At 54.5% G+C, this 46159-nt stretch carries 52 protein-coding genes and 1 riboswitch (1 of these 53 running past the window's edge); of the genes, 37 read left to right on the top strand and 15 right to left on the bottom strand.

Features of this window, described 5'->3' with window-relative positions; translation table 11 throughout:
* Window positions 1-4: 4 nt before the first annotated feature.
* Entirely contained in the window at window positions 5-874 is an 870-nt protein-coding gene (locus IGW03_RS18995) for a hypothetical protein (RefSeq protein WP_194724105.1), read from the bottom strand.
* A gap of 540 nt (window positions 875-1414) precedes the next feature.
* Between IGW03_RS18995 and IGW03_RS18990 the strand changes: the two genes are divergently transcribed.
* The 8 genes from IGW03_RS18990 to IGW03_RS18955 are packed head-to-tail and all read left to right on the top strand — an operon-like array spanning window position 1415 to window position 8554.
* Window positions 1415-1588, top strand: a complete 174-nt coding sequence (locus IGW03_RS18990; protein ID WP_192805255.1) for a hypothetical protein — start codon at window positions 1415-1417, stop codon at window positions 1586-1588.
* Between the two features lie 40 nt (window positions 1589-1628).
* Window positions 1629-1907 (top strand): metal/formaldehyde-sensitive transcriptional repressor, encoded by a 279-nt coding sequence (locus IGW03_RS18985; protein ID WP_151638616.1) that lies wholly within the window; start codon window positions 1629-1631, stop codon window positions 1905-1907.
* Window positions 1908-1916: 9 nt separating this feature from the next.
* Window positions 1917-2093: a DUF1289 domain-containing protein gene (locus tag IGW03_RS18980; protein ID WP_151638615.1), complete on the top strand. Its 177-nt coding sequence runs from the start codon at window positions 1917-1919 to the stop codon at window positions 2091-2093.
* Window positions 2094-2118: 25 nt separating this feature from the next.
* A complete protein-coding gene (dmeF, locus tag IGW03_RS18975) occupies window positions 2119-3105 on the top strand; it encodes a CDF family Co(II)/Ni(II) efflux transporter DmeF (RefSeq protein ID WP_151638614.1) in 987 nt (328 codons plus the stop codon).
* A gap of 36 nt (window positions 3106-3141) precedes the next feature.
* Window positions 3142-4542, top strand: a complete 1401-nt coding sequence (locus IGW03_RS18970; protein WP_194724104.1) for an efflux RND transporter periplasmic adaptor subunit — start codon at window positions 3142-3144, stop codon at window positions 4540-4542.
* A complete protein-coding gene (locus IGW03_RS18965; protein ID WP_194724103.1) occupies window positions 4539-7703 on the top strand; it encodes an efflux RND transporter permease subunit in 3165 nt (1054 codons plus the stop codon). Before IGW03_RS18970 ends, IGW03_RS18965 begins: the two co-directional genes overlap by 4 nt.
* Before the next feature lie 37 nt (window positions 7704-7740).
* Window positions 7741-8127 carry a copper-binding protein gene (locus IGW03_RS18960; protein WP_192805254.1) on the top strand — a complete coding sequence of 129 codons (387 nt, stop codon included), beginning with the start codon at window positions 7741-7743 and terminating at the stop codon, window positions 8125-8127.
* A 13-nt stretch (window positions 8128-8140) separates the two neighbouring features.
* Window positions 8141-8554, top strand: a complete 414-nt coding sequence (locus tag IGW03_RS18955; RefSeq protein ID WP_151638611.1) for a DUF411 domain-containing protein — start codon at window positions 8141-8143, stop codon at window positions 8552-8554.
* A gap of 107 nt (window positions 8555-8661) precedes the next feature.
* Here the strand turns inward: IGW03_RS18955 and mntP are convergent, their stop codons facing one another.
* On the bottom strand, window positions 8662-9228 hold the full coding sequence (mntP, locus tag IGW03_RS18950) for a manganese efflux pump MntP (protein ID WP_151638610.1): 567 nt from the start codon (window positions 9226-9228) through the stop codon (window positions 8662-8664).
* Window positions 9229-9241: 13 nt separating this feature from the next.
* A riboswitch (yybP-ykoY riboswitch) is annotated at window positions 9242-9411 on the bottom strand.
* 152 nt (window positions 9412-9563) lie between these two features.
* Here mntP and IGW03_RS18945 point away from each other — a divergent pair.
* The 7 genes from IGW03_RS18945 to arsH are packed head-to-tail and all read left to right on the top strand — an operon-like array spanning window position 9564 to window position 13706.
* Window positions 9564-9902, top strand: a complete 339-nt coding sequence (locus IGW03_RS18945; RefSeq protein WP_151638609.1) for an ArsR/SmtB family transcription factor — start codon at window positions 9564-9566, stop codon at window positions 9900-9902.
* Complete coding sequence (locus IGW03_RS18940) at window positions 9899-10420, top strand: ArsI/CadI family heavy metal resistance metalloenzyme (protein WP_151638608.1); 522 nt, start codon at window positions 9899-9901, stop codon at window positions 10418-10420. Before IGW03_RS18945 ends, IGW03_RS18940 begins: the two co-directional genes overlap by 4 nt.
* A 3-nt stretch (window positions 10421-10423) precedes the next feature.
* A complete protein-coding gene (gene arsN2, locus IGW03_RS39055; RefSeq protein ID WP_151638607.1) occupies window positions 10424-10870 on the top strand; it encodes an arsenic resistance N-acetyltransferase ArsN2 in 447 nt (148 codons plus the stop codon).
* A gap of 8 nt (window positions 10871-10878) precedes the next feature.
* Complete coding sequence (locus tag IGW03_RS18930; protein WP_151638606.1) at window positions 10879-11388, top strand: arsenate reductase ArsC; 510 nt, start codon at window positions 10879-10881, stop codon at window positions 11386-11388.
* 57 nt (window positions 11389-11445) lie between these two features.
* On the top strand, window positions 11446-12516 hold the full coding sequence (arsB, locus tag IGW03_RS18925) for an ACR3 family arsenite efflux transporter (RefSeq protein ID WP_151638605.1): 1071 nt from the start codon (window positions 11446-11448) through the stop codon (window positions 12514-12516).
* Between the two features lie 4 nt (window positions 12517-12520).
* Complete coding sequence (gene arsC, locus IGW03_RS18920) at window positions 12521-12952, top strand: arsenate reductase (glutaredoxin) (protein ID WP_151638604.1); 432 nt, start codon at window positions 12521-12523, stop codon at window positions 12950-12952.
* Window positions 12945-13706 carry an arsenical resistance protein ArsH gene (gene arsH, locus IGW03_RS18915; protein WP_151638603.1) on the top strand — a complete coding sequence of 254 codons (762 nt, stop codon included), beginning with the start codon at window positions 12945-12947 and terminating at the stop codon, window positions 13704-13706. The genes arsC and arsH overlap by 8 nt, the downstream gene beginning before the upstream one ends.
* Before the next feature lie 444 nt (window positions 13707-14150).
* Here arsH and IGW03_RS18910 read toward each other — a convergent pair whose 3' ends face one another.
* Together IGW03_RS18910 and cadR (IGW03_RS18905) are read right to left on the bottom strand one after the other, a co-directional pair.
* Window positions 14151-15146 (bottom strand): toll/interleukin-1 receptor domain-containing protein, encoded by a 996-nt coding sequence (locus IGW03_RS18910; protein WP_151638602.1) that lies wholly within the window; start codon window positions 15144-15146, stop codon window positions 14151-14153.
* A gap of 18 nt (window positions 15147-15164) precedes the next feature.
* Window positions 15165-15611, bottom strand: a complete 447-nt coding sequence (cadR, locus tag IGW03_RS18905; protein ID WP_437126324.1) for a Cd(II)/Pb(II)-responsive transcriptional regulator — start codon at window positions 15609-15611, stop codon at window positions 15165-15167.
* A gap of 154 nt (window positions 15612-15765) precedes the next feature.
* On the opposite strand from cadR (IGW03_RS18905), the gene IGW03_RS39050 reads away from it, so the two are divergent.
* The 15 genes from IGW03_RS39050 (at window position 15766) to IGW03_RS38700 (ending at window position 29490) form a co-directional block, all read left to right on the top strand.
* Entirely contained in the window at window positions 15766-16164 is a 399-nt protein-coding gene (locus tag IGW03_RS39050; RefSeq protein ID WP_151638601.1) for a DUF2946 domain-containing protein, read from the top strand.
* A 136-nt stretch (window positions 16165-16300) separates the two neighbouring features.
* Window positions 16301-16765: a copper chaperone PCu(A)C gene (locus IGW03_RS18895; protein ID WP_228535770.1), complete on the top strand. Its 465-nt coding sequence runs from the start codon at window positions 16301-16303 to the stop codon at window positions 16763-16765.
* Window positions 16766-16779: 14 nt separating this feature from the next.
* Complete coding sequence (locus IGW03_RS18890; RefSeq protein WP_194724102.1) at window positions 16780-17373, top strand: SCO family protein; 594 nt, start codon at window positions 16780-16782, stop codon at window positions 17371-17373.
* Window positions 17370-17807 (top strand): disulfide bond formation protein B, encoded by a 438-nt coding sequence (locus IGW03_RS18885; protein WP_225984881.1) that lies wholly within the window; start codon window positions 17370-17372, stop codon window positions 17805-17807. The genes IGW03_RS18890 and IGW03_RS18885 overlap by 4 nt, the downstream gene beginning before the upstream one ends.
* Window positions 17804-18460 carry a DsbA family protein gene (locus IGW03_RS18880; RefSeq protein WP_151638599.1) on the top strand — a complete coding sequence of 219 codons (657 nt, stop codon included), beginning with the start codon at window positions 17804-17806 and terminating at the stop codon, window positions 18458-18460. The genes IGW03_RS18885 and IGW03_RS18880 overlap by 4 nt, the downstream gene beginning before the upstream one ends.
* A gap of 374 nt (window positions 18461-18834) precedes the next feature.
* On the top strand, window positions 18835-19506 hold the full coding sequence (locus IGW03_RS18875) for a cation efflux transmembrane domain-containing protein (protein ID WP_151638598.1): 672 nt from the start codon (window positions 18835-18837) through the stop codon (window positions 19504-19506).
* A gap of 3 nt (window positions 19507-19509) precedes the next feature.
* Window positions 19510-19848 (top strand): DUF3703 domain-containing protein, encoded by a 339-nt coding sequence (locus tag IGW03_RS18870; RefSeq protein WP_151638597.1) that lies wholly within the window; start codon window positions 19510-19512, stop codon window positions 19846-19848.
* 71 nt (window positions 19849-19919) lie between these two features.
* The gene (gene czcI, locus IGW03_RS18865) at window positions 19920-20267 is read left to right on the top strand and encodes a cation efflux protein, CzcI family (RefSeq protein WP_151638647.1); all 348 of its coding nucleotides are present in this window, start codon (window positions 19920-19922) and stop codon (window positions 20265-20267) included.
* 87 nt (window positions 20268-20354) lie between these two features.
* The gene (locus tag IGW03_RS18860; RefSeq protein ID WP_151638596.1) at window positions 20355-21647 is read left to right on the top strand and encodes a TolC family protein; all 1293 of its coding nucleotides are present in this window, start codon (window positions 20355-20357) and stop codon (window positions 21645-21647) included.
* Window positions 21648-21656: 9 nt separating this feature from the next.
* The gene (locus tag IGW03_RS18855; RefSeq protein WP_151638595.1) at window positions 21657-23240 is read left to right on the top strand and encodes an efflux RND transporter periplasmic adaptor subunit; all 1584 of its coding nucleotides are present in this window, start codon (window positions 21657-21659) and stop codon (window positions 23238-23240) included.
* Between the two features lie 18 nt (window positions 23241-23258).
* The gene (locus IGW03_RS18850) at window positions 23259-26444 is read left to right on the top strand and encodes a CusA/CzcA family heavy metal efflux RND transporter (protein ID WP_194724101.1); all 3186 of its coding nucleotides are present in this window, start codon (window positions 23259-23261) and stop codon (window positions 26442-26444) included.
* An 80-nt stretch (window positions 26445-26524) separates the two neighbouring features.
* Window positions 26525-26956, top strand: a complete 432-nt coding sequence (locus IGW03_RS18845; RefSeq protein ID WP_151638593.1) for a hypothetical protein — start codon at window positions 26525-26527, stop codon at window positions 26954-26956.
* Between the two features lie 139 nt (window positions 26957-27095).
* On the top strand, window positions 27096-27974 hold the full coding sequence (locus IGW03_RS18840; RefSeq protein ID WP_264158756.1) for a cation diffusion facilitator family transporter: 879 nt from the start codon (window positions 27096-27098) through the stop codon (window positions 27972-27974).
* A gap of 2 nt (window positions 27975-27976) precedes the next feature.
* Entirely contained in the window at window positions 27977-28531 is a 555-nt protein-coding gene (locus tag IGW03_RS18835; protein ID WP_225984879.1) for a protein-disulfide reductase DsbD N-terminal domain-containing protein, read from the top strand.
* 827 nt (window positions 28532-29358) lie between these two features.
* On the top strand, window positions 29359-29490 hold the full coding sequence (locus tag IGW03_RS38700; protein ID WP_264158755.1) for a hypothetical protein: 132 nt from the start codon (window positions 29359-29361) through the stop codon (window positions 29488-29490).
* 501 nt (window positions 29491-29991) lie between these two features.
* Here IGW03_RS38700 and IGW03_RS18825 read toward each other — a convergent pair.
* The 6 genes from IGW03_RS18825 to IGW03_RS18800 form a co-directional block, all read right to left on the bottom strand.
* On the bottom strand, window positions 29992-30846 hold the full coding sequence (locus tag IGW03_RS18825; RefSeq protein WP_151638591.1) for a sterol desaturase family protein: 855 nt from the start codon (window positions 30844-30846) through the stop codon (window positions 29992-29994).
* 69 nt (window positions 30847-30915) lie between these two features.
* Complete coding sequence (locus tag IGW03_RS18820; protein WP_151638590.1) at window positions 30916-31587, bottom strand: AraC family transcriptional regulator; 672 nt, start codon at window positions 31585-31587, stop codon at window positions 30916-30918.
* A gap of 291 nt (window positions 31588-31878) precedes the next feature.
* Window positions 31879-33471: an apolipoprotein N-acyltransferase gene (gene lnt, locus IGW03_RS18815; RefSeq protein WP_151638589.1), complete on the bottom strand. Its 1593-nt coding sequence runs from the start codon at window positions 33469-33471 to the stop codon at window positions 31879-31881.
* 56 nt (window positions 33472-33527) lie between these two features.
* Window positions 33528-34022, bottom strand: coding sequence for a protein-disulfide reductase DsbD N-terminal domain-containing protein (locus tag IGW03_RS18810; RefSeq protein WP_151638588.1), 495 nt, complete (start codon window positions 34020-34022; stop codon window positions 33528-33530).
* Window positions 34015-34524 carry a signal peptidase II gene (gene lspA / locus IGW03_RS18805; protein ID WP_151638587.1) on the bottom strand — a complete coding sequence of 170 codons (510 nt, stop codon included), beginning with the start codon at window positions 34522-34524 and terminating at the stop codon, window positions 34015-34017. The genes IGW03_RS18810 and lspA overlap by 8 nt, the downstream gene beginning before the upstream one ends.
* 4 nt (window positions 34525-34528) lie before the next feature.
* Complete coding sequence (locus tag IGW03_RS18800) at window positions 34529-35602, bottom strand: cation efflux transmembrane domain-containing protein (protein WP_404822511.1); 1074 nt, start codon at window positions 35600-35602, stop codon at window positions 34529-34531.
* A 303-nt stretch (window positions 35603-35905) separates the two neighbouring features.
* On the opposite strand from IGW03_RS18800, the gene cadR (IGW03_RS18795) reads away from it, so the two are divergent.
* Window positions 35906-36346 carry a Cd(II)/Pb(II)-responsive transcriptional regulator gene (cadR, locus tag IGW03_RS18795; RefSeq protein WP_225984878.1) on the top strand — a complete coding sequence of 147 codons (441 nt, stop codon included), beginning with the start codon at window positions 35906-35908 and terminating at the stop codon, window positions 36344-36346.
* Window positions 36347-36756: 410 nt separating this feature from the next.
* Here the strand turns inward: cadR (IGW03_RS18795) and IGW03_RS18790 are convergent, their stop codons facing one another.
* The 3 genes from IGW03_RS18790 to IGW03_RS18780 all read right to left on the bottom strand — a co-directional run bounded on the left by IGW03_RS18790 (window position 36757) and on the right by IGW03_RS18780 (window position 39710).
* Complete coding sequence (locus tag IGW03_RS18790) at window positions 36757-37788, bottom strand: hypothetical protein (protein ID WP_225984877.1); 1032 nt, start codon at window positions 37786-37788, stop codon at window positions 36757-36759.
* A 496-nt stretch (window positions 37789-38284) separates the two neighbouring features.
* Entirely contained in the window at window positions 38285-39388 is a 1104-nt protein-coding gene (locus IGW03_RS18785; RefSeq protein ID WP_194724100.1) for a helix-turn-helix domain-containing protein, read from the bottom strand.
* On the bottom strand, window positions 39381-39710 hold the full coding sequence (locus tag IGW03_RS18780; RefSeq protein WP_194724099.1) for a hypothetical protein: 330 nt from the start codon (window positions 39708-39710) through the stop codon (window positions 39381-39383). Before IGW03_RS18780 ends, IGW03_RS18785 begins: the two co-directional genes overlap by 8 nt.
* Before the next feature lie 211 nt (window positions 39711-39921).
* Here IGW03_RS18780 and IGW03_RS18775 point away from each other — a divergent pair, with 211 nt between their 5' ends.
* The 4 genes from IGW03_RS18775 to IGW03_RS18760 are packed head-to-tail and all read left to right on the top strand — an operon-like array spanning window position 39922 to window position 41856.
* Window positions 39922-40194, top strand: a complete 273-nt coding sequence (locus IGW03_RS18775; RefSeq protein WP_194724098.1) for a hypothetical protein — start codon at window positions 39922-39924, stop codon at window positions 40192-40194.
* On the top strand, window positions 40191-40523 hold the full coding sequence (locus tag IGW03_RS18770; RefSeq protein ID WP_323744998.1) for a hypothetical protein: 333 nt from the start codon (window positions 40191-40193) through the stop codon (window positions 40521-40523). Before IGW03_RS18775 ends, IGW03_RS18770 begins: the two co-directional genes overlap by 4 nt.
* Window positions 40520-41029, top strand: a complete 510-nt coding sequence (locus IGW03_RS18765) for a hypothetical protein (protein WP_194724097.1) — start codon at window positions 40520-40522, stop codon at window positions 41027-41029. Before IGW03_RS18770 ends, IGW03_RS18765 begins: the two co-directional genes overlap by 4 nt.
* Window positions 41026-41856: a HesA/MoeB/ThiF family protein gene (locus IGW03_RS18760; RefSeq protein ID WP_194724096.1), complete on the top strand. Its 831-nt coding sequence runs from the start codon at window positions 41026-41028 to the stop codon at window positions 41854-41856. The genes IGW03_RS18765 and IGW03_RS18760 overlap by 4 nt, the downstream gene beginning before the upstream one ends.
* 254 nt (window positions 41857-42110) lie before the next feature.
* On the opposite strand, the gene IGW03_RS18755 is transcribed toward IGW03_RS18760, so the two are convergent.
* Complete coding sequence (locus IGW03_RS18755) at window positions 42111-42824, bottom strand: hypothetical protein (RefSeq protein WP_194724095.1); 714 nt, start codon at window positions 42822-42824, stop codon at window positions 42111-42113.
* A 443-nt stretch (window positions 42825-43267) separates the two neighbouring features.
* On the bottom strand, window positions 43268-43852 hold the full coding sequence (locus tag IGW03_RS18750) for an HD domain-containing protein (RefSeq protein WP_194724094.1): 585 nt from the start codon (window positions 43850-43852) through the stop codon (window positions 43268-43270).
* Window positions 43853-44098: 246 nt separating this feature from the next.
* Between IGW03_RS18750 and IGW03_RS18745 the strand changes: the two genes are divergently transcribed.
* Complete coding sequence (locus tag IGW03_RS18745; protein WP_194724093.1) at window positions 44099-44305, top strand: type II toxin-antitoxin system TacA family antitoxin; 207 nt, start codon at window positions 44099-44101, stop codon at window positions 44303-44305.
* Window positions 44302-46159 carry the start of a PDDEXK-like endonuclease domain-containing protein gene (locus tag IGW03_RS18740; protein ID WP_194724092.1) on the top strand. Its footprint extends 2663 nt past the window's final position, so 1858 of the gene's 4521 nt are visible here — the first part of the coding sequence; the start codon lies at window positions 44302-44304; its stop codon lies off the right edge, out of view. Before IGW03_RS18745 ends, IGW03_RS18740 begins: the two co-directional genes overlap by 4 nt.

Raw genomic sequence — 46159 nt, 5'->3', positions numbered from 1 at the left:
TGCTTCAATGTGCACACGCCATTGTTCCAGACTCACCGTTGACATCCCGCTTCCTCCGTTTGATGAAAACGGGTAGCTTCTTGCATTCATGTTCTCGGCGCAAGGACGTGTTTGAAAGACCGCTTACTCTCGATTGTGCAATCGTCTGGTCCAGCAGCGCAAGAAACGCATCCCGTCGGTACACGCCCGTCATTTGGTCCCGTGTCGCCAGGAATTCGAGTTTCATGTGCATCGCACGGCTGACCATGAGCATGAAGCCGAGGCTAAGCGCGACGAGCGAGAAGGCAAACGTGCCCATGTAGACGCTATGAACCAGAGAGGTATCGGTATCTGGCCTCACACGGCTGTTTTGTAAGAAAGCGGCAGTGCAACGGGCCAGCATGACGACCGAGGTAGCCAGAAACAGCAACCCGGTAAATCGCTCCGCGAATCCTTTTTTCTTGAGCCGGAAAATCAATAGAGCGCATGCAGTAAAGAGGACAGTAAGCGTACTGCTCATGGTGATGACGCGAGCCCGATAGTTGTCTTGTACGAAGGTGAACCACGCCAGGGCAAGTGCTGCGGCACCCAATATAAGAAACAGCAGTTTTGTCTTTCTTTTAAAGCCGCCATACTCAGTCAGACTGGCGTGCATGGTAACGACGCCGACAGCGACTAGCAGATTTGGCAGAAAGCTCGAAAACAAGACCGGAACTGTTCCGCGCAGGGCAAACAAGAATGCTGCCGTAGCCATCGTAATGCAAGCGGCACCCCAGTGCGCAAGTCCCTTGATATCGCGAAGGAATCCGGAACCCAGCACAAACAGGACAAAAGCACATAGGGTACCGAAAGCTGCGGAAATGATAATAAAAGCAAGGGGATCGATTCCCGGCACAGCATACTTCCTTCAAATCATCGTCTTCAAAATTGCCATATTACCAACATCTTCTCGTTATCGAGTTTGCCGTACGAGAGGGAAGATGGTCGCATACAGGTTGCATATGGGCAACCACTATCGCGCGCTTAGTTCAATAGCAATTTTGCAATAGATGGGACGATACGGAAATGCTTATGGCAAAGAGTGTGGAAAAGTCAATTATTCGCAACAAGCTCATCTTCCCATCGCAAACGTCAGGGAGACCGAGGGTTTCCCTAAAAGCACGGCCTTCGACGAACAACGCGCAACCCTACGAAGCCTTTACCGGCTCAGGCAAACAGCGCTTACAACCTGATCATAATAAAGTGCCGCCGACTTCTTCGCGATTACATACCTTCGTATTCCGGTTTCAGCAGTCCGTTAACACAAGCTCCTATTTATTTCGGGCAACGCCATATGGCTGGCGGTGTCATTACAGTTTATCGCTCGAACCTGGTTAATGGACCTGCGGGACCGCAGGCGTGCCCTGAAACTGAAGGGACGGTTAGCGGCGTCCTCATGGCCAACAACCTGGTGGGGCCCGATCTACAAAACATGCATGCAGATGATTTCGCTGCTCTCGCCAAGGCGATCCGTTCCAGTACGGGCGATGCCAACGTCGACACTACCAAATTTGCCGCCGGCAGTAGTGGGCTAAGAACGACCTGTCAGAAGGGTATCGAACGTTTCTGATAGTATACCCCCCTATGGTATTAGCCTTATGGAGAAATTAGTGGCACACACATCCCGCGAGAAAACCAAATTGCTAAACCGTGTACGTCGCATTCGCGGCCAGATTGAAGCGGTCGAGCGTGCCCTTGAAGGCGAGGCCGGTTGTTCCGAGGTGCTACAACTGCTGGCTGCGACTCGCGGGGCGATGAACGGCCTGATGGCTGAGGTCATTGAAGACCATATTCGTGAGCACGTGGCCAGCCCTGCGATTGAGAGTGATGCTGAACGTGCAAAAGGCGCTGATGAGCTAGTTGAGGTCGTTCGAACCTACCTGAAGTAGAGCATATAGATGGCTGTGAAATCACCCTGTATTGAGTTGTGCAAGTTCGATGGCAGGACGGGATTCTGTACTGGTTGCCTGCGCACTGCAGCAGAGGCACGGGAGTGGAAGAAAATGACAGACCACCGGCGCCACCAAATCATCAATGAACGCGCACGACGCGAAAAGAAACTGGTAGGCAAGTAAGCCATCGATATCGGAAAGAATTGTTATGAGCAGTACACAGCGGCACGACAACCAGGTCTCCAATTGGGTACATGACCACACTTTCGCTGAGGGAAGCCATGCTGCTGAACGCAGTACGCGCCTCGTGATGTGGATTACCGCAGTAATGATGGTTGTTGAAATAGCGGCCGGGTGGTGGTTCAACTCGATGGCACTTCTGGCTGACGGGTGGCATATGAGTTCCCATACGCTAGCGATTGGACTCAGTGCCTTCGCGTACTCAGCTGCCCGTAAGTATGCAAAAGACCCGAGGTTCGCATTTGGGACGTGGAAAATCGAGATATTGGCTGGTTATACAAGTGCAGTGTTCTTGCTGGGTATTGCAGCGGTGATGGCGATCAGCTCCATTGAACGGATCTTTGCGCCTGAGCCGATTCACTATCGAGATGCAATTATCATTGCAGCCATCGGTCTTGTGGTGAACATTGCTTGCGCCCTGATTCTTGGCGGTGCGCACCATCACCATGGTGAGCATGGGCACCATCATGGCCATGAGCACGGTCAGCATGAACATGGCGATGACGACCATCACGGGCACCATGACCTCAATCTCAAGTCCGCCTACGTGCACGTTATCGCAGATGCTGCCACATCGTTCCTGGCGATTGCTGCACTGGTAGGCGGATGGTTGTATGGATGGAATTGGCTTGACCCATTAATGGGGATTGTCGGTGCCGTGCTGGTGGCTGTCTGGGCAAAGAACCTGATTGTAGACACTGGTAAAGTGCTAGTAGATCGGGAAATGGACGCACCCGTTGTTGCGGAAATACGGGAGGTTATCGAGGCTAACGACAACATCAGGCATACCAAGCTTGTCGACCTGCATGTCTGGCGAGTAGGGCGGCGGTTCTACTCCTGTGCCCTAAGTGTAGTCACCGAAGACACATGCCTTACAGCCAGCAAGATCCGAGATGAGCTGTCGATACATGAAGAAATCGTGCACTCGACAATTGAGATTCACCATCAGTGCTAGAGCTGCAATAGCCATAGAGCCCGAATACAGTTGCCAATGCGGTCAACCAACTGCAAGTACTCGCAGCCGGCTGCAACGAGCCAAGAGGCGTCCGGCGAGAAGACTGACCCGAAGACCGGACGCAAGGTCCTGTATTGGCACGACCCCATGGTGCCCGGCCAGAAATTCGATAAGCCGGGCAAAAGTCCCTTTATGGACATGCAGCTTGTCCCGGTCTACGCGGACGAGGCCGGTGGCGAAGGAGGAGTGACGGTCAATCCGACACTCCAGCAGAATCTGGGTATCCGATACGCCACCGTTCGGCGAGAGGAGACTAGAGACGCATTCGAGTTGGTTGGCACTACCCAGTTTGACGAGAGCGTTGCAGAAGTCGTGCAGAGTCGGGTGACCGGCTACATCGAGCGACTTCATGCCCGGGCGCCCATGCAGCGCGTTAAGCGCGGCGAACCGGTTGCGACGCTATTTGTGCCTGAGTGGATTGCGCCCCAGGAGGAGTACTTGGCATTGAAGCGTAGCGGCAACGATGCTCTGGCGTCTGCTGCTCGCGACCGCATGCGCGCACTTTCCATCCCTGACAGCTTCGTGACCCAGTTAGAGAGGACTGGAAAAGTACAGAGAACCCTGACGCTCGCATCGCCTGTTACCGGCGTCATTACGGAACTCGGCGTTCGTGATGGTGCAATGGTTTCGCCAGGCATGCAGGCCAATTTGGTCCGTCCTGGCATGCAGGTAGAGGCAACCTTTGCAGGAAATACGGAGCAGAAGTATGCCGGAAAGGTCCGGGAAGTTCTCCCAGGCGTGAGTTCGACAACCAGGACGGTGCAGGCACGGCTGGAACTGGACAACCGTGACGGCAGCCTCACACCGGGCATGCTGATGCGGGTAAAGGTCGGCGGCGAGAAGGCGGTGCCACGGCTCCTTGTTCCAACCGAAGCCGTTATTACGAGCGGGAAGCGCTCGGTCGTCTTGGTTACGGGCGAAAACAATAGCATCCAGCCGGTACAAGTAACAACCGGGCGAGATATCGGCGACGACACGGAGATTCTGAGCGGTTTAAACGAGGGCCAAAAGGTGGTCGCTTCAGGACAGTTCCTCATCGACTCGGAGGCGCGGCTGAAATCGGTTCTGCCGAAGTTTGCCGGAAGCGAACAAGAGCAAGGGCAGAAGTCTCAACCGCAGTATTCTCCTATCGCTGTTCCAGGGGTTTACCGAGGGGTCGGCAAGGTCGAAAAGGTGTCCCCAAGCTCACTGACCTTGTCCCATGGACCGATTCCTGAGCTGAAGTGGCCCGCCATGACAATGGACTTCGGCAAACCAAAGCCAGACGCTTTTGCGGAGGCCAAGGTTGGCCAAGACGTGGAGTTCTCGTTCAAGGAGGGTGATGACGGCAGCTACATGCTTCAGGACGTGAAGCCAGCTGGCGGAGGAAAGAAATGATTGCCCAAATCATTCGGCACTCCATCGCCAACCGCTTCTTTGTCCTGTTCGCAACGGCGATTCTGGCTGCCTGGGGACTGTGGTCTCTGGGGAAGACACCGCTCGACGCGTTGCCCGACTTGTCAGACACGCAGGTCATCATCCGCGCTCAGTATCCTGGTAAAGCGCCTCAGATTGTCGAGGACCAGGTCACTTATCCACTGACGACTACGCTTCTGGCTGTCCCAGGCGCTAAGACCGTACGTGGATATTCGTTCTTTGGTGACTCCTTCGTCTACGTGTTGTTTGACGATTCTACCGACCTGTACTGGGCCCGTTCTCGGGTGCTGGAGTACATCAACCAGGTGCAGGGCCGCCTACCGCAGGGCGTACGTGCGGAGCTGGGGCCGGACGGTACCGGGGTAGGCTGGGTCTTCGAATATGCACTAATTGACCGCACCGGGCAGAACGACTTGAGCCAGCTACGTGCGTTGAATGACTGGTTCCTGAGATTCGAGCTGAAAACGGTGCCGGATGTCGCGGAAGTGGCCAGCATCGGTGGGATGGTCCGGCAGTATCAGGTCGTCTTGGACCCAGACAAGCTTCGTGTCTTCGGTATCTCCCACGCCAAAGTCCTTGAATCGCTTGGCAAGGCAAATGAAGAGTCAGGTGGCTCGGTCGTCGAAATGGCCGAAACTGAGTACATGGTGCGCTCGCGCGGTTACCTGCGTTCGTTGGAAGATTTCCGGAACATCGTCCTGAATGCAAACGAGGCCGGAACGCCGGTTTTGCTGCGTGATGTGGCCACCATCCGGCTTGGTCCTGAAATGCGGCGGGGTATTGCCGAGCTCAATGGCGAGGGAGAGGTTGCTGGTGGCGTCATCGTGATGCGTTCCGGTAAAAATGCCCTACAGACGATTGATGCCGTGAAGGCCAAACTCGACACGCTCCAGTCCTCCTTGCCGAAGGGAGTGGAGGTGGTCACAACCTACGACCGCTCGAACCTGATAAAAGCAGCGGTCAACAACCTGCGAAATAAGCTCATTGAGGAGTTCATCGTTGTCGCTGTCGTCTGCGCGATATTCCTATTCCATCTTCGCAGCGCGTTCGTGGCCATCGTCTCCTTGCCACTGGGTATTCTTGCTGCGTTCATCGTCATGCGTTACCAGGGCGTGAATGCAAACATCATGTCGCTCGGGGGCATCGCGATTGCGATTGGAGCCATGGTCGATGCGGCCATTGTCATGATTGAGAATGTCCACAAGCACCTTGAGGCCTATGAACACGCCCATCCCGACAAGGAGCTCACAACCCAGGAGCGCTGGAAGATTGTGACGGACGCGTCGATTGAGGTCGGTCCGGCCCTGTTTTTCTCGCTTCTGATTGTGACCCTGTCGTTTCTGCCTGTCTTTGCCCTTGAGGCACAGGAAGGCAAGTTGATCGCGCCTCTGGCTTACACCAAGACCTACACGCTGGCAGCGGCGGCAGGCCTTGCTATCACCTTGGTGCCTGTGCTGATGGGCTACCTGATTCGCGGGCGCATTCCAAGCGAAGCATCCAATCCCCTCAATCGGATTTTGATAGCGGCGTACCGCCCGCTGTTGGAAGCTACATTGCGGCATCCAATCGTAGTAATCGCGGTTGCCGTCGTGGCTCTTGCCTTGACCGCTATCCCAATTTCCCGGCTTGGTGGTGAGTTCATGCCGCCGCTTGATGAAGGAGATTTGCTGTATATGCCATCTGCGCTTCCGGGCTTGGCGGCATCGAAAGCCAGCGAACTGCTGCAGCAAACGGACCGGCTCATCAAAACAGTGCCGGAAGTGGCAACCGTATTTGGCAAGGCGGGACGGGCTGAGTCAGCGACCGACCCGGCACCTCTGGAAATGTTCGAGACGACTATTCAGTTCAAGCCAAGGGACCAATGGCGTCCGGGAATGACGCCCGAGAAGCTGGTCGAAGAGCTGGACAGCGTCGTCAAGGTGCCTGGATTGTCGAATGTCTGGGTTCCACCGATTCGTAACCGCATCGACATGCTCTCGACCGGTATAAAAACGCCTGTCGGTGTGAAGGTGTCTGGTGGTGACCTGAACCAGATTGACCAAATTGCGAGTCAGATTGAGGCCGTTGTGAAAAAGGTGCCGGGCGTGACGTCCGCTTTGGCTGAACGGCTGAGCGGCGGGCGCTACATTGACGTCACCATAGATAGACGACAAGCAGCTCGCTACGGCCTTGCCGTCACCGACGTCCAGTCCGTGGTCTCTTCGGCGATAGGAGGTGAAAACGTCGGCGAAGTCGTCGACGGACGACAGCGCTTCCCTATTAACGTCCGATATCCCAGGGATTACCGGGATTCAGTCCAAAACTTACGAGAACTGCCCGTAGTGACGGAGCGAGGGGCACAGATTCGGCTGGGTGACGTGGCCCAAGTCCAGGTGACTGATGGCCCGCCGATGATTCGTAGCGAAAACGCCAGGCTATCCGGCTGGGTGTACGTCGACGTGCGAGGAACGGACTTACGGTCTGCTGTGAATGCGATGCAGGCAGCAGTACAGAAGGAGGTCAAACTGCCACCAGGCTATTCAATTGGATGGTCAGGGCAGTTCGAATACCTGGAGCGCGCGGCGGCGAAGCTGCAGACGGTTATCCCATTGACGTTGACGGTGATTTTCCTGCTCCTGTACTTGGCGTTCCGCTCTACGTCTGAAGCACTGCTGCTAATGCTGACCGTTCCGTTTGCTCTGATTGGCGGCTTCTGGTTTGTCTGGACGCTCGGGCATGCGGTTTCGGTGGCCACCGCCGTCGGGTTCATCGCCCTGGCCGGTCTGGCGGCCGAGTTCGGTGTTGTGATGCTGGTCTACCTTAGAAACTCGCTGGACGCTCGCCTTCGGAGCGGGCAGCCGTTGACCAAGGAACTGATTCTCGAGGCAATTCGAGAGGGGGCAGTGCTGCGCGTCCGGCCCAAAGCCATGACCGTCGCGGTGATTCTTGCTGGTTTGCTTCCCATTATGTACGGCAGCGGTGCCGGGTCCGAGGTCATGCAGCGTATTGCCGCACCGATGGTAGGGGGCATGGTCACAGCCCCCCTGTTATCGCTCTTTGTTATTCCGGCAGCGTGGCGTCTTCTCCAGGAGCGGAAGCTGCGTATTGCCGTAAATTTTCAGCCGAATAGTGTCAAGGCATGACACATTATTTTTTACCTAGTCCTACAGGAGCAACAAAATGAACTCTTCCAAATACAAATTCGCACTCGTTGCGGCAATGGCTGCACTGGCTCTAAACGCTTCCGCTGACCAAGGCAAAGGGGGCATGAGCGACATGGGTGGTATGAAAATGGACAACATGGGAAACCAAAGCACAAAGACTACAAAAAGGACTTTTGGCGACAATGAAGCTGAAGTAAAGGCTGTTGATAAGGCAAAGAAGAGCATCACATTGAACCATGGCCCTATCAAGTCCAAGACGGTTGAAATGCCGCCAATGACGATGGCTTTCACTGTCAGCGATACCGCAATGCTGTCCAACGTGAAGGCCGGTGACAAGGTGAAATTCACCATTGAGAACGTAGACAATGCCCCGATGGTCACCTCGTTGACCGTTCAAAAGTAAGAGAGATTTGACTATGAAGAAATTGCTTTTTTCATTGCTTGTTGCAGCTTCCTCGGTGGTGTATGCCGGGGGTGAAGCGATAACCGTCTACAAGGACGCAAACTGTGGTTGCTGTGAAGGATGGGTTGAGCACCTGCGTGAGTCAGGTTACAAGGTCAATGCCATCAATTCTGAGGATATGTCGGCAGTCAAGAAGCGGCTTGGGGTGCCGGAAAAGCTGGCATCCTGCCATACCGGGGTGGCCGAGGCATCGGGTCAAGTCATAGAAGGACATGTTCCAGCAGCCGCAGTTGCGAAGCTCATCGCGCAGCCGAAGGTCAAAGGGGTATCGGCTCCGGGCATGCCGTTAAATGCGCCTGGTATGGGCAAACTGGACGGGACGCTCGTGACAGTCGACTTTTCTGGAAAAGCCTTTTCCAAGGACTGATTTTCGAGCAGGTCATGGTAATGACTTGTCGAGCGACAAAAGGGGCAAGCTGAGCTTGTCCCTTTCTATTTGTAAGTTCCTAAGAGCCAGCACAATGGAAACGATGGCTATGCTTTACCGATATGCTCGTAAAGGATGAGGCATCCAATACCAATCAAGATGATGCCACCCATGATTTCCGCTCGCTTGCCAACAATGATGCCAAGCACTCTGCCAACCATTACTCCAAGCGTAACCATGGTGAACGTGGCCAGCCCAATGGCAGCGGCAGTAATCACGATATTTGCGTCCATAAACGCCAAGCCGACCCCAACGACCATTGCATCGATACTCGTTGCAAAACCGGTCACAGCCAATATCCAGAAAGAGTGCCTTCCTGGTTTGGTGTCCTCAACTTCTGGCTCAGAAAAACCTTCCTGAATCATCCGCACGCCAAGAATTCCAAGTAGGACGAAAGCAATCCAGTGGTCCCATGCCTCAACGTACGGTGCGGCGACTTGTCCAACTAGCCAACCAACAACTGGCGTCAGTGCTTCGATGATTCCAAAGATGAGCCCAGTCCGAAGTGCCTCCTGTAATCGCGGCTTGTGAAGTGCAGCACCTTTGCCTACTGCCGCCGCAAAGGCGTCGGTAGACATTGCAAGGGCAATCAGGATAGTGGAGAAGAAATTCATTGGAAGCCTTTAGGCCGGGCGAGTACAAATGGCATGCGGAGCACGGCCCGTCCTACCTCGTGCTGGCATGCCAATGGTCTCGCCAACCTTCCGGTTGTCCGCACCACGATGGATTGATTCCACCGAGTATGTTGATGCGGACGCTTCCTGCGTGGAAGCCGGCTACTCCCCATAGGGAATTTGAATATACCACGTGCTTATTTTGTTCTCGTCCTAACTGACTTGGTGTTTGGAATAGAACAATGCCCTTTGTTGCAAGGAAAGTCATAAATCTTGTCTTGAAATAGTAAAACATTTCAACTATTATTGAATAAAACAATTCAAGGAATATTGAAATGGATGTCAAAAGCGTTGTTGCTGGCCTCGCAGCCCTTGCACAAGAGACCCGCTTGGCGGTCTTTCGCCTCCTAGTGCAAGCCGGCCCTGGTGGGTTACCAGCGACGCAAATTGCAGAGGGCGTCGGAATCGCTCCGTCCCTGCTGTCCTTCCATCTGAAGGAGTTGCTGCACGCCAATCTAGTGTCCCAGACGCGGGAAGGACGTTCGCTCATTTACGCGGCCAATTTCGAGGCTATGAACGGTTTGCTCGGGTTTTTGACCGAGAACTGCTGCGGTGGGAATGTTTGTTCTCCTGTCCGCGTTTCCAACTGTTCCAATGAAGGAGCTTGCTCATGAAACGCCTGCACGTACACGTCTCCGTCGACAACCTTGCTGACAGCATCAAGTTCTACTCTGGCATGTTTGCCACGGAACCTACCGTCGTGAAAACGGACTATGCGAAGTTGATGCTCGATGACCCTCGCGTAAATTTCGCTATCTCTCAGCGTGGAGCCGAAGTGGGCCTGAACCATCTCGGCATCCAGGTTGAGTCGGGCACAGAATTGAGCGAAATGCAGTGCCGCCTCGGTGCCCTCCAGCCGGACGTGGAGAAGGAAGAGGGCGTCGCCTGCTGCTACGCCAAGTCGGACAAGTATTGGGTCAACGACCCCTCCGGAATCGCATGGGAGACTTTCCATACGCTCGACACCATTCCTGTATTCGGCGAGCCTAATAAGACCGCCGCACCGGGAGAAACCGCTGCCGGCACCGAGGCATGCTGCGTACCGCTCGCTAAGCCGCGTATCAAAGTTTCGGCTGACGCGCCGTGCTGCGTGCCGAATACGCAGAAGAGCACAACGGCCGCCTGCTGCTGAACCATGACCCCGCTTCGGTTCGCCGCATCACAAGACCTGCCGGCAGTCCTCGGCTTACTCGAGGACACCGGCCTCCCGTACCAAGACCTGACCACTGCGCACCTCGCTGATCTCCTGGTCGCGGAAGGTGGGCGGTCTGTCCTTGGGATAGTGGGGTTGGAGCGATACGGCAAAGATGCGCTCTTGCGCTCCCTCGCCGTACGGCCGGAAAACCGGTTCACCGGGCTCGGCAAGCAATTGGCCGACGCCATAGAAGAGCATGCTCGGCGAACCGGTGTGGGCACCCTGTACCTGCTCACGACAACCGCAGCCGATTTCTTCGAGCGCCGTGGGTATGAACTCATCGAGCGCCGCGCGGCACCGTCTGAACTACAGAAAACAGCAGAATTTTCTAGCTTATGTCCGTCGCAAGCTGTCTGCATGCGGCGGCGCCTTATCCAAGAACCTTAGGGAAAATCATGACCGACAAGACTTTCAACGTGCTGTTTCTCTGCACGGGCAACTCCGCACGTTCCATCATGGCAGAAGCACTCGTAACTACTATGGGACATGGGCGCTTTCAGGGCTTCAGCGCTGGAAGCAAGCCTGGCGGCAAGGTCAATCCTTTCGCCATCGAACAGGTGAAGAAGACTGGTTACCCAGTCGACAATTTGCGGAGCAAGAGCTGGGATGAGTTTGCCGCTCCTGGTGCACCCCATATGGACTTCATCATTACGGTTTGCGACAACGCTGCAGGTGAAGAATGCCCGATTTGGCCCGGCCATCCTGCAACTGCGCATTGGGGCTTCGAAGACCCAGCAGCCGTTGAAGGCACAGATGAAGAAAAGCGTGACGCATTCGAAATGATCTTCAAGCAAATCATGGCCCGCATGAATGCATTTGTCAGCCTGCCGCTCAACATGCTCGAAAAGCACGCCATTCAGCAGGAAATCAAAAAGATTGGCGATACACCGGTCACGCCGGCATAAATTTGATTTACCGCCACGTCTCGGAAAATGCGTGGCATTTTCAACGTCTGCACAATAATGACAACGACACACACTACTGCTGTTGCCGGCGGTGCTGCTCCGGCCATCGGTTTCTTTGAGCGCTACCTCACTATCTGGGTAGCGCTTTGCATTGTTGCCGGCATCATCTTCGGCAAGGCATTTCCCTCGGTCTTTCATGGCATCGCACAACTCGAGGTCGCCCAAGTGAATATTCCGGTTGGGATACTCATTTGGGTAATGATTATTCCGATGCTCATCAAGATTGATTTTGCCGCGCTTTCGCAGGTGAAGGGGCACTGGCGCGGTATCGGCGTAACCCTTGCCATCAACTGGCTGATAAAACCGTTTTCGATGGCATTGCTCGGATGGATATTCGTCCGCCACGTGTTTGCTGCATGGCTGCCGGCAGACCAACTGGACAGCTACATTGCAGGGCTTATCTTGCTCGCAGCCGCCCCGTGTACGGCAATGGTTTTCATTTGGAGCCAGCTGTGCAAAGGTGACCCGTACTTCACGCTATCCCAAGTCGCCCTCAACGACGCCATCATGATTGTGGCGTTTGCTCCCTTGGTCGCACTGTTGCTCGGATTGTCTTCTATCACCGTGCCGTGGGACACCTTGATTACGTCGGTTGGCCTGTACATCATTGTGCCGGTCATCCTCGCGCAGCTGATTCGCAAGTCCTTGCTGGCCAAGGGACCGGGTCACCTGGAGAGCGCGGTCGGGAAACTCGGCCCGTTCTCGATTTCGGCGCTGCTTCTGACCCTTGTGCTCCTGTTTGCCTTCCAGGGTGAAGCAATCACGGAGCAACCGCTGGTCATCGCCATCTTGGCCGTGCCCATCCTGATTCAGGTGTTCTTCAACTCGGGTCTTGCGTATCTCCTGAACCGGAAGTTGGGCGTCGCCCATTGCGTTGCTGGTCCATCCAGTCTTATCGGAGCGTCTAACTTCTTTGAGCTGGCAGTAGCTACCGCCATTAGCCTATTCGGATTTCAGTCCGGCGCTGCTTTGGCGACGGTCGTCGGCGTTCTCATCGAAGTCCCTGTAATGCTGCTAGTTGTTGGTGTCGTCAACCGCTCGCAGACTTGGTACGAAGCAAAGGCATAACCCCATGGATATCAAGATTTACCACAACCCTAGCTGCGGCACGTCTCGCAACACCCTCGCGCTCATCCGAAATACCGGTGTCGAGCCGCAGGTCATCGAGTACCTGAACACGCCACCTAGCCGGGAAGAACTGAAGGAAATAATTGCGAAAGCCGGCCTGACGGTGCGCGAAGCCATCAGGGAAAAGGGTACGCCGTATGCCGAGCTCGGCCTCGACAACCCGGCGCTGACCGACGAGCAACTGCTGGACGCTATGCTGGCCAACCCGATTCTCATCAATCGGCCTTTCGTCGTTACCCCGGTCGGCGTTCGTCTATGCCGCCCGTCCGAGGTAGCGCTTGACATCCTCCCATTGCCGCAGAAAGGCCCGTTCAGCAAGGAAGACGGTGAAGCTGTCATTGACGCCGATGGTAGGAGGGTCAAAGGAAATGGCTGACCTGTCGAACCTCCCCAACGTCAGCGCCCCGCATCTCGACGTGCCGACGCAGGAAAAGCTAGATGCAGCGACGGTGTCTACGCATCCGCCGCGCATCCTGCTGCTGTACGGCTCACTGCGCGAGAAGTCCTACAGCCGCCTCCTTACCTTGGAAGCGGAGCGTATTTTGCAGCACTTCGGTGCGGAAACGCGGGTGTTTGACCCGCACGGCCTCCCAATGGTGGACAGCTGTCCCGCGGACCATCCCAAGGTGCAGGAGCTCCGAAAGCTGTCAGAGTGGTCCGAAGGGCAAGTTTGGTGCAGTCCAGAGCGCCACGGTGCGATGACCGGCGTGTTCAAGTCCCAAATCGATTGGCTACCTCTGGAAATTGGAAGCATTCGCCCGACACAGGGACGTACTCTGGCGGTCATGCAGGTATCGGGAGGTTCGCAGTCCTTCAATGCGGTCAACCAGCTGCGAGTCTTGGGGCGGTGGATGCGGATGGTGACCATACCGAACCAATCTTCGGTGGCCAAGGCGTATCAGGAGTTCGATGATAACGGGCGCATGAAGCCATCGTCCTACTATGAGCGTCTGGTGGACGTCATGGAAGAGCTCTACAAGTTCACTTTGCTTGTGCGAGACCGTTCGGACTACCTGACGAGCCGATACAGTGAACGAAAGGAAGCGTTTCCGGATTTGGCTACTAGCTTAGCTGCAGCCGCAATGAGCCACGAAACTAGCCAGGACGAAACAAAGGACGAACTGGAGTAAGTCCGGAACAGCTGTGCGCATTGTCATGGTTCCGCCTGTTCGTGAAGCTCGTTCTCGAGGAGTGTTCGACCACCCTAAAGTTGTCGACCATTTCACAGAAGGTGGGGTTGTCTGGACCAACAATAGCCAGGAGGTCGTCGAAGCAATTATTTGGTGCACTGGCTTCGAGCCAGTTCTAAAGCATCTCGAAGAATTGGGTGGTGTTACGCCGAACGGGCGGGTTGATGTGCTCGGGACCCACGCAAAAAGTGAAGGACGTCTTTGGCTTGTAGGCTATGGCGAGTGGACTGGCTTCGCGTCTGCTACGCTCATTGGGGTGATGCGTAGCGCTCGAGACACAGCTCGGGAAATCAACGAATTCCTACCGATATAACGCTGTAGAGGCCAGCCAACTACGCATACACTTGCTTCTACTGATCCAAATGGGAATTGATTCCCGACCTCTTACTGGAGGTGCTCAATCAACATATCCCAGAAATACTCCGACGCTCCCTCTTGAGATAGCTTCTGCTCCTGCCGGCCGCCAAAAACTCGCATTCCGAGCGGCTTGAAGTACAGCGTTTGGTTATCGCTTTCGACATGCATCATCTCGTTTGATGTGCCCGGAGGCGCCGAGGCGCTGTTTACGTACGACAGGTAGTTATTACGTCCGCCGTGACCATCGACGCGAATGGTGCATTCAGCAAGTCCATTTCCGTCGCGGTAAATTACGGCAGTAAAAGAACGACCGTCAATGCGCTGAAAACGTCCTCGGGTGCCAGGATTGCGGGCCGCAAGCTCTTGCAGTGACGTGTCGAAAAAGCGCGCCATGTATTCGAATGAGTCGAGCAGAAACTGGTCACGGTCGAACTCCGTAAAATCCTTCTTCAAACGGAGGTTGCTGGAGCGCGGGGTGAGGCTTGGTTCCTGCGCGGCCGCCGATGCGGGTCTCGCGGGCGATGCCAGGAAAGCCTCTTGACGAGCGCCGGTAGCCGAAGCCGGCTGTGCCACTTCCTTTCTAGTAGTAGTTGCTGTAACTACTTGGCGGACCTGTCTTGCTACGTCGGTGAAGGCCTCGTCCTGGTCAGGCCAAGTGGTAACGGCCTTGCCGTCCTTAGGCGCACCCAACAGCTTACCGAACGGAGCTGGGTGCCAGTCACATGTGCGAAGAATCACGGGAATGACTCGAGCCGTTCCTTCGTGATGCCGCTCCATTGCGCGCTTCATTTCTTGGCCATAGCAATAGCTCGACGCAATGAAGCTAGAACTTACGAGTAAGAGGATGACGTCCGCTTTCTCGAGATTCTCATCAATTTCATCGTCAATGTTGGACCCAGCGAGAATACGCCGGTCATGCCAAGATTCGATGAGGCCCTGATGCTTCAACATCGACAGGTGCTCCTCGAGCTTGTCTCTGAGCGCTTCGTCAACGTGGCTATATGAGAAGAAAACTGTTGCCATCCGTGATTCCTGTTTCAATTACTTAGTGTTATCGCCGTCATCATGGCAAGCACATTCATGACTTTCAGCCGCTTCGTTCAGATTTTGCAATATGCCGCATTCCTCAACTGAATGTGGCCCTTGGCATTGTTTGCGGAGCTTGACCAGTTGCTGCTCAAGAGTACGTAAAGCAGCCATTTGTTCGCGCACTTGCGCAATGTGCCCATCAAGGAGCTCATCGACGCTCTGGCATCCCAAAGCAGGGTTGGCTTGCAGGTCAAGCAGCACACGAATTTCTGCCAAGCTCAGCTGCAACGAACGGCAGTGGCGGATGAACTGGAGTCGCTCGAGGTGCTCCGTCGCATATTCACGGTATCCGCTACTGTTTCTTCCCGGTTCTGCCAACAAACCGCTTTTCTCGTAATACCTGATAGTTTCAATGTCGCAACTTGTACGTTTTGACAGTTCCCCAATACGCATATTCATCCCCCCTTGCCGAAACCCCGTAGTTACTACGGACATTGTACGTCAAATTGGTTGCGTCTATTTTCCATAGAGAGGATTGCAACTACGCTTGTGACCGAGCACCACTGAGGTCTGTTCGGAGGTCTCAACAGAACGGGTGCGATAAAATACAAAAATGAGAACAACTCGGTACACAAGACTCCTGACTGCATGGATGGCATTGCTCGCCATCCTGCTGGTCGCTCTTGCGCCGTCGATTTCGCACGCCTTTGCTGCGAAAAGTCCTTCATCACCGAAGACGGTCGAAATCTGCACGGCCTCGGGAGTCAAGCAAGTTAGTGTTCCTTACGAAGGCACCTTGAAGCCGTTCTCGACGGTCAAACATGACCAGCATTTTGAAGACTGTCCATTTTGCAGAATCCACAGTGATACGCCAGGACCAGTCCCTGCTACCGTGTCGGCCATATTGAACACAGTAGCTTCCTTTCCCCGCCCATTCCTCTTCTACCAGGCGCCTCGACCCTTGTTCACATGGGCGCCCGCACAATCTCGCGCCCCACCTACGCATTCTTGATTTTCTTTGCAGTGCTCCCGCTCAGGTAGTTAGGGCGGGGTAGCTACGCCTATGAACCAAGCTTCCGCCATCTTAGTTGCGGTTGTTCTGGCTGCTTCTGTTACGCAGGGCGCTGAGCGCGCGACCTACTGCAGGCTTGACGCCCATCCTCAAATTCCACTTTTTTGAAGCCATGAAAACTTTATTGCTCGCCACATTACTTGCCAGTGTGACCTCAAGCGCATTTGCCGACGTTTCGGTGACTGATGCATGGGCACGTGCGACTGTCCCAGGGCAGCCGGTCGGAGCCGTGTACATGAAAGTCAGCAGTTCCAATGCTGTGCGTCTGGTCGACATTCAGACCGAGGTTGCCAAGGACGTTCAGGTTCACACCATGCATCACCATGATGGCGTCATGAAAATGCGGGAGCACGGTGAACTAGCTATTCAAGCCGGGCAAACCGTCGACCTTGCGCCAGGCGGCTTACACCTGATGCTGCTCGGTCTCAAGAAGCCGTTGTCGGCCGGGGAAAACCTGACAATGAAGCTGACGTTCGAAGATGCTAAGAAGGCGAGAAATACTTCAGTCGTCTCAGTGCTAGTCCGTCCACTTGGCAAGTAATGCGGAGGTCGCACATGAAATTACGATATGTAGCAGCGTTGCTTCTGGCTGGCACCGTCTTGCTTGGATGTGACAACAAGAGCATCCCTGACCAGAAGTTTGCGTCGGTGGACATTACCGGCGGCGAGTGGGGCAAGGAATTCCAGTTGACAGACCATACTGGAAAGCCGCGGACTCTTGCTGATTTCAAGGGCAAAGCCGTTGTCCTCTTCTTCGGCTATACCAATTGCCCCGACGTCTGCCCGACGACAATGGTGAAGCTGGCCTCAGCCATGGAAAAGCTTGGCAAGGACGCTGAAAGGGTACAAGTGCTGATGGTCACGCTGGACCCGCAACGGGACACGCAGGAGCTGCTGGCCAAGTATGTTCCCGCCTTTCACCCGTCGTTCCTTGGCTTGACTGGAACTGAGCAACAGGTTGACGCTGCGGCGAAGGAGTTCAAGGTAATTCGCGTGCTGCAGAAGCCAAATGAAGACGGCTTTTACACGGTGGACCATTCCGGCCAAACCTACGCGTTTGACCCGCAGGGCCGCCTTCGCCTGTTTTTCAGGGATGCCCAGCCAGCCGAAGACATCGTACAAGACCTCAAAACGCTGCTCAAAACATGATGGCATCAACAGACATAAAAACTTCCTTATGGCCCTTGGTATTCCTGAGCTGGGTTTTGGCAACGGTTTCCACCCTTGGGGCGATTTTCCTGGGTGAGGTCATGGGGCTGACACCATGTGTGCTGTGCTGGTACCAGCGCATTTGCATGTTCCCGCTCGTACTCATTCTTAGCGCAGGCCTTTTTCCTCTGGACGTGAAAGTCGTGCGATACGCTTTTCCGCTGTCACTTATTGGATTGGGCATTGCTGTGTTCCACCTTCTGGTTGCCGAAGGCGTCATTGCCGAGTCGATGACACCTTGCACACAAGGCGTGCCGTGCTCGCAGGAGCAGATCGAATGGTTTGGATTTCTGACCATACCGATGCTCTCCGTGGCCGCCTTCGCAGCCATCGCTGCACTGCTCATCATTACTCATTTTAAGGCATCAAAATGAAACAAAAGACCATCTTCGTCGCGACCGCGGTCATTCTGGCGGTTGCATTTGCTCTCGGCATCAATCTCTATCAATCGAAAAAGACTGAACAGGCGACGCAAGCCACCTCCCAGAACAGTGAGGCGCTTGTGCGGTTCCACTCGCCGACCTTGGGCAATGCCAGTGCGCCGGTACACATCGTCGAATTCTTCGACCCGGCTTGCGAGTCCTGCCGCGCCTTTTATCCCTTTGTTAAAAAGATCATGGAGGCAAATCCCGAGAAAATTCGGCTGACCATCCGATACGCACCTTTCCACAAGGGCGCAGACGAAGTGGTCAAGGTTCTGGAAGCCGCCAGGAAGCAGAACAAGTACTGGCAAACGCTTGAAGCGGTGCTTGCAGCGCAGCCGCAGTGGGCGCCGGACCATTCAGCGCATCTCGATCTACTGTGGCCTCACCTTGAAGGACTCGACCTTGATATGGCACGCTTGAAAGACGATATGAAATCCCCGGATTTCACGCGCATCATCGAGCAAGACCTTCAGGACGTGAAAACATTGAACGTCAGGGGCACACCGGAGTTTTTTGTGAATGGGAAGCCGCTACCATCCTTCGGTCCGGAGCAATTGCAGAAACTGGTGGAACAGGAATTGACCACCGCGGCGGCAAAATAACCCGCCCAACAACGACGTTTCACCAACCTGCGGATACACAGCGCCTGCTAGCCGCAGGTTTCAACAAGGTACATCGCCATGCCTGACTTTCTTATAAATATCCAAGTGGCAATGTTGCTTGTATTCATCCCAATTGCGATTGGTCTTTATTATTACTTGTCTCGACGACCTCCAAAGCGTCCAAAGAAGCGCTCCGGAAAAGACGCAGCTGATTACGCCAGGAAAGACAGCGCGAAGCGGTCAAGCGGAAGTAAGACGCATACAAAGAAATGACATTTATACAAGTTCTTCGCCACATTTTCCTCTTTAAAAGAGCTTGATCCTGTAGTCACTACAGGGTGTGTAATGCTGCTATAGACGAGAAGGAGCATCAAATGGCTGATTGTTGCGCAGGCGCTTGCGCCTCAGATAAACCTCCAGTAGACCCGACCTACCGTCGTATTCTCTGTATCGCGCTGGTGGTCAACGCCGGCATGTTTGGCGTCGAGCTATTCAGCGGTTGGGCCGCCGGTTCGGTATCGTTGCTGGCCGACGCCGTTGACTTTTTCGGTGACGCGGCGAACTACGCGGTCTCGCTTTTTGTTCTGGGCTTGGCGCCTATCTGGCGCTCGCGTACGGCTCTGATCAAAGGCTTGACGATGGGAGGCTATGGCATCTTTGTTTTGGCCGCTGCGTTCTGGAGTGTCACAACCGGGACCGTGCCTGCACACATTACGATGGGCACCATTGGCTTCGTTGCGCTACTGGCCAATTTGCTCGTAGCGGCATTATTGTTTGCGTACCGTAATGGCGATTCCAATATGCGCTCTGTCTGGCTCTGCACGCGTAATGACGCCATTGGCAACGTTGCCGTGATGCTGGCGGCCTTGGGCGTGTTCGGTACGGGTTCCGGGTGGCCCGACATTGTGGTGGCCTGCATCATGGGTCTTCTTGGCTTGAGCGCTGCACGGTCCGTCATCACGCAGGCACGCGCTGAGATGAAAACAGCAACAGCTCCTGTGACCGTTGCACCGAGGACTGTCACCATCGAACTCAAACGCCGTTGATCTATGAAAGCTGAATTGAAGAAAGCATTTGAATCCGAAATGGCGGCTGCGCGCAATCGCTACGCACGAGGGCAGCTTGACCAGGCGTACAAGCATCTGGAGGTTGCCCATGTGCTGGGACAACGGTATGTCGTGCCGCACATCATTACCCATTGGGGCATGCTGAGAATTGGCATCAAGCGCCGATCGGCAAGTGAAGTGGTTGGTCAAGGTGTGCGTATTGTTCTTGGTGCCATCGGTTCAGCCGTTGGCATCGTCCCGACAGGAAATACCGGAGGCACGAACATCAACATGTTCAAGCGGCTGCCAGTTGATCCCGCCATCAAGACATTGCTTGACTAACCACACTCAAATGGCCGTCTATCGATTTCTTGCAGGCCAAAAGGCAAGAAATCAATGCTAATATCTCGCCCGTGAAAAAGCTTATTCTTATTCTGCTGTTAGCCGTACTTCCGCTCCAGTATGCCTGGGCAGCGGCGGCTGCGTATTGCCAGCACGAACAAGAACAGCAAACCTCCCACTTTGGCCACCATACGCATCAGCACCAGGCCGAGGAGGATGACTCGGAAGAACCGAGCAAGAACACCCAGGCCGACAACGATTGTGGCATCTGCCAGTTTTCTGCTCAGGCATCGTTCTTAACCACCTTCCCTGCGGGTGTCCCACCCAATGATGTCGTGCATCATGCACGATTACCGGACAATTATTCTTCCCATATTCCATCTGGCCCCCGAAAGCCAGACTGGCGTCTTGTCGCCTAACGCGACGAGACGAATTGCCACGACTATCAAAACGTAAAACCGGGGTGACGTCTCGTCAAATTCTTTCCCATTTGTCAGGAGAATTTGATGTATCGGTATCTTTTACCGCTCAGTCTGGCCGTATTCAGTTTGCCTGGGAGTGCGCAAACCGTAACGACCGGACTTGGTAGCGCACACCTGGCTGCACAGGCTAATGCCGGCCGTGCAGTCGAACCGGCGTTGCCGTTGACGCTACAGGCTGCAATAGCCTTGGCGATGAATTCCAGCCCGGACCTGTCCGCAGCCCAGTATGAGCTTCAGGCGGTCGAGGCCACGCTCCTGCAAGCCAATGTGCTGCCCAACCCCTCGCTGGAAGTGGGTATTGAAGACCGGCGCCGTGAGACCCGGGAGTCCACGTTAACAGTCAGTCAGCCGATTGAGCTAGGCGGGAAGCGCTCTGCGCGCATGCGCGCTGCCGAAAGCAGCCTGTCCGCTGCGTCTTCCGAGTTGAACGCTAAAAAAGCCGAAATCCGTGCGGCCGTCATTACTGCATTCTTTGATGTTCTCGCCGCACAGGAACGCGTTCGCCTTGCCGAGGAAGCAGGTGAACTTGCTCAGAGAGCGACGAATGTCGCCAACAAACGCGTTGCAGCCGGCAAGGTGTCGCCTGTGGAAGAAACGAAGGCACGCGTGGCGGAATCGAGCGTTCGCCTTGAACTGGCTCAGGCAAGAAGCGAGTTAAGCTCGTCTCGCAAGCGGCTCAGTGCCACTTGGGGCAATCTGATTCCTCGATTCGAGAAGGCTGAAGGTCAGCTTGATGTGTTGCCCGAGTTGCCTAGTACAGACATGCTTACCCGGAGACTGGCAACGTCTCCGGCACTATCCCGGGCTCGCTACGAAGTCGATCATCGCCAGGCACTGGCACAGGTAGAGCGCAGCCGCCGCATCCCGGACATGGCAGTCACTCTCGGCGTCAAGCGCTCTGAAGAGTTGGGCCGTAACCAAGCTGTGGTTGGCGTTTCGATCCCGCTTCCTCTCTTCGATAGCAATCGCGGAAACGTCCTGGAATCGCTACGCCGCGTCGACAAGGCACGCGACGAACTGTCCGCCACAGAGATCCGGCTGGATGGCGAGGTCGCACAGGCCTATGAAAAATTGAGTGTATCGCGTCAGGAGGCGGAGTCCCTGCAGAAGGAAGTCATCCCGGGTGCCCAGAGCGCCTATGACGCCGCCTCGAAAGGGTTCGAGTTCGGGAAATTCGGCTTCCTAGATGTGCTCGATGCCCAGCGCACGCTGCTGCAAGCCAAGTCCCAGTACCTGCGAGCGCTGTCTGAGGCGCACCGGGCAGCCGCCGATATCGACCGCATTCTCGGGGAAGCTACGCCCGCGACCAAGCAATAAGAGCAGATCATGAAAAATCTTACGAAGAAACAGCTATTTTCCATTCTCGCCATCGTTATCATCGGCGTCTTGCTTGGCGTGCTCATCATGACGATGAATAAGCCCAAACCGGCAGGTGATGGACACGGCCACGGCGGCGGCGGGCATGCAGAACATGCCGGCGAAAAAGGCGGTGACAAGCACGCACACGCTGAAGAGAAAGGTGGGCACGGACATGAGCATGGCGATGAACATGGTCATGAGGAAGAACAGGCAAAAGGCCCTCATGGCGGGAAATTGTTCACCGAAGGCGACTTCGGGCTTGAGGTGCTGATGGCCGAAGAAGGCGGAGAGCCACGTTTCCATGTCTACATGTACGAGAAGGAAAAGCCGCTCCCTCCGAATTCAGCAAAAGTTTCTATTACTCTCACCCGTCCGGATGGCGGAAAACAGGAACTCGCCTTTACTCCTGAAAAGGATTACCTGAAGAGCAGCACTTCGGTGCCGGAACCCCACGTATTCGAAGCGACGGTCGCAGCACAAACAGCCAACGAGCCTTACCTCTTCACCTTCGAGGAGATGGAAGGCACGATCGCAATGAATGACGAGCAGTCCAAGGCGGCCGGCGTTACTGTCAATACCGCAGGTCCGGCAAGGATCAACAGCTCGCTCACGTTGCCTGGCGAGATCCGCTACAACGAGGACCGGACAGCGCATGTCGTACCTCGGATGGCCGGTGTCGTTGAGAGCGTCAAGGTCAATCTCGGGCAGAAGGTCAAGAAAGGCGAAGTGTTGGCCGTCCTGGCAAGCTCGGGCCTGTCAGAGCAACGCAGCGAATTGTTGGCCGCACAAAAGCGACTCGCATTGGCCAAAACCACGTACGAACGCGAAAAGAAGCTCTGGCAGGAAAAGATTTCGGCGGAGCAGGATTACCTGCAGGCTGAACAGGCGATGCAGGAAGCGGAAATCGCTGTCCGGAATGTTCAGCAAAAACTCAGTGCCTTGGGTACCGGCGCATCCAGCCGTGGCTCACTGAATGCCTACGAAATCCGGGCACCGTTTGATGGCATGATTATGGAAAAACACATCTCCCTCGGCGAAGCCATCAAGGAAGACGCTGACATTTTCACGATCTCGGACTTGTCGACAGTGTGGGCGGAGGTTGCTGTCCCTGCAAAAGACCTGAACGCAGTTCGCGTCGGCGAGAAAGTTACCGTCAAGGCGACGGCATTCGATGCGAAAGCACCCGGCACGATTTCTTTCGTTGGATCTTTGCTTGGCGAACAAACCCGTACCGCCAAAGCCAGGGTTTCACTGCCGAACCCAGACATGTCTTGGCGCCCAGGTCTGTTCGTGAATGTTGAAATCGTCTCGAACCAAGCCGAAGTTCCGGTCGCGGTGAGTACCGATGCCATTCAGACGGTCAACGACAAGCCGACCATCTTCGTTCGCGTTCCCGGCGGCTTCCTTCCCCAGCAAGTCACCCTCGGCCGCACTGACGGCAAGGTAGTCGAGGTGGTCAAGGGATTGAAGGCGGGCAGCAAGTACGCAGGCGCGGGCAGCTTCATCGTCAAGTCGGAGCAGGGTAAAGCCAGCGCCGAACATACTCACTGATGCGAAAAGGACTTATCCATGTTTGAACGCATCATACGCTTTGCCATCGAGCAGCGATGGCTGGTCCTGCTTGCCGTGTTCGGCATGGCCGCCATTGGCATATTCAGCTATCAAAAACTGCCCATTGACGCGGTCCCTGACATTACCAACGTTCAGGTCCAAATCAATACGTCAGCACCGGGATACTCGCCTCTGGAAACGGAGCAGCGGATCACCTATCCGCTAGAGACAGTCATGTCCGGTTTGCCCAATCTGGAGCAAACCAGGTCGTTGTCGCGATATGGCCTGTCGCAGATCACCGTCATCTTCAAGGATGGCACCGATATCTACTTCGCTCGGCAACTCGTCAATGAGCGACTGCAGGAAGCCAAGGAGAGGTTGCCGGCGGGGGTGACGCCAGCCATGGGACCGATTTCCACCGGTCTGGGTGAGATTTACCTGTGGACGGTCGAGACCAAGGATGGCGCGAAAAAGCCCGACGGCACGCCGTACACCCCGACCGATTTGCGTGAAATCCAGGACTGGATCATCAAGCCGCAGCTGCGTAACGTTCCTGGCGTCACGGAAATCAACTCGATTGGCGGCTTCGAGAAGGAATACCAGGTCGCACCGGTTCCCGAACGACTGGCGTCCTATGGCCTGACACTGCAGGACGTGGTCAACGCGCTTGACCGTAACAATGGCAATGCCGGGGCTGGCTACATCGAAAAGCGCGGCGAGCAGCTATTGATTCGTGCGCCCGGCCAGGTACAGTCCATCGAGGACATCCGTAATATCATTCTGGGTACCGTCCAGGGCGTGCCTATTCGGATGCGCGATATCGGCGAAGTCGAAATTGGTCGCGAGCTGCGTACCGGTGCTGCCACCGAGAATGGACGGGAAGTTGTCCTCGGTACGGTGTTCATGCTGATTGGCCAGAACAGCCGTACGGTTTCCCAGGCCGTGGACAAGAAAATGGCCGAGATCAACCGCACCCTTCCGGAAGGTGTGGTGGCCATCACCGTGTATGACCGCACGGTCCTGGTCGACAAGGCCATCGACACGGTAAAGAAGAATCTGATCGAGGGTGCTATTTTGGTCATTGCGGTGTTGTTCCTGTTCCTTGGGAACATCCGCGCAGCCCTCATCACGGCGATGGTCATTCCACTGTCGATGCTGTTCACCTTCAGTGGCATGGTATCGAACAAGGTCAGTGCGAACCTGCTGAGCTTAGGCGCACTGGATTTCGGCATCATCATTGACGGTGCGGTCGTGATTGTCGAGAACTGCGTCCGCCGGCTTGCCCATGCTCAGGCGCACCATGGACGGCCATTGACGCGGGCCGAGCGCTTCCATGAAGTGTTTGCCACATCCCGGGAAGCACGTCGGCCGCTGTTGTACGGCCAGCTCATCATCATGGTGGTCTACCTGCCAATCTTCGCGCTGACCGGCGTGGAAGGCCGGATGTTCCATCCGATGGCCCTGACGGTGGTGATCGCCTTGCTGGGCGCGATGATTCTGTCGATTACCTTCATCCCTGCCGCGGTCGCGCTCTTCATCGGCAACAAAGTGGCTGAAAAAGAGAATGTCGTCATGCAGGGAGCCAAGCGTCTCTATGGCCCCGTACTGGACTTCGTGATGGCGAACAAGCCCGTGGTACTGACGTTTGCCGCGGTGACCATCATCCTGTCGGGCCTGCTGGCCACCCGTTTGGGAAGCGAATTCGTGCCGAGTCTGAACGAGGGTGACTTTGCGATCCAGGCACTGCGCATCCCGGGTACCAGCTTGTCGCAGTCGGTGGCAATGCAGCAGCAGCTTGAACGGACGTTGAAGCAGAAGCATCCAGAAATCGACCGCATCTTCGCGCGTACCGGTACGGCCGAGATTGCGTCTGACCCGATGCCGCCCAACATCTCGGACGGGTACATCATGCTCAAGCCCCAGGATCAGTGGCCTGAGCCCAGGAAGACTCGCGATGAATTGTTGGCGGCTGTACAGCAAACCATTTCCAAAATCCCGGGCAGCAACTACGAGTTTTCACAGCCAATCCAGCTTCGCTTCAATGAGCTGATATCCGGCGTGCGAAGCGACGTAGCGGTCAAACTATTCGGCGACGACATGGATGTGCTCAACGACACGGCGGCCAAGATTGCCTCCACGTTGGGCAGGGTGTCTGGGGCGGCCGAGGTCAAGGTGGAACAGACTACAGGCCTGCCTATGTTGACCATCAATATCGACCGGGAGAAAGCATCCCGCTATGGTTTGAATGTCGGCGATGTTCAGGACATGGTGGCAACCGCAATTGGTGGCAAGGAAGCCGGCACGCTGTTCCAGGGCGACCGTCGCTTTGACATCATTGTCAGGCTTCCGGAAAACTTGCGCAACGACCTCGAGGCGATGAAGCGGCTGCCGATTTCGCTGCCCCGCGCAGAAAACGGCAATGGACGAGCGACGTTCATTCCATTGGGTGAAGTGGCCAATCTGGAACTTGCTCCCGGACCCAACCAGATCAGCCGAGAAAACGGTAAGCGGCGTATCGTCATCAGTGCCAACGTGCGCGGACGGGACATCGGTTCATTCGTGTCTGAAGCGGAATCGGCCATCCGTGACCAAGTTAAAGTGCCCGCCGGCTATTGGACAACCTGGGGTGGCCAGTTCGAGCAGCTGCAGTCTGCTGCTCAGCGCCTGCAAGTCGTCGTGCCATTGGCATTGCTGTTGGTATTCACGCTACTGTTTGCGATGTTTGGCAACCTCAAGGATGGACTTCTCGTCTTCAGCGGTATTCCATTCGCGCTGACAGGCGGTGTGGTCGCGCTATGGATGCGGGGTATTCCGCTATCCATCTCCGCGGCGGTTGGCTTCATTGCCCTCTCCGGAGTGGCGGTGTTGAATGGTCTGGTGATGATTTCCTTCATTCGTACCCTGCGAGAGGAAGGTCATTCCCTGGATTCCGCCGTGCGTGAAGGCGCGCTGACCCGATTGCGTCCCGTATTGATGACCGCCTTGGTAGCATCGCTTGGGTTTGTGCCCATGGCGCTTGCAACAGGTACAGGGGCTGAAGTGCAGCGCCCGCTGGCCACCGTAGTCATTGGCGGCATTCTTTCGTCGACGGCCTTGACGCTTCTGGTTCTTCCGCTTCTGTATCGTCTTGCTTACCGTAAGGAAGAGGAAATCGAAGAACAAGTTGCCCCGATAAAGGCGGTTCCTCAGCAATTGCCTACTTAAGCAGTCCGTCCCCGTTGTGCGACGACGGGGACACCTATGATTGAAATACCAAAGTGTTCCATCACTACTCAGGAGAAACTATGAAATTGCACAAATTGGCTTCCGCGTCTATCGCCGTTCTCGCCCTGTCGCTCGCAAATCTCGGTTTGGCGGCCGATGACCACAAAGGCCATAACCACGACGACAAGAAAGGTGGCGAGCACGCGCACGACGCCAAACCGGCAAACGGCGGCGTTGTGTCGGTCGTCAAGGATGTGAACTACGAACTGGTTGCAAAGTCCGACACACTGACTTTGTACATCACCGACCATGGCAAGCCGGTCGATACCAAGGATGCCAGCGCGACGTTGACGCTACTGTCGGCTTCCGACAAATCTGAAGTCAAACTGGCTCCGGCGGGCGAGAACAAGCTTCAGGCCAAAGGAACGTTTAAAGTCGACAAGGGCACCAAGGTCGTTGCGTCTGTTACGACCGGTGGCAAGCCGCAAAGCGTTCGCTTCACACTGAAATAATACCGACTCGGAGTTGGCGTGCGGCTTGATTGCGGCGGCACGTCCCATCATTTGGACAACACAACAGCGAGCGAAAATGGGTAGCGGTCATTCACACGGTAGTCATGACCATGGTCATGGGCATGGAAGCAGCGGAAATTTGAAAACTGCTTTTTTGCTCAACCTGTCCTTCACGATTATTGAAGTGATTGGCGGCCTATATACAAACAGTATTGCCATCCTGAGCGACGCGGTTCATGACTTGGGCGACTCGATGTCGCTCGGCCTGGCCTGGTATTTCGATAGGTTATCGCGGCGTGGTCGTACCGCAAAGAATACCTATGGCTATCGTCGGTATTCTCTACTTGGCGGACTGATTACCGGCTTGGTTCTGATCGTTGGCCTGGGCTTTGTACTTTGGAACGCGGCGTCTCGCTTGTTCGCTCCCGAGGAAGTCAACGCTCCGGGCATGATGATCCTGGCCGTGATCGGTGTTGCTTTCAACGGCGCGGCTGTACTCCGGGTAAGGCGCGGCACTTCGCTGACCGAGCAAGTCGTCAGTTGGCACCTTCTGGAAGACACGCTGGGCTGGCTTGCGGTTCTGATCGGCGCCGGCATCATGACCGTATGGGACTTGCCCATCATTGACCCGTTGCTGTCCATCGGCATCTCGCTGTTTGTGCTCTGGAACGTAGTCCGAAATCTGCGCAAGGTGTTCAATGTGTTCATCCAGAAGGTACCGGAAGCGTTTGATGTGGTGGCATTCGAGAGAGCAGTACTTGCTCATCCCAAGGTCCTTTCAGTCCATCACACGCACAGCTGGACAGTTGATGGCGAGGTCCATGTCCTCACGACCCACCTCGTGATGCAACGCGATGCCAGCCGCGAGGAAATGATCGATGCCAAGGCACGTGTCCGAAGTCTCCTTGACGAGCATACCTTCGAGCATGTGACCGTCGATGTGGAATTGGAAGGGGAGCTCTGTGTCATTGGATCTGGTCCGGAACATACTGAAACTGAAACACATCATCAGCACTAGGTGTGGAAGAAATAGACCGCTTCTGCGAAGCTGTGTACATTGAAGAACGCGCTATGAAAATCAAGGCAATACAGGCAGCAATAATCCTTACCCCTCTAGTGGCGGCTTTGACTTTGCCTGCGCATGCGCAGCAATCGTCTTCGCCAGGTTTGCAGGACAAGGTCAAAGGGCTGTTCTCGAATACCAACGAAGATGAATTGCTTGAGCCTGATGCAGCGTTCAAATTTCAAGTGGTGGCAAAGGGGACCAACGCCTTGTCCGCAAACCTTATTCCTGCAAAGGGGTACTACCTCTACAAGCAGCGAGTTCAATTTGCGCTCAAGAACGCAAATGGCGTCAGCATCAATGCAGTGAAATTGCCACCTGGTGAAATGAAGACTGACCAGATTTTTGGACGGACAGAGGTGTATAAGAAGGCCGTCCCAGTCGAACTGGCGTTAAATGGTGCGACAAAGGGTAAGACAATCACGTTGGTCGCGTCATACCAGGGATGCCATGAAAAGCTGGGCGTCTGCTATCCGCCCATTGAGAAAGCGGTCAACCTTGTGTTGCCATAACTTGTTACGGCCTCGAAAAAATACGCGTTGAACTTGCGTCCTCGTTCGCTATCAATCCATCTGTGAAAAAACTGATTCTCATTTTTCTGCTGGCACTCCTTCCACTGCAATATTCGTGGGCAGTGATTGCATCCTATTGCCAACACGAGAAAGAACATGTCACCCACATTGGACATCATGCTGACGACCATAAGGGCGCTAAGGGCAAGGGTGACCCGGACAAAGGAAAGTCAGCGTCCCTGCATGAATGTGAGTATTGCCATCAGGCGTGCCAGGCGTCGTTAGCTCCCGCAATCTCCTCCACCTTCCTCCTGCACGGCCGTAGCACACTCGCTTCGCCGCCGCTGCTTTACTCCTCCCATATACCGGATGGTCCTGATAGACCTGACCGGCGGCTTACCGCATAAGCGACGAGCTTTTTGCTTTCTGTCCCTGTCGTTCGGGTGGGACTCTCGCTGAACTCCTTCGAATACACGCAGAGCCAAACAGGCTGACATTGTCTTGCACGGAAGGATTTCGTCCACCGTCTGCGACAGGTGTCTTGCCGTGACTGGCGGGGAATCCATACAAGGTTAATTTGTATGCCGACATGGCTACGAGTGTCACCTTGCGCATTCTGGGCGAGACAAATACCGCTGAACAAGCCGTATTGCGTCTCGAGAACGGCGTGTCGGAATGAGGCGCAGCAAATGAATCTTGGCGTCCAAGGCTACGTTGCGTGCATCCGGTAGCTACCGTTGCTCCGCCGTGGCCGCGTCATTGATGCTCGGTTGGTGTCGGTATCAGCCACCCAACCATATCTTTAAACTTGAAATAAAGGAAATTCCATGAAAAAGCTGTTCGCAGTTGTCGCAGTTGTTGTTCTCGCAGGTTGCTCAACTTTTGGTTCGAAGTCGATGAACACACCTGCTAAATCAACTTCCGGGTATGAAGACCTCTATCGAGGCGGTGCCCGGTAATAGCGAAAGCCCTGCATCTGAAACAATCTCTTATAAAGGAAAATACAGGATGAAGACTCTTTTCATCGCAGTTGCGGTTGTTGTCTTGGCGGGTTGCTCTACGTTCGGAACAGGCAATACTAGCCAAGCCGGCAAACATCCAACTGAACTCGGTAGCGTCTATCAAGGCGGGGGCTAGTCGGTAACGGCAAGGTTGTTTATCCACTTACCGTAATGTGAAGCGGGAGCCGTCATTGTTGGTAATCTGACGGCTCCCATATTCCGCGACATTCGGGTGGGCTACGCAATGCCTTACGGCAGCGTAGTACGGTTGCGAAGCCCTCAATATTCGTGCCGTAACCACCATATGCTCGGACAACGATCATGTGACTGACAAGGTTTATACTGGCCGATCCCAGCCTGTCCAGTGCAATTCTATTCAATGAAAAACTGAACCTTAGGCATCTGATCGTAGCATTGCCTGCAGCGCCCATCACAATGAGCGGAAAGAGCGACGATGACCTATCGCCGCCACGGCCAAGTGAGCTGTGCAAGATAAGTATCCGGCATACGTTCATTGCGCAGTCCTACGTCGCCTTCACCAACTCCGTTGCGATGGTAATGAAACGTTCCGAAAAGTTGATCCCAAATAAGCCAGAATTCGCCAAAGTTGACTTGGGCATCTTCGTACTCACGTTTATGATGCCAGCGATGAATTTCCGCCACACCCAGCAGTCGACGCAGAGGGCCGACGCTGTAATCTAGGTTGGCATGCTGGAAGGCGAGATGAACTGATACGATGGCCAGCCAGCATCCAATGGCTGCTGGCGGGGCGCCGGCCAGCGCAGCAAGTACCAGTCCGGGCGTACCGAGCACCATTGCACTCAGTGGATGGCGTCGTTCGCCATTAAGCCAGTAAAGGCGTTCTGCGCTGTGATGCAATGCGTGCAGCCGCCACAAGGAAGCATTCTTGTGACTGGCCCAGTGCATGAACCACAAGCCGAAATCAATGATGGCTCCGGCAAGCAGCACTTGGGCCCACATCGGCCATTGCGTTGGCCAGATTGCTGTGCTTGGCACGTGGAGATAGCGAAGTGCCAAGTCGATCGCTTTGACCGAGGTGAAGATCAGCGTCAGGCTGACGAAGGCATGCAGCATATCCTCACGGGTGTCGCCGTGATCCGCCAGCCAGGCAGGTTCATACGGCTGCAGGCGCTCCAGCAGGGCCACGCAGGCGATGCCAAACAACGAAACAAGCGGTGCCAATGGCCAATAAGGTAAATGACTCGATGTGATGCGGACGAGCGCGACGGCACAGCCGCCGAGTACGATGGGATAGGCACTCCAGCGCACGATGCGTCGAATAACTAAGTTCATGATAGGTGTCCAGACAACGATATGAGGCCATATTGTCCGAAGACCGCATGCAGCAATTGAACGAAACTGCTACTGATCGGGCGACTGGCTGGAAAGGCGAGCCAGGGCGAGTGACGGGTTGATGCCGAAGGTTGCGACGAAGGTCCGTGTAAAGTGGGCCTGATCGGAAAATCCGGCACCGTGCGCAGCGTCAGTCAGTCTATCGCCGGCAAGTACGTGCTCGATGCCGCGTACGAGACGAAGCCATTTTCGGTAGCTGCGTACCGGCATGCCGGTACGTTCACGAAACCAGTGGGAGAAGCGGCTTTCTGACAGGCCCGAGCTCGACGCAAGAGAGCGTCGGCTGAGGAATTCTTCCTGATCAAGTGACTGATTTAACAGGTGCAATACTGCATCCAGTCGGGCATCGCGTGGCGGCAAGGCGCCTAGCTGCAGATGCCTGCGGAAACGCTCAAAACTGTGCTGTGTCAATTTGTCCGCACTGAACGAGTCCAGCACGATGCAGAGCAATTGTCGGGACGGTTCGACGATATCTCTTGTCCTATCGAGCAATGGCAGTACCGCCCTTGCTTCATCGGTAGTCGGATCCAGATACAGGGACAGTACATTCCCCGGCGAAAGTCGATGTGCAATACCCGCGGGTATGAACAGGGCAGGGGCACAGCGCGTTTCAGAGCCCAATGTAATGCACACTGGCTGTGTGATCCCGACGGTGAGCTGATGCGCATAATGCGCATGCATGTGATTGTCGCCGGAGTGCCCCCGAAACACGCCGATCCCAGGGCGAAGGGCGGTATCACCGATCCATAACGCGTCCCTGACGGATGAAGGTGTCACCACTTTCGCGTTAGCTGCAATCTTGGAAGATCCTTCACTCTGAGTGATGTCATCACCGACTTGACTCTGAACTCGTTGTCGGTAAGCGAAGCGATGACCTGCCCGATATCGGGAGGCAGGGCATTAAATGCCCGTTGTGGTGTACGTTGATGCATGTCTTTTCAAATCACTGGCTATGTTTGCTTAAGTGGCGATTCATGGCAGAACGCAGGTGCGTAATTCAGTACGGCGGCGGATGGCGAACCATAGCGCCATGAACGTGCCGGCGCAGATAAAGACGATGGTTGGCGCATTGCCGAACCTGACGTAAGGAGTCGCGCCGCTAAACCCTTGCGCCATGCCCGTCAATACGAAGGTTTCGTGCGAAGGCGCCCGCCTCACTACCCGCCCGCGTTGATCAATGATGGCCGTGGCACCGGTATTTGTCGCCCGTAGCATATATCGTCCGGTCTCGAGCGCCCGTGTCTGCGAGATCTGCAAGTGTTGCGGTATTGCCAATGAGTCGCCGAACCAGGCGATATTGCTGAGATTGACGAGCAGCGTCGCGTTAGGCAGGGCTCGAATGATCTCCTCCCCGAACACATCCTCGAAACAAATGTTGGTTGCAACCTTCTCTCCGGCGACCTTAAGTGTCGCCCCGGCCGGTGCACCAGGTGTCATGTCCGTGAGTGGGATCTGCAACACGTTGAGAACCCATCCAAACAATGGCGGGATGTATTCGCCGAACGGCACAAGATGTTGCTTACGGTACGTCTGCGCCGGAGAGGTGCCCGTGCTGATTGCACTGTTGTAGTAGCGAATACTGCCGTTATGATGAACGCGCTCTACAATACCAATGATCATGTCGCCATTATTGTTTGCGGCATGCTGCGCAAGTGATGTCGCGTATGCAGCAGACATCTGATCGGCGAAAACTGGAATCGCGGTTTCGGGAAGCACGACCAGTTTCGCTTGGCTCTGTCGCGCCAGAGACAGGTACGACTGCAGCGTTGGGGCCAACGCATCTGCACGCCATTTCCGGTCCTGCGGAATATTACCCTGCAATACCGCCACGGGGATAGGCGTGGCCACCGGTGAGGTCCAGGCGACCTGCTGAAGAGCAGCACCGATGATCCAGAGACCAATTCCGATTGCAACGGGAATCGCTCTCCTTACAACCGCACTTGGGAACAAGGCCAGCAGCAGTATCGCAGCGGTGAGGGCGACGACCGCTGACAGGCCATAAACACCGAACACGGGCGCATACCCTGATAGTGGGCTGCCCGGAATTTGGGAATAGCCTACAGTCAACCAGGGGAATCCGGTGAACAGGGTCCCACGTAACCATTCTGAACCGACCCACAACGCCGGAACTGTCATGATACGGAATGACAAAGCCGGAGAATGCGCGTACCAGCACACCGTACCAAACAGCGTTGGGAACAGGGCAAGAAACGCGCAAAACAGGCCCGTTGCACCCACAGCGAGCATGGCAGGCATTCCGCCATAGGTATGCAGGCTGATGAACACCCAACTGACGCCTGTGCCAAACATGCCGAGTCCAAAGCAAAATGCTGCCAACGCGGCACGGGCGGCCGAAGCTTGCGCTGCTACCAACCGGAACAAGCCGGCAAGGGCTACCACTGGCACCAAGAACAGATGGAAGGGGGCGTACCCCAACACCATTGTCATGCCAAGAACAAGTGCGAGCACGTAGCTCACTACGGGCCTATCGAGCACGACATTATCCAGGCGATCCCGCCTGCGGGCGTAGCTCGGGAAGCTATTGATTCTGCTTAGGTGAGTCATGTGGCCTTCTTATGGTCCCACGGCCTGCCGCCATCTGTCCTGCAGCCAATGGCCGGCTAGCTATGGGGCGGAATCGTGATGGCCTTGGATTCGGGTGGATAGCACACGCCGAGAGCTTCGTAGCAGCCTTGATAGTTAGTCATCACCATTGCCGCAGCTTTTGTGTTGCCTTCAAGCTGGACGGTAACGATAAACGACGCTTTGAAGACTTCAGATCGACCGAAGGTTTTGTCCTCCTTGGTTACGGTCGGCGGAAAGTTGATTCGCGCGATGCGCACCCCCGGGGCGTCTTTGAGCGCGATCACCATGCGCTCGCGATACAGGTAATAGCCTGGCCGAACCGAATAGTCGAGCGCAATGCGCGTGGCGTCAACGCGCCTGGCCTTTACGGAAAAGGCTAGGTCAGGCGACACAGGTTCGGCTGTTTTTCCGATGAGTTTTTCAACCATGCCGCCTTGTGCGAATGCAGCAGGCGTCGGGATAACCGACAGTGCCATTACAAATGCAATCACGGCAGGGGTTGCATAAAAACGGAAGGCGAGATCAACCATGGGTTCCTCGTTGGACAGACGACTCAGTCGGTCGCATGCTGGTCACCACCATCAGGGCGGCACCGCACACAATCCCCATATCAGCGATATTGAACGCCGGCCAGTGCCAGCCGGCCCAATGTAAATCGATCCAGTCGATGACGGCACCTCGGACAATCCGATCGTAGAGATTGCCGGCAGCGCCCCCGGCAATGAGAGCAAACGCCATCCGTACGGTCCTTGTCAGCGAGCCATTGAAGAGGATTCCAGCACCCAGCCAAGTGATGACAGCAAAGGCGATCGTGGAAAAGAAATAGCGCTGCCAGCCACCTGCGTCGCTAAGAAAGCTAAAGGCGGCACCCGGATTGAGCCAGAAGCCAAGGTTGAAGAACGAAGTGATCGGAATCGATTCCTGTAGAGCAAAGGAACGGAAGATGGCTTCCTTGGTCGCAAGATCCGTCAAAAAGACCAGGATCGCGACAACGACTGCCAGTTTCCTGGCAGGTTTGTTTGATGGAATCATGGATCTACCTAAGCTGAAGAATCCGGCGCGCGCCGTTCAGCACGATGACGCCAATGATCGTTCCGATCACCAGGTCAGGGTATGAAGACTTCGTCCAAGCCACCAGAAGACCGGCAGTCATGACTCCCAGATTTGCGATGACATCGTTCGCCGAGAAGATATAGCTGGCCGTCATATGGGCGCCTCTGTCTCGCTTCTTCGATATCAAGACGAGACATGTCACATTGGCTACCAAAGCAATCAGGCCCACGCCCATCATCAGCGCTGATTCCGGTTCACTGCCAAAGATAAAGCGGCGAACGACTTCAGAAAGCGCTCCTACTGCCAGGAGAAGCTGAAGCCAGCCGGCAAGGTGGGCGGCTCTCGACTTCAAGCTGGCCGCCTTACCGACGGCATAAAGTGCAAGCCCGTAGACAGCCGCATCTGCAAACATGTCCAGAGAGTCAGCAATCAGGCCAGTCGACTCCGCTAATAAACCGAGAGCAAGCTCGAAGACGAACATCACGCCGTTGATTGCCAGAAGTGTACGCAGGGTACGTGCTTCGGCCGCATCTTCGGCAGCTTTTGTTTTCACAGTCGCCTGCCCAGCCGTAACGTGCACCGATTCACGAAGCACAGCGCCCAAATTCAGTCGCTCCAAGCGATTGAGGACAGCATCGGCGTCGCCACCGTGGATGGCCACAACCTCGCGCTTGGAGAGGTTAAAGGAAAGAGAACTGATGTTTGATAAGTCACTCAAGGCCATCCGAATCATGTTTTCCTCCGAAGGGCAGTCCATCTTCGGGACGGAGAAGGTGCTCTTCAGCAATTCTCCATCGGGTGCCGAAGAAGGCCGCACTTGGGAGTCTTTAAGGACTGCACCCAACTTCAAGGGTTGGAGTCGGGCAAGGATAGACTCTGGCTCGCCCTGATGCCTCACCTTCAACTCCTGCTGGCCGAGATTGAACGTCAATGACGTGACAGTTGACTCGTTGCCGAGCGCCATCCGAATAAGGTTTTCCTCAGACGGACAATCCATTTTCGGGATGGAGAAGGTACTTTCCCTATGTTCCGTCGTGTCCGTCAAGGGAAGGTCCATAGATTCGCGGAGTACCGCGCCCAGCTTCAAGGGTTCCAGGCGACTGAGAATGTCGTCGGGTTCGCCTCTATGGAGTGCTTCCAGCTCACGCTTTCTCAAGTCAAAGGACAATGACTCGACATCTTCTCTACTATTGAGCGCCATGCGGATGAGATTTTCTTCCGAAGGGCAATCCATTTTGGGTATGGAAAAGATACTTTTGCGACGACGGACATTCGATTCAGACACTATTTGGCTCCAGGCGATTCTACACACTGGTAGAGGATAGACCTTATACTAGGTATAAGGTCAATGGAGGAATGCATGAAAATTGGTGAATTAGCTAAAGCAACAGGTTGCCAAACAGTAACGATCCGGTTCTACGAGCGCAAAGGCTTACTAGGGAAGGCAGAGCGATCGGACTCGAACTACCGTATCTACGCGGCTAAGGATTTGGAACGGCTTTCTTTCATCAGAAACTGCCGTTCACTGGGATTGACGTTGCAAGAGGTCGAGCGGTTGGTTGAAATTCACGACAACCCAAGTGTTGATTGCAGTGATGTGAATGCATTCCTAGACAAGCACCTTGTAGAGGTCGAAAACCAGATGAAGGCTTTGCAGGCTCTTCGGGATCAACTGAAAGAACTTCGAAGCCAGTGCACGGTACCCGGAGCGTCTTCCGGATGCGGTGTACTTTCTGTGCTGGCAAACGAAACTGCCTCTCAAGCAAAATTAGAAGATGAACACTCAAGTGAATCGGCTTAAGTCATTTCACAAGAAGCAGCTTGATGATGCCATACACTAACAACCACGTAGCTAAAGCTTTTACTAAGCATCAGATGCCAATGGGGAAGTGCCATTATTTCTTCGTATATCACTATTTGGGACCTACACGCGAAAACGATAGAAGTTTCCTTATGTAAAGTCCTTCACTGTTTCTGGCGTAAGAAAGAAGTATCCACTAACCTTTGAAGGTTTTATGACGCCTGTTACGGGTTCTTATTAAAAACTGTTGAAAAGCATAAAAGGACTACGAATTGGAAAAAACGCACGAAAAACCGGCCGAAGTTGCTACCAATTCCCGCCAGGGCGGCTTTTGTAATAAGTGACTGTGGAACATCACTAGAGCTACGAGGCCTTTAAACCATTCGCCAATCTAAAGGCCTCGCAAATCCTTAGCTATGTACCGGTGTCCCGTTGAGGGCCGCGAGGAAACCCTCGAACAACGGAATCTCACGGTGGTCAGTCAACACATTGACAAGAGGCTTGAGATTTTTATAAGTCAGAAGTACGTGCCCTGTACTGACAATGGACGCTGCCGATTCAAGCGCATTCTCGACTGTTCCTGCCCATCGTTTCCAACGACTTAACTGCTCGAATGACAGTAGATCGATGTTCAGGTCGTTAAGAGCCTTGATGTTTTCTTCCAAGTCCAGCACCAGCAGCTTTTTGAGATTGTTCTCCGGGTATAGTGCTTCGAGGCCTGCTATTTGGGCAATCGTCTCATGAACATAGTGCGGTCTTGGTAAAGACTTCTTCTGATCGTTCTCCATTTTCTGGATCTCCTGTTCCGTAGCTTCCCGTGAAATGATGAGGGAATTAGACTTGGTCTTCACCATGTCAGCTACTTGTCTGGAAATCTCTTTCGGACAACGCGTGGAAGGAGTAATCAGTAGATCACTATATCTATGCACCCAATCTGCACCTTTGGCTCCTTTTCGCATCGCCTCAATACGAGCCCGCAACTCTGGCAACCGGAGCTTGAAATTCCAGAGAAATTCTCTGTTTTCTTGTTCAGTGAGGTCGCGGTCGAATTGATTAGCCAAAATCTCGAAATTCACTCCGAAGTATTTCCTGCCGCAGTCTTTGCCAATGTTCGTCTCGTGACCATCTTTGGTCGTTACGATGTACCCTCGTGAATGCAGAGTACGACAGTGCGACAGACCACAAGCAACCTTATCTTCAAACTTATAGCGCCCAATGATGGTGTCTAGTTTGTGCGCTGATGCGTCGAGATCCTTTACGAACCCGAAGCGGTTTTGAATCTCATCCCAATTTTCTACCTTTATAAGGCCTTTGGATGTGCTGATTGTGATCATTAGGCAGGCTGGCGAACGTGCGTCAGCAATAGTTGGAGGAATTCCTATTTTAAACGGTGATAATGATGGTTTAAACCCAATAGCTACCAGATTTATGGCTTTATCCATGAAATTTGCTGGTTTTTGGGGCTATCGTCGAACCGTTGGATGATTAAACTACCGTCGAAAGATTTGTGGCCGAAAACGGGCAAGAAAGTCTAAATTTTCTGTCCACTGAAATGAAGTGGGCAACAAAGTCCGAATGCCCCGAAAACTATGCCCTCAAGAATATATTCGGACTTTCTTGCCCATTCATGATGTACTTTCTTGTCCGCTGACTACGCGGCCTGCGATATTAAACTTAACATAATAACAATTATTTCTATCTAATAGTACACAATTTAATCGTGCACTATTAGAGTACTTATTTGATACCTCCTTCAAAGGAACACACCGAATCGGTTTGCGTGCGTTAAGATCGCTGTTTTTCCGAGGCGCGGCAGCATCGTCGCTACATCCAGTTTATGAGCGCGGCTAAGACGATGACGGATCGCCCAGGCAGCAGTGTTTGTAAGTCTCAGTAAATTTATTGAATTCAAAACATGAAGCGCTTTTGAGCTGTAGCTTACTTGGCCCAGTCAACGCGCACTCTAAACTCGTTACGTTCGCTGAACGAGATAACCTTATCATGTTGAAGTCTTCCAACAACTATGCTTGGAGCGATACCTAGCGACTTTGCAAAGTCCGCGATTGCTACAGCACTGTAATCGCCGCCAGCGACAAAAGTGCGGTAAGTTTCTGGTGGAATTAGTAAGTCAGCTGCGAACTGATTGGCCTCTTCCTCTTCAAGCGCGTTTGAAGCCTTTTTTTGTTCAACGAAAATGTCTCTCTTCCCATGTAGCAAAATATGGCCGGCTTCATGAAAGAATGAGAACCATAATTGATCATGGCGCTTGTAATGAAGGCTTAGCTGAATCAATGCCTTTTCCGAGGAAAGCCAACGTGTTGCACCGCAAACGCCAAGCTTAGGAAATTCCTGAACGAGCACAACTGCCACGCCGGCCGCGGCGCACGTCTCAATCGTTGTTTTGATGGCCGTATTGATATCTTGATGCGCTGTTAGGGGACGGATTTGCGCCAGCGCGGTTTTGAATTTCGTCGCATCAAATGCGGCACAGTTAACTTTGCGCCCCTCTAGCTCTCCTCGTCTTAGCCACGTAGCAGTCAAACTCAGCTCATTGGAGTCATGAGTTGGCGATTTACGGAATGCGGTAGCTTCTTTTCCTCGACACCACACATCGTTCCAGGCATCTGGCGATGCAACGCCAAAGAAACTCAGTAGCTCTTCAACGAGCTCAACTTTATCATTTCGGGCTTTGATCCAAGCTCGCCGGATCATTTCGGTAATTGGAAAACCGGACAGCCAGTCAATGTGCTGACTCAACCGCTGTCGTTCGTCAATCCGAGCCAACGCCGCACGGTAGTTCTGTTCAAGTGCATTCCAATACGAAGACGGTACTCCGAGAACGCGCTCGAATTGCAGTGCCGTTTCAGGCGTGATTGCAGCTTTTCCTTTTGCAATCTCGTTAATAGTCTTTTTCGGACGCCCTGTTCTTTCTGCCAGATCAGCCTGCGAAAGGCCGAGAGCCTCCAGCAACTCGATCAGACTGTCGCCCGGCGGAATTGCGTAGTTCGGCGTGAATGGTCGTTGCGCGATTTTATTAGTCATGAGTTCCACCCAGGGCAAGGATTCGGACTGCAGTTACAGAGGCCAAATCGATCTCTTTTGCGGAAGTGGCAGCTCCCGAGTCGAGAACGGGTTCAAAAAGGATGCGGTTAGTCGAAGAAACGCTGACGGAAAAGCGGGCCATTCCCGCTTGCTGAGTCAGCTTGAGCATGGGCAAGGCAGCTGCCACAGCAAGGCTCTCCGTCGCGGCCAGATCAAATAGCCGTTGGCAAGCCTTACGAGCATTTGTCCCGAAAATCTTGGCGAGCGCGCCTTCTGATAGTGCAGCAGCTTCTATTTCGGAAGATGCATAGAAAATTTCCATTGTCCCGCGAAGATACTTCCCTTTGTGAAAAATCGCAAGTCACGACCACGGCAAGGGTTAATTTTTTATTATTAACCCAAAGGGTTATCAATATAGTTGACATTAACCTTTGGGGTGCATATCATTTGATTGCCATTGCGAAATCCAGCAGCGCCGCACTTGGTATTCGATATTGACGCGTTAACCAATGCATTGAAAGAAAGGCAACAAGATGCAACAAGCGACACCTGACCGCGAAGACCAAGTGACGATTCATGACAAAAAGCCCCGCTTTGTCGAAGTAAAGATTGATGGCGACCCACGCGAAATCGCGGCGGACACCTATAACGTTGCAGCGCTGAAGAGCTTGCTGGGGGTACCGCTTGATTACGAGCTGGAATTGGTTAAGGGAGGTAAATTCCATCCGCTCGCCGATGAAGACACCTATAAGGTACATGGCCACGAGGAATTCCTTTCCCATGTACGCTGTGGAGGATCGTCGTGAGCATCGGTCATGACTCTCTCGCGGAACTCGCGGCGCTGGTCTCGGCGCCGCGGGTGATGCCCGACAGCGGCATCGACTATATCTTTCTGCCGGGGTTGAAGATCGCTGTCGGAGACGAGGAGCGCGTTCTCGATGCGTTGCTCTGTCCGGTTCAGCATGTCGGCTACACCACCCGTCTCTTCCTGGCCGAGCCGATTCCGCAACGTGGCCAGAACTGGACCGTACATAACATCCTGGGCCGGACGTGGCATACCTGGTCATGGAACAACGTTCCCTCCAGTTTATCGCCAATGAAGATTCTTTCTGCACACCTGGGAGCCCTCCGATGAAAATCACGTTCAAGATGACGCAAGGGCTGTCGAACGAAATTCATCGGGATCTTTCAAGGCCGCACGACTTCGCGGCCGAGCGAGTGGGATTTATCGCCTGTGGCGCGTCGAGTTTTGGTGCGAATGGCCTTTTGCTTTTGGGCGATACCTACCATCCCGTTATGGACCAGGACTATGTCGACGACCCGCGTGTCGGGGCCATGATGAACTCCAACGCGATCCGCTCGGCGTTGGAGATCGCCTATAACCGGAATGTCGCAATGTTTCATGTTCATCGTCATGAGCACTCCGGAAAGCCAAGGTTCAGCCGCATTGACCGTCATGAAAATGCGAAGTTTGTTCCCGACTTTTTCAAGGTTCGCCCTTTTTTACCCCACGGGGTAATTGTCCTAAGCCATGACTCGATGGCCGGGTTGTGCTGGCTGCATCGTGATAAGCCCCCAATTGAGATTGACGGCTTTGTTGTTGTTGGCCCCCAAGTACCCGGATTGAGAGCAATCGCATGAGTATTCGACATTCCCGCCAAGATTTTTTGGGTGACAAGAGCCAAGAAGTGCTAGCCAGTAGCAGGATCGGTATTGTCGGTCTTTGTGGCGGCGGTTCGCATGTGGCGCAACAATTGGCTCATACTGGCGTCGGCAATATTGTTGCTGCAGATTTTGATCATGTTGAAGACCCCAACCTCAATCGCATGGTCGGCAGTTGTCCTGGTGATGCCCGCTTACGACGCCCAAAGCCCCACGTGATACGCGACCTGATTCTACGAATAAATCCGGAAGCCCGCGTCGAGATCGCTGGACGTTGGCAAGAAAGTGGAGACTTGTTGAGGACGTGCGATATCGTAATCGGATGCGTAGACAGCTTCACCGCCCGCGACGAACTCGAGAAGTTCTGCAGGCGTTTTATGATTCCATATATCGACATCGGCATGGACGTGCACTGCGTAGCGAATGGTTTCGGCATATCAGGTCAGGTTGCACTCTCCATGCCTGGTGGGCATTGCTTGTGGTGTAACGGGATTTTGACAACTGAGCGATTGAAACAAGAACAACAAAACTATGGCGCGGCTGGCGGCAAGCCACAAGTGATTTGGCCAAACGGCGTCTTGGCTTCCATCGCTGTCGGCCACGCCGTTTCGCTTCTGCTGCCGTGGAACTCGGACTTGCCGCTGCCTTCACTTATCCAGTACGACGGGAACCGTCATATCACGCGCCCTGGAGCGCGCCTGCAATTTCTCAAGGATGTGCCTTGTCCTCACTACTCCGGTGAAGGGGAAATTGGAGATCCGTTTTTTTCCGTAACCAGTTTGAATTTTGATCCCACTGCCTGCTGACCGGGCGACACGAATTGTGGTCTCCCGGCCTTGCTTAGCCTGTCGATGCTGGCCAGGTTAATTGCATCGAGAGATCCGATGGCAGAGCCGTCCAGCTAATCGCTGGCCCAGACAAGAGGTGCTGGCACAGTAGCGCCAGAATCCTGTCAAAAGAATAGAGGATCGACTGGCCCTTTCATACACTAGCCCTGTCCACGGTCGATTGCTGTATGCCGGGACCGGGTGCCTAGCCCGATCCCGGCATGCAGCAACTACTAATGGCCTGCCACTTCTCGTGCCGGCGAGGACAGGCGGGCCGCAAGCTCGTCATCGCTCAGGCTTGGATCTAACCACCATGGCATCTTCAGATTCGCATCAATCCCGCTCAAATAGCAGGCAATTGTCCATTCGGGCAGCGGCTCGACCGTTATGTAACAGGGCTTGCCAGGCAAGTCGCCGATTTCCTGGACGGATTTGACACGGTTGCAACAGGTCGAGATGAACTCATAGCTCACTTCATCCAGCAAGGCGATCGCCTGAGGAACGTACAGAATGAATACCGTGCGGGCCCAGGCTCGCACCTCCCCGTTAGCAAACAGATACTGTTCGTCTGCGAAACCTTCGACACTGAGCCGCAATCTCGTCTTGCTGCCGCCTTGCAGGATGTTTGGCATCTCCGCTGCGACCAGAGCCTTCAACCCATTGATAATGTGCCCTGCCGCTTCAGCTGCCGCCTGCGGGTCTGCATGCCGACGAATCGGGAGCTCGATCACCTGCGGACCGCGTGTGATTGCACCCTCAGGGCACGGCAAGTCGTCTGGATCGCCGATGAGTAATACGCGCCTGCCGGTCAGTTCCGCGAGTAGGTCTCGCGCCTCTCGCATGTTGTGCAAGGTTTTGGGGGGCAGGACGCCGGCGTGCTTTCGACTGCATCTGCCGTCGTTTGGGGCATGCAACGATGCCTTATTGTGCTGCTGCGTGCTTTTCATGCGAATTTCTCTCCCAATCGATGCGCACTAGAAGTGCGTACGCTACAAAGAAGACCTTTGCCGTCTCAAGAGACGGTTGGCTGTATCGGCCCGCTACTGACGTCTCTTGATTACAGCGTACTCAATCTCCGGTGATCTGATGCACGTTTTGGGACGCAGAATCCGGGATTATTTCGGAAATGTTCAAGTTCCTAGACTGTGGATCCAGGCGTGAGGATGGCAGTACCCTGCGCTGATGTGCGGTTGGCGTGTAGGAAATCGGGAAAAGTCAGGCCCAAGTGTGCCGCTCCGTCCCTGGGGCACTGGCAGTCTTCTGCAAGCCGCGGCTAAAAACGGATGGCGTCACCAGGTCTATCCCGCCTCCGTATTTGCCCATGCCTGTCTTCAAAAAGCCCGCCTACGATTGCGATGCTACCCTTGCCTCGGATACCTTCCGTCCCGAGTCAATCGCTTAAACGGTCACGTTGGAAGTTATCGTCATTGTCAGGAAGATATCGTAGCAGGTCTACCATTTCACGGGATACGGTTTCCCGTAATACGCGCGATCGCTTGCCGATACTGCGTGCGTAGGCCAGCTCCAGTATTTCATGGCGCTTGGCTGCGGCCGTGCCGAGATAATATGGATCCGGCATGATCCCCACACGTCCCAAGTCCAATCGATCGCTATCCCAACAGGTTTGTACGGTGCTGCAGTCATTCAGTCGCTCGTTGGTATGCCCGCGACAGGCTTCCACCAGCGCGTCGAGCTGCTCCGCGCTCAGGTTAAATAGCACGCCATTCTTTCGCAGTGCGTACTCCGCAGCGCGCGGCCCATGCTGAGGATCGTGACCGTCGTTATGACGCTGGCTGTCGTGAATGAACGCGAATAGCTCCACGACCACTGGATCCGCACCGCTGTACTGAGACAAGAGCAACCCGTTATAGCGCACACGCGCCCAATGCGCCGGACCATGAGCACTCGTGTGCGGTAGCGAAAAATTGTTCATGACATCCTGGATCAGCTCGCGGGTGACAGCGCTCTTGTTCATTTCTTTCCATTCCAAGTCGAGATACGGCCAACTTGCCACCACAAACCGGCTGTCGCAATCGTTTCAGTATAGCGGTTGCAAATCGTCTCGTGCCCGCGAAGGCTGCAGGACCTTCAACCATTCTTTGACGGTCTGTCTTACATCGACCAATTTTCCACGGCTTGACCTGTTGATCGATATTCCAAATTGTAGAGATATCTTGTATCGTATTTCTCTATACAAAAATTCTGCAATCCATTCAACCTGATGCCCTCCGAAAAGAACGTTTCGATAAGCTTTCGCGTTTCTCCCCGCTTCAAAATGCTGTTGGAGGCCGCCGCTGCGCGGGAAAACCGCAGCTTGACCAACATGATGGAAACCCTGCTATTCGCCTACTGTGAACGACATGGGGTTCGCGAAGTTCAACAATCACCGGAAGGCTCCGAAATCAATCACATGGGAGCCGAGGAATGAACGAGGCAATTTCCCGCGTGCTGGAGCTGCTGACGTACATCGAAAAAGCGGAACGGCTAAAAATCAAGCCTGCCTTTTCTGTCCCGACCGACTATTTTGTCGCGCATCAGCATGAGCTCAAAGGACTGCCGGAGGTCCAGTTCCATCTACAGACAGACGGGGACGACGTTTGGCTGCGCGTGCCGAGGCTGTTGGAAATCGCAGCACCGGACCCGGGCGACAAGCTTCGCCCGTGGGTGAACCTGCCGAAGAGTCCTGATAAGCAGCCTGAGCTGAAATCAGAGGTCGTTACACTGCATGGAAAGCGGGAAGTATTACGTCTTCGTCTTGCTGATCACCCGGACATCAAAGTCATTTTCGACTGGTATGTGGCGAATCAGTGGGAACCTTGGGCGATGTCCGAGCAGCCAAGGCGGAAGACGATCGCCTACTATAATCATCTTTTCTCGCTCCAACAGACCATACAATCTGAGGGAGCGGAGACACCGATTGAGCTGGTCTGGGGGATCGGCTATGCGGCCTGGAAGAAGCCCGGGTTTGCTACCGCACTGAAGCATCCGCTGCTTGTACAGCCCTGCGAAATTAGGCTCAACGAACAAAACTTCGATCTGGAAATTCGTCCGCGTGACGTTGAGCCGCGCCTTGAGGCAGACTGCTATGCCGAAATGGATGTGGCCGGCATTCGTCAGCTCGAGGCGTTCTGGAGAAGCTCGCTGGCCACCGGCGCGTACCGTGTGAACCCTTTTGAAACATCTACCTTCGAGGGGGTTCTGAAAGCGGCAGTTGGACACCTGGACCCGTCCGGCGCCTATGAAGAACGTACGCAAGACGTCACACCGCCCTCACCTGAAGAGCAGCTCAAGGTGACTAACACCTGGGTCATTTTCGGAAGAAAACGGTCCGCCGACATTTTCCTGGAAGACGTGCGCCGGCTGCAGGAAAACCTCAAGACCATCGATTCGCTGCCTGGTGTTATACGCGGTTTTGTCGAGGTCGGCGATTCCGAGGTCCGGGTGCGTCCCGAACAGCCATTCAGGGGCCTGTCCTCCAGCGATAGTCCTGCAGGGGCTTTTGAGCTTTTCTTTCCTTTGCCTTACAACGATGAGCAGGTTTCCATCATCCAGAAACTGGAGAGCAATGACGGCGTGGTCGTACAAGGGCCTCCAGGTACAGGCAAGACACACACGATTGCCAACGTCATCTCGCATTATCTGGCAAACGGCAAGCGCGTACTGGTCACAGCCAAAGGCGAATCTGCGTTGGCGGTTCTGCAGGAAAAGCTGCCGGAGAGGATTCGTCCGCTAAGCGTCTCTCTGCTGTCCGACGAGCGGGACGGCATGAAACAGTTTGAGCATTCGATTCAGACCATTGCCTCGCGCGTATCTTCACTGAACCCGATCCGGGCACAAAGTACGATTGCTAGCCTGGAGACAGAGCTCAACCAGTTGCATGCGAAGATTTCCCATGTCGATCAGACGATCAGCGCAGTTGCCGGCAAACACATGCGCAATTATTCCTTCCAGGGTCGAGATGTCATGCCGGAGGAACTGGCGAAACTAATCTTGGCACAGCAGGAAGAACATGACTGGTTCGATGATGAACCGTCGCCGGCAAAAGACCAGAAGCTACCTCTTGACGATGCGGACATACACACCCTGCGTCAGGCGAGAATTGCCGTCGGAGAGAACTTGACCTACCTCGGTATGAGCCTGCCCTCCCCGGCCAGCCTTCCAGCATGGACCGAGCTTCTGAATGTTCATCGTGACTTGGTCAGGGCGCGGGCGATTGATGAAAAGGTTTCACAAGGCAATATCCTCGCGCTAGTTGATACGCGTATCGAAACTCTGGAAAAAG

The organism is Noviherbaspirillum malthae, assembly GCF_015352985.1.
GTDB classification, from domain to species: Bacteria; Pseudomonadota; Gammaproteobacteria; order Burkholderiales; family Burkholderiaceae_D; genus Noviherbaspirillum; species Noviherbaspirillum malthae.
The sequence above is the reverse complement of the archived record's forward strand: the minus strand, read 5'-3'. Positions and strand labels throughout refer to the sequence as shown.

Excerpts from the sequence above, each read along its gene's own strand:
- IGW03_RS18990 (WP_192805255.1), top strand. The coding sequence starts at position 1,415 with ATGGCCAACAACCTGGTGGGGCCCGATCTACAAAACATGCATGCAGAT.
- IGW03_RS18980 (WP_151638615.1), top strand. The coding sequence starts at position 1,917 with ATGGCTGTGAAATCACCCTGTATTGAGTTGTGCAAGTTCGATGGCAGG.
- dmeF (WP_151638614.1), top strand. The coding sequence starts at position 2,119 with ATGAGCAGTACACAGCGGCACGACAACCAGGTCTCCAATTGGGTACAT.
- IGW03_RS18970 (WP_194724104.1), top strand. The coding sequence starts at position 3,142 with ATGCGGTCAACCAACTGCAAGTACTCGCAGCCGGCTGCAACGAGCCAA.
- IGW03_RS18965 (WP_194724103.1), top strand. The coding sequence starts at position 4,539 with ATGATTGCCCAAATCATTCGGCACTCCATCGCCAACCGCTTCTTTGTC.
- IGW03_RS18960 (WP_192805254.1), top strand. The coding sequence starts at position 7,741 with ATGAACTCTTCCAAATACAAATTCGCACTCGTTGCGGCAATGGCTGCA.
- IGW03_RS18955 (WP_151638611.1), top strand. The coding sequence starts at position 8,141 with ATGAAGAAATTGCTTTTTTCATTGCTTGTTGCAGCTTCCTCGGTGGTG.
- mntP (WP_151638610.1), bottom strand. The coding sequence starts at position 9,228 with ATGAATTTCTTCTCCACTATCCTGATTGCCCTTGCAATGTCTACCGAC.
- IGW03_RS18945 (WP_151638609.1), top strand. The coding sequence starts at position 9,564 with ATGGATGTCAAAAGCGTTGTTGCTGGCCTCGCAGCCCTTGCACAAGAG.
- IGW03_RS18940 (WP_151638608.1), top strand. The coding sequence starts at position 9,899 with ATGAAACGCCTGCACGTACACGTCTCCGTCGACAACCTTGCTGACAGC.
- arsN2 (WP_151638607.1), top strand. The coding sequence starts at position 10,424 with ATGACCCCGCTTCGGTTCGCCGCATCACAAGACCTGCCGGCAGTCCTC.
- IGW03_RS18930 (WP_151638606.1), top strand. The coding sequence starts at position 10,879 with ATGACCGACAAGACTTTCAACGTGCTGTTTCTCTGCACGGGCAACTCC.
- arsB (WP_151638605.1), top strand. The coding sequence starts at position 11,446 with ATGACAACGACACACACTACTGCTGTTGCCGGCGGTGCTGCTCCGGCC.
- arsC (WP_151638604.1), top strand. The coding sequence starts at position 12,521 with ATGGATATCAAGATTTACCACAACCCTAGCTGCGGCACGTCTCGCAAC.
- arsH (WP_151638603.1), top strand. The coding sequence starts at position 12,945 with ATGGCTGACCTGTCGAACCTCCCCAACGTCAGCGCCCCGCATCTCGAC.
- IGW03_RS18910 (WP_151638602.1), bottom strand. The coding sequence starts at position 15,146 with ATGGCAACAGTTTTCTTCTCATATAGCCACGTTGACGAAGCGCTCAGA.
- cadR (WP_437126324.1), bottom strand. The coding sequence starts at position 15,611 with ATGAATATGCGTATTGGGGAACTGTCAAAACGTACAAGTTGCGACATT.
- IGW03_RS39050 (WP_151638601.1), top strand. The coding sequence starts at position 15,766 with ATGAGAACAACTCGGTACACAAGACTCCTGACTGCATGGATGGCATTG.
- IGW03_RS18890 (WP_194724102.1), top strand. The coding sequence starts at position 16,780 with ATGAAATTACGATATGTAGCAGCGTTGCTTCTGGCTGGCACCGTCTTG.
- IGW03_RS18885 (WP_225984881.1), top strand. The coding sequence starts at position 17,370 with ATGATGGCATCAACAGACATAAAAACTTCCTTATGGCCCTTGGTATTC.
- IGW03_RS18880 (WP_151638599.1), top strand. The coding sequence starts at position 17,804 with ATGAAACAAAAGACCATCTTCGTCGCGACCGCGGTCATTCTGGCGGTT.
- IGW03_RS18875 (WP_151638598.1), top strand. The coding sequence starts at position 18,835 with ATGGCTGATTGTTGCGCAGGCGCTTGCGCCTCAGATAAACCTCCAGTA.
- IGW03_RS18870 (WP_151638597.1), top strand. The coding sequence starts at position 19,510 with ATGAAAGCTGAATTGAAGAAAGCATTTGAATCCGAAATGGCGGCTGCG.
- IGW03_RS18860 (WP_151638596.1), top strand. The coding sequence starts at position 20,355 with ATGTATCGGTATCTTTTACCGCTCAGTCTGGCCGTATTCAGTTTGCCT.
- IGW03_RS18855 (WP_151638595.1), top strand. The coding sequence starts at position 21,657 with ATGAAAAATCTTACGAAGAAACAGCTATTTTCCATTCTCGCCATCGTT.
- IGW03_RS18850 (WP_194724101.1), top strand. The coding sequence starts at position 23,259 with ATGTTTGAACGCATCATACGCTTTGCCATCGAGCAGCGATGGCTGGTC.
- IGW03_RS18845 (WP_151638593.1), top strand. The coding sequence starts at position 26,525 with ATGAAATTGCACAAATTGGCTTCCGCGTCTATCGCCGTTCTCGCCCTG.
- IGW03_RS38700 (WP_264158755.1), top strand. The coding sequence starts at position 29,359 with ATGAAAAAGCTGTTCGCAGTTGTCGCAGTTGTTGTTCTCGCAGGTTGC.
- IGW03_RS18825 (WP_151638591.1), bottom strand. The coding sequence starts at position 30,846 with ATGAACTTAGTTATTCGACGCATCGTGCGCTGGAGTGCCTATCCCATC.
- IGW03_RS18820 (WP_151638590.1), bottom strand. The coding sequence starts at position 31,587 with ATGCATGCGCATTATGCGCATCAGCTCACCGTCGGGATCACACAGCCA.
- lnt (WP_151638589.1), bottom strand. The coding sequence starts at position 33,471 with ATGACTCACCTAAGCAGAATCAATAGCTTCCCGAGCTACGCCCGCAGG.
- IGW03_RS18810 (WP_151638588.1), bottom strand. The coding sequence starts at position 34,022 with ATGGTTGATCTCGCCTTCCGTTTTTATGCAACCCCTGCCGTGATTGCA.
- lspA (WP_151638587.1), bottom strand. The coding sequence starts at position 34,524 with ATGATTCCATCAAACAAACCTGCCAGGAAACTGGCAGTCGTTGTCGCG.
- IGW03_RS18800 (WP_404822511.1), bottom strand. The coding sequence starts at position 35,602 with ATGGACCTTCCCTTGACGGACACGACGGAACATAGGGAAAGTACCTTC.
- cadR (WP_225984878.1), top strand. The coding sequence starts at position 35,906 with ATGAAAATTGGTGAATTAGCTAAAGCAACAGGTTGCCAAACAGTAACG.
- IGW03_RS18790 (WP_225984877.1), bottom strand. The coding sequence starts at position 37,788 with ATGGATAAAGCCATAAATCTGGTAGCTATTGGGTTTAAACCATCATTA.
- IGW03_RS18785 (WP_194724100.1), bottom strand. The coding sequence starts at position 39,388 with ATGACTAATAAAATCGCGCAACGACCATTCACGCCGAACTACGCAATT.
- IGW03_RS18780 (WP_194724099.1), bottom strand. The coding sequence starts at position 39,710 with ATGGAAATTTTCTATGCATCTTCCGAAATAGAAGCTGCTGCACTATCA.
- IGW03_RS18775 (WP_194724098.1), top strand. The coding sequence starts at position 39,922 with ATGCAACAAGCGACACCTGACCGCGAAGACCAAGTGACGATTCATGAC.
- IGW03_RS18765 (WP_194724097.1), top strand. The coding sequence starts at position 40,520 with ATGAAAATCACGTTCAAGATGACGCAAGGGCTGTCGAACGAAATTCAT.
- IGW03_RS18760 (WP_194724096.1), top strand. The coding sequence starts at position 41,026 with ATGAGTATTCGACATTCCCGCCAAGATTTTTTGGGTGACAAGAGCCAA.
- IGW03_RS18755 (WP_194724095.1), bottom strand. The coding sequence starts at position 42,824 with ATGAAAAGCACGCAGCAGCACAATAAGGCATCGTTGCATGCCCCAAAC.
- IGW03_RS18750 (WP_194724094.1), bottom strand. The coding sequence starts at position 43,852 with ATGAACAAGAGCGCTGTCACCCGCGAGCTGATCCAGGATGTCATGAAC.
- IGW03_RS18745 (WP_194724093.1), top strand. The coding sequence starts at position 44,099 with ATGCCCTCCGAAAAGAACGTTTCGATAAGCTTTCGCGTTTCTCCCCGC.